Here is a 55,203-nt window from a genome sequence, read left to right on the forward strand (position 1 = left end):
TCGCCGAGGAGGCGTCCCGCTTCACGCTCGTCCACTCCGAACTGCGCACGGGCATCAGCCAGATCCTCAAGTACGTGACGTGGATGATGCTCCCGACCGCCGTCGGCCTCGTCATCAGCCAGCTCGTCGTGCAGGGCCACGACTGGAAGGAAGCGGTCCGGCGGATGGTCGCCGGCATCGTGCCGATGGTCCCCGAGGGCCTGGTGCTGCTGACCTCGGTCGCCTTCGCGATCGGCGTGATCCGGCTGGGCCGGAAGCAGTGCCTGGTCCAGGAGCTGCCCGCGATCGAGGGCCTCGCCCGCGTCGACACCGTCTGCCTCGACAAGACCGGCACCCTCACCGAGGGCGGCATGGACGTGAGCGAGCTGCGGGTGCTGCTGAAGAACGCGGACGAGGCGTACGTACGCCAGGTGCTCGGCGCCCTCGGCGAGTCCGACCCCCGGCCCAACGCCAGCCTCCAGGCCATCATCGACGCCTACCCCGACGGCTCGGGCTGGCGCTGCACCGAGTCGCTGCCCTTCTCCTCCGCCCGCAAGTACAGCGGTGCCGCCTTCAACGGCCCCGACGCCGAGAGCAGCAACTGGCTCCTCGGCGCCCCCGACGTGCTGCTGCCGGACGGCCACCCCTCCCTCTCCGAAGTCGAACAGCTCAACGCCCAGGGGCTGCGCGTCCTGCTCCTGGCCCGTGCGGAGCGCGAGCTCGACGACCCGCGCGTCGTCGAGGACGTACGGCCCACCGCCCTCGTCGTCCTCGAACAGCGGCTGCGCCCCGACGCCGGGGAGACCCTGCGCTACTTCGCCCGGCAGGACGTCTCCGCCAAGGTCATCTCCGGTGACAACGCCGTCTCCGTCGGCGCCGTCGCCGCCAAGCTCGGCCTGCCCGGCGCGGAGGCCCCCGTGGACGCGCGCAAGCTGCCCGCCGAGAAGGAGTCCATGGCCGAGGCCCTGGAGGGCGGTGCCGTCTTCGGCCGCGTCACCCCGCAGCAGAAGCGCGACATGGTCGCCGCCCTCCAGTCCCGCGGCCACACCGTCGCCATGACCGGCGACGGCGTCAACGACGTCCTGGCGCTCAAGGACGCCGACATCGGGGTCTCCATGGGCTCCGGCTCCGAGGCGACCCGGGCCGTCGCCCAGATCGTCCTGCTGAACAACAGCTTCGCCACCCTGCCGTCGGTCGTCGCCGAGGGGCGCCGCGTCATCGGCAACATCACCCGGGTCGCGACGCTCTTCCTGACCAAGACCGTCTACTCCGTGCTGCTGGCGATCCTCGTCATCTGCTCCCGGGTGCCGTATCCCTTCCTGCCGCGCCATCTGACCCTGCTGTCGACACTCACCATCGGCGTACCGGCCTTCTTCCTGGCCCTGGCCCCGAACACCGAGCGCGCCAAGCCGCACTTCGTGCGCCGGGTGATGCGGTACGCCGTCCCGGCGGGGCTGATCGCGGGCCTGGCCACCTTCGCCGCGTACCTCGTCTCCCGGGCCTACTACACCGGGACGGACACCCTCGCCGCCGAGACCAGCGTGGCGACGCTGACGCTGTTCCTGATCTCGATGTGGGTCCTCGCGATCATCGCCCGCCCCTACACGTGGTGGCGGATCGCCCTCGTCCTCGCCATGGGCCTGGGCTTCCTCGTCGTGCTGGCCACGCCCTGGCTCCAGCGCTTCTTCGCGCTGAAACTCGTGGGTACGACCATGCCGTGGACCGCCGTCGCGATCTCCGCGATGGCGGCCGTGGCTCTGGAGCTGGTGTGGCGCCTGGTGGGACGCCGCTTCCCCGCCTGACGTCCGGGCGTTGCTTAAGCCTTCGCCTTCTCGTCCTCCAGGAACTCCCTGATCCGCTCGCGCAGCTCGGGGCCTTCCTGGTGCTTGTGCACGGAGACGGCGTGCTGGGTGGCGGCTTCGAGGACCTCGTCCTCTTCGCCGGTGATGGTGAGCGTGCAGTTGGTTTCGCTGGGGAATCTGCGGCAGTCGGCGACTTTTCTGGTCATGACGGCCTCCTGGTAAATGCCTCTGCCTTTACCAGGATAGTTCCGGGGTAGGGCGCCTCCGGCGGGGTTTGTTCCCCACCCCGCCCCTTCCCGAACTGGGGCTCCGCCCCAGACCCCGAAGCACGCTTCGCGCGCTGTCCTCAAACGCCGGACGGGCTGAATTGCGCACCCGGGGGTCAGTCGAACCAGCGCGCCCTGGCCAATTCAGTCGTGCGGGACAGATCCTCCAGCAACGCCGCCGCCTCGAAGCGGCGCGACCACGCGCCGGACGCCCACGCGAGGCCCGCCGCCACCCCCTCCAGCGTCGTCGCGTGGAGCACGCCGTCCTGGCCGTAGCACCAGTCGAGCTCGACGCCGCCGACGACGAGCCCCTCGTGCTCGACGTACGTGGCCGGCGCGCCCGGCAGCAGGGCGCGGACGCCCTCGGGCACGGTGCGCGGCGCGCCCTCGCCGTCGGGGACGCGGACCGCGAAGACCTCGCTCAGCCGTCGCACCTGGAGCAGTTCGGCCAGCTCCGCGGCGTGCGCGGGACGTACGGGGAGCAGCGGGTGGCCGGCCGCGAGCGGGAGCACGTCGGGGGCGTCGGCGACCAGCGCGTCCGCGGCGTCGACGACCCGGACCTCGCCGTCGACGACGGCGCGGAGCTCGTCCGGCAGGGTGACCTGGTCGGGGTCGAGCTCGGCCAGGATGCCGTAGACGGCGTGGAGTTGGGCCGCGTCGACCGGGCGGTCCTCGTCGGCGAGCCGCGCCAGCAGCTCCGCGGCGCCGCCCGGCTCGTCGAGGAGGGCGGCCACGGAGGTGCGCACGCCGAGCGCCCGCAGCACCTGGTCGTCGGCGAGCCCGGCCGCGTCGGCCGGTTCGTACAGCCCGCGCAGCAGCGGGTCGCCGCCCGCGACGCGCAGCCCGGCGGGCCTGCGGCCGTCCAGGACGGGGTGGCCGCGCAGCCACCACGCGGTGTAGGGCCGTACGGACTCGGTCGTGCCGTCGGGCAGCAGGACGCGCACGGGCGCGGTCAGCGCGTCCCGCAGCGGCGGCTGCGCCAGCATCGCGAGCGCCCGCGGCCAGGCGTCGTCGTCGACGAGGTCGAGGTCGCGCACGGCGACGATCTCGGTGGCGACGGGCGGCACGGGAGTGTCGGGCAACTGGTCGAGGACGTCCTCGCACCAGACGTCGACGGCTTCGAGCAGGCCGACGTCGTCGGGCTCGGCGAAGTCGGTGTCGCGCGGCTCCAGTTCGTCCGGGTCGAGGACGACGTCCGTGGCGCGCACGAGCGCGAAGGTGGCCATCACCCCGACCGCGGTCAGCGGCTGCTCGCCCCAGCGCTCGGCCAGCGCGGCGTCGCAGGTGGCGAGCTCGCCGGGGCGGATGACGCTCTCGAACGGGCTGCCGGGCAGGACGAGTTCACCGGCCGGGGCCAGTTCGCCGTCCTCGTCGGGGAGGGCGAGCGCGGCGAGCCAGGGCTCGTCGCCGGGGGCGAGGTTCGCGTCCCGCACGAGCGCGAGGACGGTCTCCGCGAGGGCCTCGCTGTCGAGGGTGCCCTCGTCCCAGATCTCGTCGGCGTCGAGCGACCCGGCGACGGCGGCCCGCACCTGAGGGGTCGTCAGGATCGCGCGGGGCGAGGCGGGCGTGGCGCCGAGCTTCTCCAGCAACTGGTGGGCGGCGTCGGGGTGGACGACCTTGAGGCCGAGCCTGGACAGCCGCTCCGTGCCGCCCGGCGGCGGCAGCAGGACCTGCCGGGGGCCGATGGCCGTACGCCCCCCTCCGGCGAGGGGCACGGGCAGTCCGCTGAGCCGGTCGGGGTCGACGCCGGCGAGGCTGTCGTAGAGCCGCCGCCACCACGAGGGTTCGCGCTCGACGCCCGCGAGGCGGTCGACGACCTCGCCCAGCGGGACCCGCGTGACGCCGAGGGCGCGCAGTTCTGGGCGGCGCTCGAGCCCGGCGGGCAGCAGGCTCGGGAACAGCTCGCCGAGCACGGCGGCGGTCTCCGACCCGGCGCCCTCCACCACCTCGGCCTCGACGGGCCGCAGCGGCTGGGCGTACGCGTCCCGCGCCTCCTCCGGCACGTCCGCGGGCCGCACGGCGCGCGGCAGGAAGGCGACGCGGGGCAGCTGCTCCAGGACCTGCCGCCGCACCTCCGCGTCCACGGCGCTGCTGGCCAGCGGCGACGGGACCAGGTCGATGGTGCCGGTGGACACGGGCTGCCAGTCGCGCAGCAGCGCGGTGTAGGACTCGGCGGCGCGCTCGACGAGGAAGTCCGTCAGCGGGCCGGGGGCGGTGTGCCGGCGGGTGGGTTCGAGGGGGAACGTCGCGATGAGCAGCGCGGGCAGGCCCAGCGGCTCGTCGGTCGGGGTGGGCGCGTGCAGCACGGGCGCGGTCTGCGGCCGCGCGGGCGCCCCGTCCGGGCCCACCGGCACCGCCCAGGCCAGCGACCAGTGGGGGCGCAGCTTCTCCTCCACCGGCCGGTCGGCGAGCAGCGCCGGGTCCAGGCGGCCGCCCGCGCGCTCGACGCGCCAGCGGGTCGTGGCGCCGCGCGCGGTGTCGCGGACGAGGACGTACGGGCTCTCGTCGCGCCGGTCCAGGATGCGCACGGGCTCGCCGGGCAGCTCCACGACGACCTCGGCCAGACCGGGCAGGGCCAGCAGCAACGCGTCGTCGATCCCGGCCAGCAGACGCCTGGTCAGGTCCTCGGCGGCACCGTCGCGCAGCGGGAGGACGACCACGGTCTCGTAGCCGTCGGGCGCGGAGCCCTCGGCGGGCAGCGGGAGCCGCAGCAGCGGCACATGGCCGTCGCGGCGGCGGATCTCCTCGGCGAGGTCGCGGTTGCCCGCGGCGGCCCCGGCGGCGAGGGCCTGCGCCTCCGCGAGGGACCAGCGGACGCCGCCGGAGCGGCCGACGACGGCGGGCTCGTCACTGACGGCCAGCACCGCGGAGAAGCCCACGCCGAACCGGCCGACCGCCTCCCGGGCGTCGTCCCGCTTCGCGGAGGCCCGCAGCGTGGCCAGGGACGCGACGCCCGCGGAGTCCAGCGGGGCACCGGTGTTGGCGGCGGCCAGCACTGCGGGCGCCCCGGCCGTGGCGGGGTGCAGGGTCAGACGCAGCCTGCCGCGCACCCCGGCGCGGGCGGCCGCGTCGGCGGCGTTCTGGGCGAGCTCCACGACGAGGCGGTCGCGGTAACCGCCGAGGACCAGGTCCTCCTCGGCGTTGGCGTCCTCCCGGAACCGCGCGGGGGCGGTGATCCAGGAGTCCAGCGCGTTGCGTCGCAGCCGCGCGGTCCCGAACGGGTCCGTCCCATCGGCTTCGCGGGGCGCGGATCGGATGCCGCTCACGTGTTCTCCCTGACCTTGGGGGTTGTATGGCCGAACGTACCGCTACGTCTTCCGCGCTTTCCGCCGGGTGCGGTTGCGGGTATCGGATTAACCCATTAATGAGGGTGCCTGGTCATGCCCCGCCGACGCCATCCGCCCGCCGCTGCCGCGGCGGGTTTCACCCACCCGCACCACCGGATACTCCGAAGGTGAAAGCCGGGACTTTCTCGTACCACTGACTCACCGTCGGCGAGCGACGGCGGGAGGGGGTGGGGCCGCAGGGGCGGGGGTCCTGGACGCTGACGTGTATTTGCGGCGCAGGCCCCGGGCACTCAATGCCCAAGAGGGCAACGCGCCGTAAATATACGGTCCAGGACCCCTGCCCCGGAGGCCACGCCCCCGGCCACCCACAACCCAGCCCGGCCGGCGCTTGAGGCCGCGCCCGCAGGGCGCCCCGCCGCAGGCGCAACGGACCCGCACCAAGAGCCGCCAGGCCGCAGCCTAGGAGTGCCCGAGCTCCTCATCCGGACCATCCGCCGAGACGGAACCCTCGCGCGCGGGATGCAGCTGCAAAGGATCCACCAGCGTCTCGTCGATCACCGGAAGCGAAGGCCGCGGAGCCTTCGGCATGACCGCCGCCTCGGAGTGCCCACCGCACCCGTACGCGAGCGACACGACATGACCGTCCGCGGGCCCGAACTCGTTCGCGCAGATGCCGAACGCCTGGCCGAGGGAGCCGCCGAGCCGCACCAGGAAGCCGCAGCTGACGCAGGACGCCGGGGCGGCCTGGGCCATGGGGGTCTTCGCGCCGTGGGTCTCGTCCCAGCGGTCGGCCGCGGAGTAGAGGCCGTAGCGGGAGAGGACGCGCGCGCGCCGCATGCCGAGCTCCTCGGCGACGGCGGCGATGGAGCCACGGGCGGGGGGCACGGCCTGGGCGGCGGGGGAACCGACGGTGACGTCGGCGTCCTCGGCCTCGGCGAGGCGGTCCATCTCCTCGGCGAGGGCGGAGTTCGGCGGCGGGGTGTCCTCACCGGTCCAGCCGGGCTCCAGGCGGAGGTCGTCGGCCTCGGTGGGCAGGAGGTCGCCGGGGCCCATGTCGCCGGGGCGCAGCCGCTCGCTCCAGGGGACCCACTCGGGGGCCAGCAGGGCGTCGGGGCCGGGCAGCAGGACGGTCTCGTCGAGGGTGACGACCTTGGCGCGGGAGGCGCGGGCGACGGTGACGGCCCAGCGCCAGCCGCGGTAGCCGGGGTCCTCGCAGGCGAAGTAGTGGGTGACGACGCGGTCCCCGTCGGCGACGACCTCGACGTGGTCGCCGACCATGCCCGGCAGCGCCGCTTCCTCGGCGGCCGTACGGGCGAGTTCGACCGCCTCGGCGCACAGGCGGTCCGGGGTACGGCTTCGCATCGCAGCACTCACAAGAATCGATTCTCTCTTCCACGCCGTCTCACGAGTGCGCCAGCCGAACGGCCGGGTCGGCGGACGGAGCGGACCGGAGGACCGCGTCGACGTCCGCGCCCGAACGGCCTCGGGCGCACCTAGTCACTCCCATTCTGCGGGATCCAGACTCGGTGCGCGGCCAAGAACGACCACCGGTGGCGCGCTACGCACGCTACCCCGCCAGGACACCCGGGGGATACCCGGGCTTCGGCGAGCCCCCCGACGGGCTGCCGGGGAGGGCGCCGGGCACGCCCCGCGGATGTACCGAAAGTGCCACGCCCCGTGGCAGTTGGGGCAGTATGGCGTGGTGGGAGCCATCCGGTCAGCCGAAGGCGGTCCGCTCCGCCGTACGGCCCGGGGCGCCGGCCGCGTGCTGCGCAGCCCGTTCGCATGGGCGGCGCGGGGCGTCCGCAAGGCCACGCACGCGCACGGCGCGGGCGAGTCGGGGCTGGGCAAACTGATCGAGCTGCACGCCGTGCACTCGGCGGGCGACATGCTGATCACGGTGGCCCTGGCGTCGACGGTGTTCTTCTCGGTGCCTACGGACCAGGCGCGCGGGCGGGTGGCGCTGTACCTGGCGGTCACGATGGCACCGTTCACCCTCCTGGCCCCGGTGATCGGCCCGCTGCTGGACCGGCTGCCGCACGGCCGCCGGGCGGCGATGGCGGGCGCGATGATCACGCGGGCGGTGCTGGCGCTGACGATGTCGGGCGCGGTGGCGAGCGGCGGTCTGGAGCTGTATCCGGCGGCGCTGGGCGTGCTGGTGGCGTCGAAGGCGTACGGCGTGGTCCGGTCGGCGGTGGTGCCCCGGCTGCTGCCACCGCGCATCTCCTTGGTGAAGGCCAATTCGAGAGTGACACTCGGCGGGCTGCTGGCCACGGGTGTGGCGGCCCCGCTGGGAGCGGGGCTGCATCAGCTGGGGCCGCAGTGGCCGCTGTACGGGGCGTTCGTCGTGTTCGTCGGGGGCACGCTGCTGTCGTTCTCGCTGCCGCACAAGGTGGACTCGTCGAAGGGCGAGGCGCGGGCGCAGCTGGTCTCGGGCGAGCACCGCCCCCACCTGCGGCCCGCGCTCGAACGGCACCGCAGCGCCGTGCGCCGCAAGGGCGGCCCGAAGCGGCAGCAGAAGAGCGCCAAGGCTCCCCGGCCGGGTCTGCGCACCGTGGGCAGCTCGGTCCTGCACGCCCTGCAGGCCAACAGCGCGATGCGCATGCTGTCCGGCTTCCTCACCTTCTTCCTGGCCTTCCTGCTACGCGTACACCCGATCGGGGGGCTGAGCCCGGCGTTCTCGCTGGGCGTCGTGGCGGTCGCGGCGGGCGGCGGCAACGCCCTGGGCACGGCGATCGGCGCGCTGCTGCGCTCCCGCGGCCCGGAGAAGACGATCGCGCTGGTGCTGACGCTGTCCCTGGGGGCGACGGTCGCCGCGGCCGCCTTCTTCAGCGCCTTCTTCGTGGCGGTCGTGGCGGCGGTCGCGGGCATCTCGCAGGCGCTGGGCAAGCAGTCGCTGGACTCGCTGATCCAGCGGGACGTGCCGGAGGAGGTGCGGACGTCGGCGTTCGCCCGTTCCGAGACGCTGCTCCAGATGTGCTGGGTGGTCGGCGGGGCGATCGGCATCCTGCTGCCGCTCAACGGCACCCTGGGCATGGCGGTGGCCTCGGGAGTCCTGGCGCTGGGCGTGGCCACTGCCGTACGGGGCCTGCTGACGGCGGCCCGGCGCGGCTCGCCGCACCCGCGCGTGGCGTGACGAGGCGGGCCCGATAGCCTGCGCGCATGACCGATGCGTTTTTCCAGGGCAAGCGCCGACGTGCCGCTGCCGCTGTCGGCGCCGTCGCCTTCGGGCTCGTCGCCCTTTCCGCCTGCGACAAGCCGACGCCCCTGGCGACGGTGACCGTCGGCACCACCACGGTGACCACCGAGGCCGCGTGCTTCGACGAGAGCAAGACGCTCGACGAGGCCGCTCTCCAGAAGTGCCTGGCCGACAAGTCGGTCAAGAGCATCAAGGTGAAGCAGGGCGACAAGATCCGCGTGGGCGTCGAGCCCAAGATCGCGGACGAGAGCTGGTTCGTGGTGGCCGGCAACCAGCCGCGCTCCAACCAGACGAAGCAGACCTACACCTCGCTCAACGGCGACCAGCTCTTCTACAACCAGCAGATGGGCACCCTGGACAAGTCCACGGTCCTGTCGGTCGTCAGCAAGAACGGTGTGTGGAGCGTCAAGCTCGAACTCGACAAGGACTGACGGCCCGGAGGCCCCCGCTGATGCGCGTACTCGTCGTCACCGCCGTCGCGGCCGAACGTGACGCGGTCACCCGAGGCACGGCAAGGGCCACCGCCCCGGCCGACGGCCCCGCGGAGACCGCGGAGTCGGCCGTGCCGGGCTTCGTCCTGCACCGCACGGCCACCGCGGCCGGTCCCTTCCCGCTGGTCGTCGACGCGCTGGCCGCCGGTGTCGGCCCCGCCGCGGCCGCGGCGGGTGCCGCGACCGCGCTGACGGCCGCGGCGGTCTCCGGCGGCCCGTACGACCTGGTGGTCTCGGCGGGCATCGGCGGCGGCTTCACGGGCGCGGCGGCCGAGGCCCCGGTGGGCTCCCTCGTCGTGTCCGACGCGATCGTCGCCGCGGACCTGGGCGCCGAGACGCCCGACGGCTTCCTCCCGGTCACCGAGCTGGGCTTCGGGACCGTGGAGCACCTCCCGCCCGAGCCGCTCGTACGGGCCGTGGCCCGCGCGACCGGCGCGCGCCGCGGCGAGGTGCTGACCGTGTCGACGGTGACGGGTTCCGCCGAGCGGGCCCGCGCGCTGGTGGCGCTGCGCCCGGGCGCGCTGATCGAGGCCATGGAGGGCTTCGGCGTGGCCGAGGCCGCCGCCGCGCACGGGGTGCCGGTGCTGGAGCTCCGCGCGGTCTCCAACCCCGTCGGCCCGCGCGACCGCGCCGCGTGGCGCATCGGTGACGCGCTCGCGGCGCTCGCGGACGCGTTCGCGGCACTGCCCGCCGCCCTCGCGGAAGCGGGTGCCGAGGTCTTCCCGCACGTCGCCGCGGCCGGCCCGCACGACCTTCCCGACGGCCGGCCCACGGACCCCCAGGGCGCGCCGGCCTCCGCAGCACCGTCACCGCACGCGAGGAGGACCCCGTGAGTGAACCGCTCAAGATCGCCTATTCGCCCTGCCCCAACGACACCTTCGTCTTCGACGCCTGGGCGCACGGCCGCGTCCCCGGCGCACCCGCCCTCGATGTCACCTTCGCCGACATCGACATCACCAACGGCATGGCCGAGCGCGGCGAGTTCGACGTGCTGAAGGTGTCGTACGCGGTGCTGCCCTGGGTCCTGGAGGAGTACGCGCTGCTGCCCTGCGGCGGGGCCCTGGGCCGGGGCTGCGGCCCGCTGGTGCTGACCCGCGAGCCGGGCGAGGCCGCCGGGCTGGCCGGGAAGACGATCGCCGTGCCGAGCGAGCGCTCGACGGCCTATCTGCTGTTCCGGCTGTGGGCCGCGGCGGAGGTGCCGGGCGGGGTCGGCGAGGTCGTCGTCATGCCGTTCCACGAGATCATGCCGGCCGTCCGGGACGGCAAGGTGGACGCCGGACTCGTCATCCACGAGGCGCGGTTCACCTACCAGCACTACAGGCTCCACTGCCTGGCCGACATGGGGCAGCACTGGGAGTCGACGACGGGGCTGCCGATCCCGCTCGGCGCGATCATCGCCAAGCGCTCGCTGGGCGCGGCCAGGCTGCGCGAACTGGCGCAGGCGGCACGGACGTCCGTGCAGATGGCCTGGGACGACCCGGAGATCTCCCGGCCGTATGTGCTGGAGCACGCCCAGGAGATGGACCCGGCGGTCGCCGACCAGCACATCGGGCTCTACGTCAACGAGTTCACCGCCGGCCTCGGCGAGGACGGCTATGCCGCGGTGCGCGGGCTGCTGACCCGCGCCGCGGCCGAGGGGCTGGTGCCGCCCCTCGGCCCGGAGGCACTGGAGTTCGCCTGACGGTTCGCACTTCCTGCGAACTCCTCCCGAAGCGGAGCGGAACGGTGGTCAGACGTCCAGCTGGTCGGCCACCGCCCGCAGCATCCCGGCGATCTTCGAGCCATGGGCCTTGTCGGGGTAACGGCCGCGCTCCAGCTGCTGGGTGACGTTCTCCAGGAGCGTGGTGAGGTCCTGGACGATCGACGCCAGCTCGTCGGGCTTGCGGCGCTGTGCGGCAGCGACCGACGGGGCGGGGTCGAGAAGCGTCACGGTGAGCGCCTGGTCGCCGCGCTGGCCGGCCACGACACCGAATTCCACCCGCTGTCCGGGCTTGAGGGCGTCGACCCCGTCCGGGAGCACCGAGGAGTGCACGAAGACGTCTCCGCCGTCGTCGCGGGAGAGAAAGCCGAAGCCCTTCTCACTGTTGAACCACTTGACCTTGCCGGTAGGCACGTCTGTCCTCGTCCTCGTGTCTCGTCGGAATTACGGAAAACGTCTGCAATCAACGGAAAAACAGCTCTTGATAGCACTACAGCGGGTCGTAAGACCCGCTCCCCCCAAGGCTAATGGTCCCGGGCCAGGTGACAAGACGTCCTTTTCCGTACGGCGCCGGGGGCGATCGTGCCTCCGCACCGTCGGCTATGGATCTACCCTGGTCAGGTGAGTAGCGAAACTCCCCGGGACGGGGATCTGCTGGTACGCATCGGCGCCATCGTCTTTCTCGTGGGCGCGGTGGCCACCCTGGCGACGGTCGCCCCGCTGTTCCTGGGCGCCGATCCGCTGCCGTCGGCAGCGTACTTCGTCTGCATGCTGATGGGGGTCGGATTCCTGATCGCGGCCGCCGGGGTGCTGCGTTCCGTCGCGGCGCAGCGCCGTCAGGCGCGCGCCTCGCTGTCGGCGGCGATCTCCGGCGCGGTGTCCGGCACGGCCGGCTCGCCGCGGTAGCCGCGCAGCCAGCCGGGGAAGGCCGTGAGGTCGGCGAGGAGCACATCCGCCCCGGCGGCGCGCAGTTCCTCCTCGTCACACGGACCCGTCGCCACCGCTACGGACAGCGCACCCGCCGTACGCGCCCCGCGCACGTCCCCGGTGTGGTCGCCGACGTAGACCACCGCTCCGTGCGCGCGCAGCGCCGTCGCCTTGCCCTCCGCCCAGAGGTCGCCGACGAGGGCGTCGGGGGCGAGGCCGAGGTGGTCCAGGTGGAGCCGGGCGTTGCGCTCGTACTTCGCGGTGACGACGACCGACCGGCCGCCCAGCTCGCGCACGGCGGCCAGCGCCTCGCGCGCGCCCGGCATGGCGGGCGACGCCCCGATCGCGAGCGTGGGGTAGACCGCGCGGTAGGCGTCGGCGGCCGCGGCGACCCGGTCGGCGGGGAACCAGTGGGCCAGCTCCTGCTCCAGCGGCGGCCCCAGCCTGCTGCACACCAGGTCGACGTCGATGTGCGTGCCCGTCGAGGCGGCCAGCGACTCGTACGCGGCCCTGATGCCCGGCGCGGAGTCGACCAGGGTCAGGTCGAGGTCGAAGCCGACCGTGAACCGGGGGCGGTGCGGGTGCCGCGGGTGCGAGGTCATGCCCCACATTCTGCCGTGATGCCCGACCCGTACACTTAGCCTCGCCTAACTTCCCCCGGTACCAGCCATGAAGTGGAAGCGATGTCAGCCGCCGTCCCGATCAGCAGCCCCCGATCCCCACGGGTCCGGCGCCGCGTCGGCTGGACGGCGGCCGCGGTCGTCGCCCTGCTGGCGGCGGTGCTGCTCAGCCTCGCCGTGGGGGCCCGCGCCACCGCGCCGTCCCAGGTCCTCGACGCGCTCTGGTACGGCACCCCGGGGAAGGCCACCGCCGTCGTGCGCGACATGCGGCTGCCCCGCACCGTCGTCGGGCTGATGGTCGGCGCGGCACTCGCCATCGCGGGAACGGTTCTTCAGGGCATCACCCGCAACCCCATCGCCGACCCCGGCATCCTCGGCATCAGCCACGGCGCCTCGCTCGGCGTCGTCCTCGCGATGACCCTCGCCGGGGTGCAGACCCTCTCCGGCTATGTGTGGTGGGCCTTCGCGGGCGCGGCCCTCGCCTCCGTCGCCGTCTACGCCGTCGCCGCGCGCGGCCGCGGCGGCGCCACCCCCGTGAAGCTGGCGCTGGCCGGAGCCGCGATCAACGCGCTGCTGCTGTCCGTCGTGCACGCCGTCCTCACCACCCACGCCGCCGTCCTGGACCGCTTCCGGTTCTGGCAGGTCGGCTCGCTGCCGAGCCAGGACACCGGGATCGCGGCCCAGATCTGGCCGTTCCTGCTGGTCGGCGTGGTGCTGGTGGCGAGCGTGGCCCGCGGCCTGGACGCGCTCGCGCTCGGCGAGGACGTCGCCAAGGGCCTCGGCCAGAACGTCGCCGCCGTGCGGATCGTCGGCGGCATCGGCGCCACGATCCTCGTCGGCGTCGGCGTCGCCGCGGCCGGGCCGATCGCCTTCGTCGGCCTCGCCGTCCCGCACATCGCCCGCGCGATCGTGGGCACCGACCACCGCTGGCTGCTGCCCATGGCCGCCCTCATCGGGCCCGTGATGCTGCTCGTCGCCGACACGGCCGGCCGGATCGTCTTCCCGCCGAGCGAGGTCCCCTCGGGCGTGATGACGTCGCTCATCGGGGTGCCGTTCCTGATCGCGCTCGTCCGCCGCAAGAAGGCGGTCGCCGCGTGACGCTCTCCCTCGCCCGCCCCGCCGGGTACACCCTCGTACGCGCCGGACGCGCCTCCTTCCTCGTGCACCGGCGGGCCACCGCCGTCGCCCTCGCCCTGACCCTGCTGCTGGCCGCCGCGTGCCTGACGTACCTGTGCGCGGCCCAGTCCTACGTGGCGCCCTCCGAGGCCCTGAAGGTCGTACTCGGGCAGCCCTCGCCGGACGAACTGACCGTCGGCACCTTCCGCCTCCCCCGGATGACCGTGGGCCTGCTCGTCGGCGCGGCCTTCGGGGTGGCAGGGGCACTGATCCAGACCGTCTCCCGCAACCCCCTGGCCAGCCCCGACATCATCGGCATCACCCAGGGCGCGAGCGCGCTGACGGTGGGCGCGCTGATCTTCGGCGTCACCTCGTACGCGTACCTGCCCTACCTGTCCGTCGCCGGCGGCCTGCTCGCCGCCGCCCTCGTCTACGTCTTCGCCTGGCGCGGCGGGCTGCACGCCACCCGCTTCGTCCTCATCGGCATCGGCTTCGCGGTCGCGCTGCGCTCGGTCACCAACCTCTTCATGACCAAGGGCGACTACCTGGTCGCCCAGCAGGCCAAGGTGTGGATGACCGGCTCGCTCGCCGACCGCGGCTGGGCCGAGGCCGTCCCCGTGACCTGGGCGCTGCTCCTGCTCGCGCCCTTCGTCTGCTGGGCGGCCCGCGCGCAGCGCACCGTGTCGATGGACGACGACACCGCGACCGCGCTCGGCATCCGGCTGGGCCGGGTCCGGCTCGGCCTCGCCCTCCTCGGCGTCGTGCTGGCCTCCATCGCCACCGGCGCCGCCGGGCCCGTCGACTTCGTCGCCCTGCTCGCCCCGCAGCTGGCCCGCCGGATGACCCGCACGGCCCAGATCCCCCTGCTCTGCTCGGCACTGACCGGCGCCGTCATCGTGGTCGTCGCGGACCTGCTCGGCCGCAAGCTCTTCGAACCGACGCAGCTGCCCGTGGGCGTCCTGACCGCCGCCGTCGGCGCCCCCTATCTGATCTGGCTCATCATCAGGGGCCGCACCGGAGGAAAAGCGTGACCGAGACCGAGAACAGCCTGCGCCCGGCCCGGCTCAGCGCGCGTGACCTGACCCTCGCCTACGAGGACCGCACCGTCGTCGACGGCCTCGACGTGGACATCCCGGACGGCGCCGTCACCGTCATCGTCGGCCCCAACGCCTGCGGCAAGTCGACCCTGCTGCGGGCACTCGGACGCCTCCTCAAGCCGGCCCGCGGCTCCGTGCTCCTCGACGGCACCGAACTGGCCCGGATACCCACCCGCACCATCGCCCGCTCCCTCGGCCTGCTGCCGCAGAGCCCCGTCGCCCCCGAGGCCATCACCGTCGCCGACCTCGTCTCCCGCGGCCGCCAGCCGCACCAGCACTGGTGGCAGCAGTGGTCCGACGCCGACGAACGCGCCGTCACCGAGGCGATGACCCGCACCGACACGGCGGCCCTCGCCGAGCGCTCCGTCGACGAACTCTCCGGCGGGCAGCGGCAGCGCGTCTGGATCGCGATGGCCCTCGCGCAGGAGACGGACCTGCTGCTCCTCGACGAGCCCACCACGTACCTGGACATATCCCACCAGGTGGAGGTCCTCGACCTCTGCCGCCGCCTCAACCACGAGCGCGGCCGCACGGTCGTCGCGGTCCTCCACGACCTCAACCAGGCCGCGCGCTACGCCGACCACTTGATAGCGATGAAGTCGGGCCGCATCGTGGCCCAGGGCGCGCCGTCGGACATCGTGACGGCGGATCTCGTACGGGACGTCTTCGGCCTGGAGTCGGTCGTGGTCCCGGACCCGGTGACGGGGAGCCCGCTGGTGGTGGCGGGGCCGCCGTGGTCTTTGACCGGTTGACGGGGTGACGGTCCGTCGTCGAGTGCGGGTCCGCTCCGCCTGCGGCGGGCTTGTTCCCCACCCCGCCCCTTCCCGAACTGGGGCGCGTGCCCCAGACCCCCGGCCGCGGGTCCATGGCCGCCTGCGGCGGGAGCGGCCTGCGGCCGCGTCCTCAAACGCCGGACAGGCTGAATTCGCTCACCCGGGGCGGCGGGAGCGCCAGATCACGTACAGCGCCGAGGCGACGGCCGCCGCGCGGATGGTCCAGGGCCAGGAGTCCGACAGGGCCGTGCCCAGGCCGCCCTCCGGGACCGGCGTGCCCCAGCGGCCCTCCGTGCGGCCCCACAGCCAGACCGCCCAGGCCGCGAGCGTCAGGCCCGGCACGCCCATGACCGCCCACTGCGACTCGGTGTGCGAGAGCTTGCGCGTGAGATAAGCCAGCGCCCATCCACCGGCGAGCACGAACCAGTTGCCCAGCACCGCGCCCACCAGCAGCACCAGGGCCACCAGGAGCAGCAGCACGCTGACGGGCTCGCCGTCCGGGCGGCGCAGCAGGCTGGGGCGGCGCCGGGTCTCCCCGGCCTCCTCCGCCTCCTCTTCCGGCTCCGCCGGGGCGGCCTCGACCGGCGCGGCCTCCACCGGCTCGCGGGGCGGTGGCTTCAGTATCTCGGGGACCTCGATCCCGCCGACGAAACCGTGGACCGCCTCCCCCTTGCCGAACGGCCCCGGGTCCACCCGCCACCAGTCCGGCACCTCACCGGAGGGGCTCAGCTCCTCCGGGGTCGCGAGATGCGGCGGCGCCGCCGCGGGCACGGTCCGGGCGGGTTCGTCCTCACGGCGCTGCGCGGGGACCCTGCCGGTCTCGGCGGTGACGAAGCCGTTCGCGTCCGCGACGGCCTCGTCCGGGGTGCCGAGCCCGGACAGGATGCGCTGCACGGCGGCGGGGCTGTCCGCGCCCTCGGACGATCTGCGGCGCTCGATCTCCGTGCGCAGCCGCGAGACGAGCCGCATGCGGTCGGCGGAGGTCAGCGCGGTGCGTTGCGCGATGTCGCCGACTCGGCTCAGGTAGTCAAAAACAAGCTGATCGCTCTCGATCCCCACCGAATCCCCTAAGACCGCTCCTTCCCCGAAGGTACCGTTCCCTTCGGGGTGGCCGGTGGGTTTTGCGGCAGGTTGCGCGCTACGTGCGGCACATTCGGCCCGGCCGACATTTGAGGCCGCCCGCCGCTGGGGGAGCAACGGACCCGCACACCAAGCAGCAAAGCGCAGCGGACGGGTACCGTAAGCAGAATGACCACCCCGCGCCGTCCCACCAGCACCACCGGCGCCCCCCGAACCCTCGCGGAGGAGCTGCGCGGCCGGCCCGACGACGCCCTCGCCGCCCTCCTCCTCGCCCGGCCGGATCTCATCAACCCCGTGCCCGGCGACCTCACGCAGCTGGCGACCCGCGCCGGCACCCGCGCGTCCGTCGTCCGCGCGCTGGAGCGGCTGGACCGGTTCGCGCTGCAGGTCGCGGAGGCGCTCGCGGTGGCCCCGGACCCCTGTCCGTACGCCACGCTGGACGCGCTGATGGGCGGCGACGAGCGCACCGACCCGCGGGTCGCGCGCGAACTGCCGCGGGCCGTGGCGACGCTGCGCGACCAGGCCCTGGTGTGGGGCGGCGAGGACCGGCTGCGCCTGGTGCGCACGGCCCGCGAACTGCTCGCGCCCGGCGCCGCGCACCCCTCCCCCACCGGCCTCGGCCCGTCCGTCGCGGAGGCCACGGCCGGCATGTCGCCGGGCCGGATCCAGCAGATCATCGCGGCGGCCGGGCTGCCCGCGACGCACGATCCGGTGACGGCCGTCGGCGCGCTGACCGAGCTGTTCGAGGACCGTACGCGCATGGCGGCGCTGCTCGACGCGGCCCCCGCCGACGCGACGGCCGTGCTCGGCAAGCTGCTGTGGGGCCCGCCGTACGGCACGGTCACCGCCCACCCCGCCCCGCACCTGCGCTGGCTGCTGGACCGCGGCCTGCTGCTGTCCGCCGGGCCCGGCAATGTGGTGCTGCCCCGCGAGGTGGCCCTGCACCTGCGTGCCGGGCTCGCGCACCGTACGCCCGAACCGGTGGCACCGGAACTCGCGCCGGTGACCGGGCACGCGGAGCGGACGGTGGACGCGACGGCGGCCGGGCAGGCGTTCACGGCGCTGGCGACCGTCGAGGAGCTGCTCAAGGAGTGGGAGACCGGCGGCCCGCCGGTGCTGCGCGCGGGCGGCCTCAGCGTCCGCGACCTCAAGCGCGCGGCGGCCGTCCTCGACACCACGGAGCAGATGACCGCGCTCTGGGCGGAGCTGGCGTACGCGGCCGGGCTGCTCGCCTCCGACGGCGAGGTCGACGAGCGGTACGCCCCGACCCCCGCCTACGACGACTGGCTCCAGCTGCCCACCGAACAGCGCTGGACCCGGCTGGCCACCGCCTGGCTCGCCACCACCCGCACCGCGGGGCTCGTCGGCGGCCGGGACGCCAAGGCCCGTACGCTCGCCGCGCTCGGACCCGACCTCGACCGCGGCCCGGTCCCCGAGGTCCGCCACCGCGTACTCGCGCTCCTCGCGACCCTGCCGCCTGGCGCCTCCGTCACCCCGGACACCCTCCTGGCCCGGCTGCACTGGGAGCGCCCGCCGCGCGCCACCACCGGCCACGAGGAGGACCTCCGCACCCGCCTCGCCCGCTGGACGATCACCGAGGCCGAACTGCTCGGCGTCATCAACCGCGGCGCGCTCTCCGCCCACGGCCGCGCCCTGCTCCCCGCCGCCGGGGCGGACGCGGCGCGGGCCGCGTGGCGGCCGCCGACCGACGCGGAGCTGGGCGCCGCGGGCGTACGGGCCGCCGCCCTTCTCGCCCCGCTGCTGCCCGAGCCGCTCGACCACATCCTGCTCCAGGCCGACCTCACGGCCGTCGCCCCCGGCCCGCTCGTCCGGCCGCTGGCGCAGACGCTGGGTGTGCTCGCCGACATCGAGTCCAAGGGCGGGGCCACGGTCTACCGCTTCACCCCCGCCTCCGTGCGGCGGGCCCTGGACGCCGGGCGGACCGCCGACGACCTCAAGGCGTTCCTCACCTCGCACTCGCGCACGCCGGTGCCGCAGCCACTTGCCTACCTCGTCGACGACATCGCCCGCCGCCACGGCCATCTGCGGGTGGGCGCGGCCTCCTCCTACCTCCGCTGCGACGACGAGGCGGTGCTCGCCGAGATCCTCGCCGACCGCCGCTCCGCACCGCTGCGGCTGCGCCGCCTCGCCCCGACGGTGCTGGCCGCGCAGGCGGCACCCGACGCGCTCCTCGCGGGCCTGCGCGACATGGGCTACGCGCCCGCCGCGGAGTCCGCCGAGGGCGACGTGCTGATCTCCCGCGCCGACGCGCACCGCACCCCGCCGCGCACGGCCCCGACCCCCGTCCCCGAGGGCCCGCCCGCCCCCGACACGACGCTGCTGGGCGCGGCCGTACGGGCCATCCGCGCCGGCGACATGGCCGCGACCGCCGAACGCAAACCGTCGCCCTCCGCCGACCCCGCCCCCGGCGGCCTCCCCCGCACCACCTCCGCGGACACGCTCGCCGCCGTACAGGCGGCCGTCCTCACCGGCACGCCGGTATGGATCGGCTACGTCAACGCGGAGGGCGCGGCGAGCCAGCGCGTCATCGCCCCGGTGCGGGTCGAAGGCGGCTTCGTCACCGCATACGACCACACGGCGGACGAGGTCCGCACGTTCCCTCTGCACCGCATCACAGGCGTGGCGGAACTGGCCGACGACCCGGCGTAAGCGGGCTTTTTCCCCCACCCCGCCCCTTCCCGAAACTGGGGCTCCGCCCCAGACCCCGAAGCACGCTCCGCGCGCTGTCCTCAAACTCCCCCAGCTACCGCTGGGAGGTGCCCCCACGGGCTGAATTTGCCCACCCGGGCTGAATGCCCACCCACCGGCGTGAGGGGACGGGACGCGCAGGGGAAGTGCGGGACGTAAAGCGAAGCAGTCCCGTACTTCCCCGGAGCGGCACGGCCCCGCACCGTGGAAACGGCGACGAGCCCAAAGATTCAGCCCGGCCGGCGCTTGAGGCCGCCCGCCGCAGGCGCAACGGCGGGGCACCCCGAAGAAGAAAGCGCGCCCAACCCCGCCCAGCCGAGCGCAGCGATCAGGCACACTGGACGTTTGGCCGAAAGAAATGGGTGAAGCGTTGAACGGACCCCTGATCGTCCAGAGCGACAAGACGTTGCTGCTGGAAGTGGACCACGACCAGGCGGACGCGTGCCGCCGCGCGATCGCCCCGTTCGCGGAGCTGGAGCGCGCGCCGGAGCACATTCACACCTATCGGGTCACCCCGCTCGGCCTGTGGAACGCCCGGGCGGCCGGGCACGACGCGGAGCAGGTCGTCGACGCCCTGGTCGCCTTCTCCCGCTACCCCGTGCCGCACGCCCTGCTCGTCGACATCGCCGAGACGATGGCCCGCTACGGGCGGCTCAAGCTCGTGAAGCACCCCACGCACGGCCTGGTCCTGGAGTGCACGGACCGGCCGGTGCTGGAGGAGATCCTGCGGTCGAAGAAGATCCAGCCGCTGGTCGGCGCCCGGATCGACCCGGACACGGTGGCGGTGCACCCCTCCGAGCGCGGCCAGATCAAGCAGACGCTGCTGAAGCTCGGCTGGCCCGCCGAGGACCTCGCGGGCTACGTCGACGGCGAGGCGCACCCCATCGAGCTGAACGAGGACGGCTGGGCCCTGCGTCCGTACCAGAAGCAGGCCGTCGAGGGCTTCTGGCACGGCGGCTCCGGCGTCGTCGTGCTGCCCTGCGGCGCGGGCAAGACGCTCGTCGGCGCGGGCGCGATGGCCCAGGCGAAGGCCACGACGCTGATCCTGGTGACCAACACCGTCTCCGCGCGGCAGTGGAAGCACGAGCTGGTCAAGCGGACGTCGCTGACCGAGGAGGAGATCGGCGAGTACAGCGGTACGCGGAAGGAGATCCGCCCGGTCACCATCGCCACGTACCAGGTCCTGACGACGAAGCGGAAGGGCATCTACCCGCACCTGGAGCTCTTCGACTCCCGCGACTGGGGCCTGGTCGTCTACGACGAGGTGCACCTGCTGCCCGCGCCGGTCTTCAAGTTCACCGCCGACCTCCAGGCGCGCCGCCGCCTCGGGCTGACCGCCACGCTCGTGCGCGAGGACGGCCGCGAGTCGGATGTCTTCTCCCTCATCGGCCCGAAGCGCTTCGACGCGCCGTGGAAGGAGATCGAGGCGCAGGGCTATATCGCGCCCGCCGACTGCGTCGAGGTCCGCGTCAATCTGACGGACAGCGAGCGGCTGGCGTACGCGACGGCCGAGTCGGAGGAGAAGTACCGCTACTGCGCGACCACCGCCACCAAGCGGAAGGTCACCGAGGCGCTGGTCGCCAAGCATCAGGGCGAACAGACGCTGGTCATCGGCCAGTACATCGACCAGCTCGACGAGCTGGGCGAGCACCTGGGCGCGCCCGTCATCAAGGGCGAGACGACCAACGCCCAGCGCGAGAAGCTCTTCGACGCGTTCCGCCAGGGTGAGCTGAGCGTCCTGGTGGTGTCGAAGGTCGCCAACTTCTCCATCGACCTGCCCGAGGCGACGGTCGCCATCCAGGTCTCCGGCACGTTCGGCTCCCGCCAGGAGGAGGCGCAGCGCCTCGGCCGCGTCCTGCGCCCGAAGGCGGACGGCCATGAGGCGCGCTTCTACTCGGTGGTGGCGCGCGACACGGTCGACCAGGACTTCGCGGCCCACCGCCAGCGGTTCCTGGCGGAGCAGGGGTACGCGTACCGGATCATGGATGCGGACTCGTTGCTGGCGGGCGAGGACGCGTAGCCGACTGCGGGGCGGGCTGGATTTCGCGGACCGTAACCAGCGAAACCAGCCCGTCCGGCGTTTGAGGACAGCGCGCGAAGCGTGCTTCGGGGTCTGGGGCGGAGCCCCAGGCAACGGCCCGCACCCGCTCCCGCCGAATCAGACGGCTCGGACGGCCCGTTTGTCGCTGGTCTCACCGAGCAGCACCACACTGACAGCCGCGCCGGCGAAAACCTTGATCGCTCGGAGCGCCTGGGCGAAGGAGAAGGGCGTCGTGTCCGGGGTGATGGATGCGGTGGTCATGTCGTCCATGATGGTTCCCGGCGGCCCCTCGCCACATCGACCTGCCGGTGTAAACGGACCAGCGGCTCCGTACGACCCAAGGCGCATGCCGCACCCTACGGAAGTGGGACGGCGACCCTGAGAAGGGCCAGGGTGCCGGTCGAAAGCCGGGCGAAAAGCCGGGCAAAGAGTCGGGCGGAACGCCGGTCGAAAAACCATTCGCCCGGCGGTTCGCCGCTGGCTACAATCGCCCGTCTTGCCGCCTCCCGCGCCGGGAGCGCTCCCGTCCGGACGGAAACCGGCGGGTCCCCGCTCGTCCACAGCACTCTCCCGGAGGCCCTGCCGTGCCCGCGCATGCAACGAACGCGAACGACCCCCTGGCCCGCGAGCGCGCCCACCTCTCCTCGTCCCGGGCCGCGCTGCGCGCGATGCGTGCCGACGTGGAGTCCCTGGACATCAAGGACGTGACCGCGAACTGGGTCAACGCCGCGGTCCTGCAACGCCAGATCGACGACCGCATCACCGCGCTCGCGGACCTCGCGCACACCCCCCTCTTCTTCGGCCGCCTCGACTATCTGCACGCGCCCGGTGCCGAGCAGGCGGAGGGCGCGGAGGGCGAGCGCTTTTATATCGGCCGCCGTCACGTCCACGACGCCGACGGGGATCCGATGGTGATCGACTGGCGCGCGCCCGTCTCCCAGCCGTTCTACCGGGCGTCCAAGAAGAACCCGATGGACGTCTGTACGCGCCGCCGGTTCGGTTACACCGGCGGCGAGTTGACGGCGTACGAGGACGAGGACCTCACCGACACCGCGGGCGCCGAGCGGGCGAGCCGGCTCCTCCAGTCCGAGATCGAACGGCCGCGCGTCGGGCCGATGCGGGACATCGTCGCCACGATCCAGCCCGAGCAGGACGAGATCGTCCGCGCGGGCATCGGCGGCACCGTGTGCGTCCAGGGGGCGCCGGGCACCGGCAAGACCGCCGTCGGCCTGCACCGTGTCGCCTATCTGCTCTACGCGCACCGCGAGCGGCTCGCCCGCACCGGCACGCTGGTCATCGGCCCGAACCGGTCCTTCCTGCACTACATCGAGCAGGTCCTGCCCGCCCTGGGCGAGTTGAACGTCGCCCAGGCCACCGTCGACGACCTCGTCGCCCACGTCGAGGTCCGCGGCGCCGACTCCCCCGCCGCCGCCTGCATCAAGGGCGACGCCCGCATGGCCGAGGTGCTGCGGCGGGCCGTGCGGGCCGGCGTGACGATGCCGGTGGAGCCGCTCGTCGTCGTGCGCGGTTCACGGCGGTGGCGGATCCCGGCATACGAGATCGAGGAGATCGTCAGCGAGCTGCTCGCCCGCGACATCCGCTACGGCGCCGCCCGCGACGCCCTGCCGCAGCGCATCGCCCACGCCGTGCTCGTGCGGATGGAGGCCGCCGGCGAGGCCCCCGACGACCGCGTACAGGACGCCGTGGCCCGCAACGCAGCCGTGAAGGCCGCCGTCAAGACCGTCTGGCCGCAGGTCGACCCGGCGAAGCTCGTGCTGCGGCTGCTGTCCGACGCGGACTTCCTGGCCGAGCACGCGGACGGCGTCCTCAGCCCGGAGGAGCAGGCGGAGATCCTCATGGCCAAGCCTGCCCGGAGCGTCCGCTCGGCCAAGTGGTCCTCCGCGGACGCCGTGTTGATCGACGAGGCGTCCGACCTCGTCGCCCGCACGTCCTCGCTCGGGCACGTCGTCCTCGACGAGGCGCAGGACCTCTCCCCCATGCAGTACCGCGCGGTCGGCCGCCGCTGCACGACCGGCTCCGCGACGATCCTCGGCGACCTCGCCCAGGGCACGACCCCCTGGGCCACCCGCAGTTGGACCGAGGCCCTCACCCACCTGGGCAAGCCGGACGCCGCCGTCGAGGAGCTCACCCAGGGCTTCCGCGTGCCCCGGGAGGTCATTGCCTACGCGTCCCGCCTCCTGCCCGCCATCGCGCCCGAGCTCAGCGAGGCGACGTCCGTGCGCGAGGCCGCGGGCGACTTCTCCGTACGGTCCGTGCCCGCCGACTCCCTCGACGCGGCGGTGGTGGCCGCCTGCCGCGCGTCCCTCGCGCACGAGGGCTCGATCGGCCTGATCGCGGCCGACTCGCGCATCCCCGCCCTGGCCGACGCCCTGGCCGCCGCCGGTCTCACTTTCCTGGCCCCCGGCGAGGAGACGAGCGACTCGGCCCGGCTGACGCTGGTCCCGGCGACGCTGGCGAAGGGCCTTGAGTACGACTACGTCGTGCTGGACGAACCGGAGGCCGTGGTGTCGGGGGAACCGGACGAGAGGACGGGGCTGCGCCGCCTGTACGTGGCGCTGACGCGCGCGGTCTCCGGCCTGACGGTGCTTCACGCCGAGCCGCTGCCAGGGGCGTTGGCCTAGTCCGTTCCGCGGGCGCAGCCTCAGCCCCCGACGGCCTCCCGCCAGATCGTGACGGCCTCAGCGGAAACGCCCTCCGCCCACCCCGAGGGCCGGGCCGCGCCACCGATGTGGAAGCCCGTGATGCCCGCGCCCAGGAGCACCGGCACGTGCTTGAGCTGGAGGCCGCCGCCGACCAGGATGCGCGGTTCGTAGCCGGGGTCGTCCGAGCGGCCGGCCTCGGCGAGGAGGGTGGCGATGCCGTCGTCGACGCCGGAGGCGGAGCCGGCGGTCAGGTAGGTGTCGAGGCCGGGGAAGTCGACGAGCTGCTTGCGCAGTGCGTCCCGGTCCGCGGCGCGGTCGATCGCGCGGTGGAAGGTCCAGCGGGCGCGCGGCCCGACCGCCTCGGCGAGGGCGGCGACGGCGGTGAGGTCGGCGCGGCCGTCGTCGGTCAGGAAGCCGAGGACGAACTCGTCCGCGCCCTCCGCGGCCAGCGCCCGGGCGGACTCGCACAGGGCGGAGAGCTCGGCGGCGGTCCCGGCGGAGAAGCCGTCGGTGGCGCGCAGCATGACGCGCACGGGGAGGGAGACGGCCGCCCGGACGGCGGCGAAGGTCGCGACGGCGGGGGTGAGGCCGTCCGCGGCCATGTCGGTGACCAGTTCGAGGCGGTCCGCCCCTCCGGCCTGGGCCGCCACCGCGTCCTCGGGGGTGAGCGCGATGACCTCAAGAATTGGTCTAGACATGTAGCACAGACTGCCATACCGGCACCCGGCGTCAAAAGCCGTGCTCCACAATTGGCCTATGGCAGACACGCCCGAGCACCCGTCCGGCCCCGCACTGCGCGCCCGCTGGCGGGAAACCGTCGTACGGGCCCGCGGCGGGGCCCCCGCACCGGACCCCGGCCCGTACGCGGAGGAGCTGCTGCGCCGCTGGTCGGAGCCGCAGCGCAGGTACCACACGGTCGATCACCTCGCGGCGGTCCTCGCCCGGATCGACGAGCTGGCGGAGCACGCGGACGACGTGGACGCGGTCCGCTTCGCGGCCTGGTTCCACGACGCCGTCTACCGCCCGGACCGCTCGGAGAACGAGGAGCGCAGCGCGCACCTCGCGGAGCGCGCCCTCCCCGAACTGGGTCTCGACGCGGACCGGACGGCGGAGGCCGCCCGGCTCGTACGGCTGACGGTGTCGCACGACCCGGCGCCCGGCGACCACAACGGCGAGGTGCTGTGCGACGCGGACCTGGCGGTGCTGGCGGGCGCGCCGCAGGAGTACGCGGCGTATGCGGCGGCGGTCCGCGAGGAGTACGGCTTCGTGCCGGACGCGGCCTTCCGCGAGGGCCGGGCGGCGGTGCTGCGGCAGCTGCTGGGGCTGCCGCGCCTGTTCCGCACGCCGCTGGGCCACGACCGCTGGGAGCCGACGGCGCGCCGCAACCTCGCCACGGAGCTGGAGCTGCTGACGGCCTGAGGGCACGGAAGATCCACCGGACGGGCTAGAGGAGCCCGCCCGGGGGCCGCTCGTGCTTGGGCCTGCGCAGCCCCGACCCCACCAGCAGCCGCACCAGCTCCTTGCTGCCCACCTCCCGCGCACCCATCTGCACGGCCTTCCCGTACGACGTCGAGGGGATGTCGTAGTGATCCCGGTCGAACGCCCGCGGGGGCGCGCCGAGCCGCTCCGCGAAGTCGTGCAGCTCGGCGTACGACACGTCGCTGACCAGGTGCGACCACATCCGGCCGTGACCGGGCCAGGTCGGCGGGTCGATGTAGAGGGTCACCGCAGCGCCGTCCCCAGCGACCCCACCCGCGCCACCAGCACCGCCTGCTTGGCGCAGGCCCAGTGCGGGTCGGGGCCGAGCTCGGGCTCGACCTCCAGCGCGTGGGGATCGCCGGAATCCGTGCAGACCGGGCACAGCGGCCACCGGCCGTGCCGCTCCAGCAGCGCGTCCTGGACGTCCTGGGCGATCAGCCCGACGACGTACGAGACGCCCTCCGGCCACTGCTCGACCCACCACCGGCGATGGGCGACCGCGTCCTCGACGAGGGAGACGACGTCGGCCTCCGCCACATCGCCGGCCACGAGGTCGGCGAGGACGAGGGCGCGCGCCGCGTGCAGTGCCTGTTCGAGCTCCATATGGTCCATTGTCCGGGACGCGGAGGGTTGACGGTTCACCGGTCCGAAAATACCTTTCATGAGGTGAGCAGCAAACTGAAAGAAACTTTCACGACCGCCGACCGGGCACCCGCCGCCACGCCCCCGGCCCCCGGTGCCCTCGCCGCCAAGGTCCGCACGCTGGTGCCCTCGATGACCCGCTCCATGCAGCGCGTCGCCGAGGCCGTGGCGGGCGATCCGGCGGGCTCCGCCGCGCTCACGGTCACCGGCCTCGCGGAGCGCACCGGCACCAGCGAGGCCACCGTCGTCCGCACCGCCCGCATCCTCGGCTATCCCGGCTACCGCGACCTGCGCCTGGCCCTGGCCGCGCTCGCCGCCGAGCAGGCGGCGGGCCGGGCCCCGGCCGTCACCGCCGACATCGCGGTGGACGACCCCCTCTCCGGAGTGGTCGCCAAGCTCGCCCACGAGGAGGCCCAGTGCCTGGCGGACACGGCCGCCTCGCTGGACACCGCGCAGCTGGAGGCCGCCGTCGGCGCGCTGTCGGCCGCCCGGCGCGTCGACGTCTACGGCATCGGCGCCTCCAACCTCGTCGGCCAGGACCTGGTGCAGAAGCTCCTGCGCATCGGCATGATCGCGCACGCGCCCGCCGACCCCCACCTGGCCGTCACCAACGCGGTGCAGCTGCGCGCCGGCGACGTCGCCATCGCCATCACCCACTCGGGCCGCACCACCGACGTCATCGAGCCGCTGCGGGTCGCCTTCGAGCACGGCGCGACGACGGTCGCGATCACCGGCCGCCCGGACGGGGAGATCGCGCAGTACGCCGACCACGTGCTCACCACCTCCACCGCGCGGGAGAGCGAGCTGCGCCCGGCCGCCATGTCGAGCCGCACCAGTCAACTGCTCGTGGTGGACTGCCTGTTCATCGGCGTCGCCCAGCGGACGTACGACAGGGCCGCGCCCGCCCTGTCCGCCTCCTACGAAGCCCTCGCCCACCGGCACGACCCGCGCCGCTGACCCCACCCGGCCCCGTCACGGAAAGGCGCCGCACCATGGACTCGCCCGCCCACGCGGCACTGCGCGCCGAGCTCGCCGCCCTCACCACCGAGGCCTTCCGCCCCGAGCTCGCGGACATCGACCGGCTGCCCACCCTCGACATCGCCAGGATCATGAACGGTGAGGACGCCGGCGTCCCCACAGCCGTCGCCGCCCGGCTGCCCGAGATCGCCGCCGCCATCGACGCGACCGCCGCCCGGATGGCCCGCGGCGGGCGGCTCGTCTACGCGGGCGCGGGCACCGCAGGACGCCTCGGCGTGCTGGACGCCAGCGAGTGCCCGCCGACCTTCAACACCGACCCCTCGCAGGTCATAGGCGTGATCGCGGGCGGCGCCACGGCGCTCGTCACCGCCGTCGAAGGCGCCGAGGACAGCCGGGAGCTGGCCGCGGACGACCTGGCCGCGCTCGGCATCGGCCCGGCCGACACCGTCGTCGGCGTCTCCGCCTCCGGCCGCACCCCCTACGCGGTCGGGGCAGTCGAGCACGCCCGCGCCGCCGGGGCGCTGACCATCGGGCTGTCCTGCAACGCCGGTTCGCCCCTCGGCCTGGCCGCCGACCACGCCGTCGAGGTCGTCGTCGGCCCCGAACTCCTCACCGGCTCCACCCGGTTGAAGGCCGGCACCGCGCAGAAGCTCGTCCTCAACATGCTCTCGACGATCACCATGATCCGGCTCGGCAAGACGTACGGGAACCTGATGGTCGACGTGCGGGCCACCAACGAGAAGCTGCGCGCCCGCTCCCGGCAGATCGTCGCCCTGGCCACCGGCGCCTCCGAGCAGGAGACGGAGGCCGCGCTGGCACAGACCGGCGGCGAGGTGAAGAACGCCATCCTCGTCATCCTCGGCGGCGTCGACGGCCCCACGGCGGCCCGCCTGCTGGAGGAGTCGGCCGGACACCTCCGTACGGCCCTGCGCACCGCCGCGGGGGACTGACCGAAGCAAGGCACTCGAACCCATGGCACCGGACGACAGATACAGCGCCACCGCCGCCGCACTGCTCCCCCTCCTCGGCGGCGCCCGCAACATCGCCTCCGTCGAGAACTGCATGACCCGCCTGCGCCTGGAGCTCCACGACCGCTCCCTCGTGCGGGACGAGGCGCTGCGCGCACTGCCCGCCGTGCTGGGCGTGGTCGAGGACGGCACGTCGTACCAGGTGGTGCTCGGGCCGGGCGCCGTCGCCCGGGTGGCCCCGGAGCTGGCGCGGCTGAGCGCGGCCGCACCGGTCACCGCCGAGGCCCTCGCCGAGCGGGGCGCGGCGCTGCGGGCCGAGCGCAAGGAGCGCAACGCCACCCCGGGCAAGCTCTTCCTGCACCGGATCGCCGCCGTCTTCGTCCCACTGATCCCCGCCCTGATCGGCTGCGGCATCGTGGCAGGGCTGGCCGGGCTGCTCGCCAACCTCCACTGGCTGCCCGCACTGGCCCCCGCGCTGACCGCGTGCGCCTCGGGCTTCATGTCGCTGATCGCCGTCTTCGTCGGCTACAACACCGCCAAGGAGTTCGGCGGCACCCCCGTCCTGGGCGGGGCCGTCGCGGCGATCACGGTGTACGGGGGCGTCGGCCGGGTCAGCGCCTTCGGGGAGCAACTGACGCCCGGCCAGGGCGGGGTGCTCGGCGCGCTGGCCGCCGCGCTGCTGGCGACCCGGGTCGAGCGCTGGTGCCGCAAGCGGGTGCCACAGGCCCTGGACGTCCTCGTCACCCCGACGCTCACCGTGCTGGCGACGGGCCTGGTCACGCTGTACGGGCTGATGTACGCCGCCGGAAAGGCGGCCACCGCCATCGGCCACTGCGCCGACTGGCTGCTGGCCAACGGCGGCGCGGGCGCGGGCTTCGTCCTGGGCGGGCTGTTCCTGCCGCTGGTGATGCTGGGCCTGCACCAGGCGCTGATCCCCGTCCACACGACGCTGATCCAGCAGGAGGGTTACACGGTCCTGCTGCCGCTCCTGGCGATGGCGGGCGCGGGCCAGGTGGGGTCGGCCCTCGCGGTCTACGTCCGGCTGTCGCACAACGGCTCGGTGCGCAGCACGATCCGCTCCGCGCTCCCGGCCGGCTTCCTGGGCATCGGCGAACCCCTGATCTACGGCGTATCGCTGCCGCTGGGGCGGCCGTTCGTCACGGCGTGCGTGGGCGGCGCGTTCGGCGGCGGCTTCGTGGGCCTGCTCGGCCAGCTGGGAGACAGGGTCGGCGCCACGGCCATCGGCCCGTCGGGCTGGGCCCTCTTCCCCCTGCTGAACGGCGACCACGGCATCGGACGGGCGGCGGCGGTCTACGGCCTCGGCCTCCTGGTGGGCTACGCGGCGGGCTTCGCCGCGACGTACGCCTTCGGCTTCGGGAAGGAGTCGCTGGCGGCGCTGAACGCGCCGAGGGCGACACCCCCTTCGCAGGGAGTGCCGCCCTCGGCGTACAGCGTTCAGGACAAGTGACCCGTCAGGGTCAGAAGTCCATGTCACCGCCCGGCATGCCGCCCGGAGCGGCCGCAGCGGCCTTCTCCGGCTTGTCGGCGATGACGGCCTCGGTGGTGAGGAACAGCGCCGCGATGGAGGCGGCGTTCTGCAGCGCGGAGCGCGTGACCTTCGCCGGGTCGATGATGCCCTCGGCGATCATGTCCACGTACTCGCCCGTCGCGGCGTTGAGGCCGTGACCGACGGTCAGGTTGCGGACCTTCTCCACGACGACGCCGCCCTCGAGACCACCGTTGACGGCGATCTGCTTCAGCGGGGCCTCCAGGGCCAGGCGCACGGCGTTGGCACCGGTGGCCTCGTCGCCCTCGAGCTCGAGCTTCTCGAAGACCGAGGAAGCCTGGAGCAGGGCCACGCCACCACCGGCGACGATGCCCTCCTCGACGGCCGCCTTCGCGTTGCGAACGGCGTCCTCGATGCGGTGCTTGCGCTCCTTGAGCTCGACCTCGGTCGCGGCACCGGCCTTGATGACGGCCACGCCGCCGGCCAGCTTCGCGAGGCGCTCCTGGAGCTTCTCGCGGTCGTAGTCCGAGTCGCTGTTCTCGATCTCGGCGCGGATCTGGTTGACGCGGCCCTGGACCTGGTCGCTGTCACCGGCACCGTCGACGATGGTCGTCTCGTCCTTGGTGATGACGACCTTGCGGGCGCGGCCGAGCAGGTCGAGACCGGCGTTCTCCAGCTTGAGGCCGACCTCCTCGGAGATGACCGTGCCACCGGTGAGGATGGCGATGTCGCCGAGCATGGCCTTGCGGCGGTCGCCGAAGCCCGGGGCCTTGACGGCGACGGACTTGAAGGTGCCACGGATCTTGTTGACGACCAGGGTCGACAGGGCCTCGCCCTCGACGTCCTCGGCGATGATCAGCAGCGGCTTGCCGGACTGCATGACCTTCTCGAGGAGCGGCAGCAGGTCCTTGACCGAGCCGATCTTCGAGTTGACGATCAGGATGTACGGGTCGTCCAGGGACGCCTCCATACGCTCCATGTCGGTGGCGAAGTACGCCGAGATGTAGCCCTTGTCGAAGCGCATACCCTCGGTGAGCTCCAGCTCCAGACCGAAGGTCTGGGACTCCTCGACGGTGATGACGCCTTCCTTGCCGACCTTGTCCATCGCCTCGGCGATGAGCTCGCCGATCTGGGTGTCGGCGGCGGAGATGGAGGCGGTGGAGGCGATCTGCTCCTTGGTCTCCACGTCCTTGGCCTGCTCGAGCAGGGCACCGGAGACGGCCTCGACGGCCTTCTCGATACCGCGCTTGAGGGCCATCGGGTTGGCGCCGGCGGCGACGTTGCGCAGGCCCTCGCGGACCAGCGCCTGGGCCAGGACGGTCGCGGTCGTCGTGCCGTCACCGGCGACGTCGTCCGTCTTCTTCGCGACCTCCTTGACCAGCTCGGCGCCGATCTTCTCGTACGGGTCCTCGAGCTCGATCTCCTTGGCGATGGAAACACCATCGTTGGTGATCGTGGGGGCGCCCCACTTCTTCTCGAGGACGACGTTGCGGCCCTTGGGGCCGAGGGTGACCTTGACGGCGTCGGCGAGCTGGTTCATCCCGCGCTCGAGACCGCGCCGTGCCTCCTCGTCGAACGCGATGATCTTGGCCATGTGAAGTGGTCCTCCCAGGACGGGGTGGATTTCTCCGGACCGCGCTGGCGCCCGCGACGGACGGCTCACCGGCCTGATGGTTCCTTGCCCCACCCGGCCGACGGACCTCACCGACGGTCCAAAACTGTCACTCTCACTCGGAGAGTGCTAACGCCAATGATTAGCACTCGACCCCCGAGAGTGCAAGCGCCTCTGCAGAAGGTGCACTCCTACGACGAGCCGGGACGGGCATGCCCGGGTACACACGGAACGCGTACGCGCGTACGCGCGCGAGGGCACACGAAGGGCCCGTACCCCGGTGCGCGGGTACGGGCCCCTCGGCGAGCTGAGTGAGCCGGTGGTCGATGCGCCGAGATCAGACGGCGAGCTTGACCATGTCCGCCTGCGGCCCCTTCTGGCCCTGCGAGATCTCGAACTCCACTCGCTGACCCTCCTCGAGGGTGCGGTAGCCGTCCATCTGGATCGCGCTGTAGTGGACGAATACATCCGCACCACCGTCGACCGCGATGAAGCCGTACCCCTTCTCCGCGTTGAACCACTTGACGGTGCCCTGAGCCATGCCTAACTCCCCTATTACTGGCCCTTGCGCAGGACCGCACTTCGCGGACCCGGGTCAGACCTCACCCCCGGAACACTCCCCCGCCAGCGGCAGGGGGAACCCCGGTGGTGTGCGCCGGAACGCGTCGACCGCGGCTGAATGTATCTGCACGGATGCCGTCTGCAACAGGTCACTCGGACGAGAATTCCTGGCGCGGCCGATTGCCGAAATGCGGCGAACTCCGGGGGATCCAGGGCAAGTCGGGCCGGGCATAGCACAAGCAACCCGACAATTCGCGCACACAGTTCGCGCACAACTTGACGGGTTCTCATATGCGTTCGGCACTGACGCCGGAGGGGGATCGCCCCAACTGTATCGCGCTCAACAGACGGAATCGCCCCGTCCACTTCATGGCCGGGGCGATTCCAAGGGTCTTTCGCAGGAAGCTTTCGTAAAGCTCAGCCCCCGGCGACGGCGGGGATGATCGACACCCCGGCGCCGTCGGGCGTGGGCGTCTGGAGCCCCTGCTCGAACCGCACATCGTCGTCATTGACGTACACGTTCACGAACCGCCGCAGCTTCCCCGCGTCGTCGAGTACGCGGGCGGCGATGCCGGGGTGGTTCTTCTCCAGATCGCCGATCACCTCGGCGAGAGTCGCCCCCTCGGCGGAGACTTCGGCGACACCGCCGGTGTAGGTGCGAAGGATGGTGGGAATGCGAACGCTGATGCTCATGGGTTTACACCTTCGGTGAGTAGGAAAGTGATCGTGGGCGCACACCGGCCCGCAGCCGTCAGCCGGCTACAGCCCCGCGGCGCGGAACGCCTCCAGCGACGGCCGGATGACCGCCGACGGCCCCGCCGTCACGGCGTCGAGCGTCTTCAGCCCGTCCCCCGTGTTGAGCACCACCGTCGTCAGCGAAGGATCGAGCACTCCCTGCTCGAGAAGCTTGCGGGTGACGCCCACCGTCACCCCGCCCGCGGTCTCCGCGAAGATCCCCTCCGTCCGGGCCAGCAGCCGGATCGCGTCGACGATCTCCGCGTCGTCCACGTCCTCCACGGCGCCGCCCGTCCGCCGGGCGATGTCGAGCACGTACGGCCCGTCCGCGGGGTTGCCGATCGCGAGGGACTTCGCGATCGTGTCCGGCTTCACCGGCCGTACGACGTCGTGGCCGTCCTTGAACGCGCGGGAGACCGGGGAGCACCCCTCCGCCTGCGCGCCGAAGATCCTGTACGGCCGGTCCTCGACCAGGCCCAGCGCGATCAGCTCCTTCAGCCCCTTGTCGATCTTCGTGAGCTGGGAGCCGGAGGCGATGGGGATCACGAGCTGGTCCGGCAGGCGCCAGCCCAACTGCTCGCAGATCTCGTACGCGAGGGTCTTGGAGCCCTCGCCGTAGTACGGGCGCAGGTTGACGTTGACGAAGCCCCAGCCCTCGCCGAGCGGGTCGCCGATCAGCTCGGAGCAGAAGCGGTTCACGTCGTCGTAGGTGCCCTCGATGCCGACGAGGTCGCCGCCGTAGACCGCGGCCATGACGACCTTGCCCGCCTCCAGGTCGTGCGGGATGAAGACGCAGGACTTGAAGCCCGCGCGGGCGGCGGCGGCGCCGACCGCGCCGGCGAGGTTGCCGGTCGAGGAGCAGGAGAGCGTGGTGAACCCGAAGGCACGCGCGGCCTCGACCGCGATGGCGACGACGCGGTCCTTGAAGGAGTGCGTGGGGTTGCCGGAGTCGTCCTTGACGTACAGCCCGCCGGTGACGCCCAGTTCGCGGGCGAGGTTGTCGGCCTTGACGAGCTTGGTGAAGCCGGGGTTGAGGCCGGGCTTGTCCGCGACGTCGGCGGGGACGGGCAGCAGCGGGGCGTAGCGCCAGATGTTGTCCGGACCGGCCTCGATGCGGCGGCGCAGGGCCTCGGGGTCGCCGGTGGGGAGGTCGTACGCGACTTCGAGCGGGCCGAAACAGGCGGCGCAGGCGAAGATGGGACCGAGGTCGAACCGCTCCCCGCACTCCCGGCACGAGAGGGCGGCGGCGGGACCGAGAGCGACAGAAGTGGTTGAGCTTTCGACAGACTGCACAGCCATGGAGGCGAGGCCCTTTCTCCTCATCTTCCCCGTGGCGGACGTCGCCACGAGACGGAATTGGCACCTTCCCCGCCGGGAGCCTCGCTGCTGTGAGCAAGACCGGCTGGAGGGTTGCCGGGGCTTCAACGGGCCGTGTCCCTCTGCCCCTCTGGATGAGCGGTATGGCACTGGGCTCGGCCCAGGCGTTTGTGATCGCGGCGACCCCGACATACGTCGGCGTTCCGCGTTGTTCAGACTGTAACCGAAGGCACGGGCGCCCGAGACAGTCGTCCGTACCGCGAGATACGTCACAGGGCAACGTCACAGCAAGAGGAGTCGTTCACGTGCTGGAAGAGGTGGAGCGCTGGCTGGACCGGCGGTCCTGGTCCGTCGGAGACCGTCCGCTCGACCAGCTGCTCGCGGCCAAAAGGGACACCGGCACCACGGTCGGCGTGGTGCTGCCCGCGCTGAACGAGGAGGCGACCGTCGGCGACATCGTGACCACGATCCGGCGCGAGCTGATGACGGACGCGGTGCCGCTGGTGGACGAGCTGGTGGTCCTCGACTCCGGCTCCACGGACCGCACGGCCGAGGCCGCCGCCGCGGCGGGCGCGCGCGTGGTGCACCGCGACTCGGTGCTGCCGCGCCTGCCCGCGCTGCCCGGCAAGGGCGAGGTGCTCTGGCGGTCGCTGCTGGCGACGAGCGGGGACGTCGTCTGCTTCGTCGACGCCGACCTGCGCGACTTCTCCGCGGACTTCGTCACGGGCATCGTCGGCCCGCTGCTGACCGACCCCGGCGTGCAGTTCGTGAAGGCGATGTACGACCGCCCGCTGGGCGAGGTCGCCGGGCAGGGCGGCCGGGTGACCGAGCTGGTGGCCCGCCCGCTGCTCAACCTGCACTGGCCGCAGCTGGCGGGCTTCGTCCAGCCGCTTGGCGGCGAGTACGCGGCCCGCCGCTCGCTCCTGGAGCGCCTGCCGTTCCCCGTGGGCTACGGGGTGGAACTGGGCCTGCTGGTCGACGCCCTCCACACGGTGGGCCTGGACGCGCTGGCCCAGGTCGACGTGGGCGTACGCGTCCATCGCCACCAGGACGGACGGGCCCTCGGGCGCATGGCGGCGGCGATCTACCGCACGGCGCAGCTGCGCCTGGCGCGGGGACATCTGGTGCGGCCCGTCCTCACCCAGTTCGAACGCACGGAATCGGGCTTCGCGCCGCGGACGTACGCGGTCGACACGGAGGAACGCCCTCCGATGGCGGAGATCCCGGAATACGTCGCGCGCCGCCGCGCGGCGTAGCTCTCTGGGTGCGGCTCGGTTGCCGCCTGCGGCGGGAGCTCCCCCAGCTACCGCTGGGAGGTGCCCCCAGCGGGCGCGTCCTCAATCGCCGGACGGGCTGGATTTCGCGGACCGTAGCAACGGACCCCCGCCCCGGGGACAAACGTTTGAACAGCCGCCCGCCCGGCAAGGCTGGGCACATGCAACCGCACATGCACGCCGCGCGGATCCTCGTCGCCTCCAACCGCGGACCCGTCTCGTACAAGCAGGACGCGGACGGCCGGCTGACCGCCGGGCGGGGCGGTGGCGGGCTCGTCTCGGGGCTGAGCGCCATGGACCGCGACGCGGGTGCCGTATGGGTGTGCACGGCCATGAGCGAGGGCGACCGCGAGGCGGCGCGGCGCGCGGGCCGCAGACTCGACGCCGAGGACACCGGCGGCCACCGGGTACGCATGCTGGACATCGACCCGGACACCTTCGCCGCCGCCTACAACGGCATCGCCAATTCCGTGCTGTGGTTCGTCCATCACCTGCTCTACGAGACGCCCCTGGCCCCCGTCTTCGACGCGGACTTCCGGCGGCAGTGGGCGGCGTACGAGGCGTACAACACGGCCTTCGCCGACGCCCTCGCCGAGGAGGCCGCGCAGGGCGCCGCCGTGCTCGTGCAGGACTACCACCTGACCCTGGTGCCCGCCCTGCTCCGGGAGCGGCGCCCGGACCTGCGGATCGGCCACTTCTCGCACACTCCCTGGGCCCCGCCGGACTACTACCGGCTGCTCCCGGACGACGTCGCGGAGCAGGTGCTGCGCGGCATCCTGGGCGGCGACCGCGCGGCCTTCCTGACCGAGCGCTGGGCGGAGGCGTTCGCCGACTGTTGCGCGCGGGTGCTGGGGGCGGAGATCGTCCGGGGGACGGGCGGGACGGCCGTGCTCTTCGAGGGCCGGACGACCCGGCTCGGCGTGCACGGGCTCGGCGTCGACGCGGACTTCCTGCGGGAGCGCGCGCACCGGCCCGACGTCGAGGAGCGGATGGCCGCGCTCCGGGAACAGATCGGCCCGGACCGCAAGGCGATCGTGCGCGTCGACCGCACCGAGCTGTCCAAGAACATCGTGCGCGGCCTGCACGCCTACCGCCGACTACTGGAGGACCACCCGGAGTGGCGGGGCGAGGTCGTCCACGTCGCCTTCGCGTACCCCTCGCGGCAGGACCTGCGGGTCTACCGCGACTACACGGCGGAGGTAGAGCGGGTCGCGCGGGAGATCAACTCCACGTTCGGCACGGTCGATTGGGAACCGGTCGCCCTGCACGTCAAGGACGACTTCGCCCGCTCCCTGGCCGCCTACCGCCTCGCCGACGTCGCCCTCGTCAACCCCATCCGCGACGGCATGAACCTGGTTGCCAAGGAGGTCCCCGTCGTCTCCGACCACGGCTGCGCCCTGGTCCTCTCCCGCGAGGCGGGCGCGGTGGCCGAACTGGGCGACGACGCGCTGGTCGTCAACCCGTACGACGTGGAGGCCACGGCCCGCGCCCTGCACTCCGCTCTCCTGATGGACCCGGACGAACGGGGCGCACGCTCGAAGCGCCTGTCCGTGGCGGCAACTGCGCTCCCTCCGGCACGCTGGTTCCTGGATCAACTGGACGCTTTGTAGGCAGGAAACAACCCCCGGAGCGCACGCCGGGCAAACAACCGGGCAGCCTTCGGCAAAGTGCTTCGGGCCGCCGCCTGTACCGACCCGCCCCCGGGTAACCATTGCGGCATGCCAATCGCCCCACCCCGCCGAGCCGCCGTCGCCGCGGCCTGCGCAGCAGTCACCCTGCTGGCCCTGACAACGGGCTGCTCCTCCGACTCCGGAAGCAAGAGCTCCGACGCCAAGAACGCCAAGTCCGGCGCCTCACCCTCCACTTCGTCCTCAGGGTCCACGTCGCCCTCCACGGGAGGGGACGCCATACCCGCGGGCCCGGGCCCCCAGCCCGCGTACACCGTGCAGAAGCAGCCGGACCCCGGCACCTGTCACTACCGCTACACCACGGACAAGCAGCCCCTGCCCGACCCCAAGTGCACCCCGGGGGCGACCAATCCGAAGGTCACCCAGGCGACGCTGAAGACCACGATCTGCAGCAGCGGCTACACCAAGGGCATCCGGCCGCCCGTGAGCATCACCGGCCGCGAGAAGACCGCCAACGCGGCGTCGTACGGCTACAAGGGCTCCTTGCGGGACTACGAGTACGACCACTTGATCAGCCTCCAGCTCGGCGGCGACCCCAACGACCCGCGCAATCTGTGGGTCGAGCCGCCCTCCCCCGGTCACAAGCCGGACGCCGGGCCCAACAACCCCAAGGACGTGGTCGAGACCAAGCTCAAGACCGCGATCTGCTCGGGCAAGACGGACCTCGTCAAGGCGCAGCAGGCCATCGCCCACGACTGGACGACGGCGCTGAAGAGCCTCGGCCTGCCGGAGAAGGCGGCCGGCGGCGAGCCGACGGCCGTCAAGGACCCTGACGACGGCTGAGGTCAGCCGGTGGTGAGGCGGTCCGCGAGGGCCGTCAGCAGCTCCACGACGCCGGCCGGGCCGTCGACCACGAGATCGGCCCGTTCGGCGAGTTCGGTGACCTCCGTGCTCCCGCTGCACACGAGGAGCCCGGCCGTCCCTTCGGCGCGCAGCTTCTCCACGGCGGCGAAGGCGGCGAGATCGCCGAGGTCGTCACCGGCGTAGAGGACGGAGCGGGCGCCCGTCTCGCGTACGTACTCGGCGAGGGCCACGCCCTTGTCGATGCCCGGCGGGCGCAGCTCCAGGACGAACCGGCCCGGTTCGACGATCAGGCCGTGGCGCTCGGCGAGCGCCGCCAGCGGGCCGCGCAGGGCGTCGTACGCGGCCTGGGGGTCGGCGGCGCGCCGGGTGTGCACGGCGATGGCGCGGCCCTTGTCCTCGACCCAGGTGCCCCGCCAGGAGCCGGACCGGTCGAGCTCGCCGGGCAGTGCCGCCTGGACGGCCGCGACGCCGGGGTGCGGGGCGGGGGCCTTCACGGTGCCGCTGACGGCGTCCCAGCGCTCGGCGCCGTAGTGCCCGAGGACGACCAGGTGCTCCAGCCCCTCGACCCCGGCGAACCCTCCGTAGCGCACGGCCACGCCCGCCGGGCGCCCGGTGATCACGGCGACGGACCGCACCTTCGGCGCGAGGCGCGCGAGCGCGGGCACGGCGCCGGGGTGGGCGCGGGCCTGTTCCGGGTCCGCGACGATGGGAGCGAGCGTGCCGTCGAAATCGAGCGCGACGACGCTCTTGTCCGGGGCGGCGAGCAGCTCGGCGAGGCCGTGACGCCCGGCGCGAGTACGGGGTTCGGGAAGCGGGTGACTGCCCATGGGGATGACCTTACTGTGCGGCACCCTCGCGCGGGGCCTGCTTGCACAGCGGCGGTTTCACCGGGGCTCCGCCCCGGACGCCCACTACCGCCGCCCCCGCCTCGCGTCGCGCAGCCGGCGCAGCCGGTTCACCGTCACGGGGTCGTACGCCACCGCGGCCGCGTCGTCCAGCAGCGCGTTCAGCAGCTGGTAGTAGCGGGTCGGCGTCAGGCCGAGGTCCTCGCGGATGGCGCGTTCCTTGGCGCCCGCGCTCGCCCACGTCCGCCGTTCGAACGTCAGCACCGCACGGTCCCGCTCGGAGAGCCGCGGCGTCCCGTCGTCCGGATCGGAGCTCATGTGACCGTCCTAGCGCCCCTGGCTCGCGTTCTCCAAGGAGTTCGCCTCGCGCTCGATCTCGCTGAGGACGCTGGTCGCGTCGCCGCCGGTCTTCACCGTGTCGCCGATCTTCTCCTTGATCGCCTTGCTGACCGCCGCCCAGGACGTCTTGTCGGCGGGGTAGAACTCCGCGTTCTCCAGCTGCTCCAGGAACGGCCGCAGTTCCTTGCGGTTGTCGTCGGCGTGCATCTTCGCGGAGGCGGAGGAGGTCACGGGCAGCAGGTCGTACTGGCCGGTGAAGTCCAGCACGTTCTGGGTGGTGTAGACGAAGTCGAGGAAGGTACCGATCTGGTCCCGGTTGCCGTTCTGCTTGAACGCCATCATCCAGTCGGCGACGCCCATGGTCGACTTGGACTTGCCCTTGATGCCGGGCAGCGGAGCGGTGATGTACTTGATGCCCTTGGCCTTGGCCTGCTGCATCAGCGTGGGGTGGCCGTTGAGCATGCCGACGTCGCCCTTGCAGAAGGCGTCGAAGACGTCCTGCCGGTTGGTGCGGGCGGGGTCGCCGGGGCCGGTGAGCTTCTTGCCGACGAGCTCGTCGCGCAGCCAGTCCAGCGCCTTGGCGTTCTCGGTGCGGGCGATGGTGTACCCGCCGTTGGCGTCGGTGTAGCCACCGCCGCCGCTGAGGAACCACATCATCGTCTCGGCCGGTGCCTCCTCCGGGCCGAGGGGCAGGCCGAAGGGTATCTTCACGCCGTTCGCCTGGAGCTTCTTCGCCGCGGCCTGGAGCTCGTCCCAGCTCTCGGGGGCCTTGACGATGCCGGCCTTGTCGAAGAGGTCCTTGTTGCAGAAGAGCAGGCGCGTGCTGGAGACGAACGGCATGCCGTACTGCACGCGGTGCACCTCACCCGCCTTCTCGATCGACGTGATGAACTCGGCCTGGGTGGGGACCGTGAGCAGCTGGTCGACGCTGTAGAGCTTGCCGGCCGCGGCGTAGTCCGCGTACGCGCCGATCTGCGCGAGGTCGGGGGCCTTGCCCGCCGCGACCAGGTCGGCGACCTTCTTGTCGACCTCGGTCCAGCTGTAGACCTCGACGTCGACCTTGATCTTGCTGTGCTTGTCCTCGAAGTCGCGGACGAGGGCGTCCCAGTACTTCTTCGAGCTGTTGGACGGCTTGTCGCCGTAGTCCGCGGCGATCAGCTTCAGTTTCTTCGTGCCCGAACCGGGACCGCCGCTCCCGCAGGCCGTCAGTGTGGGGGCCAATGCCGCAGTGGCGGCACCCGCCGCCGTCATACCCAGGAACCGCCGCCGCTGCACTACTGCTTCCCACCTTCGTGGTTCGTGTTCGTCGCTGGAGACCGTGAGTCTCTCCCGCGCGCCACCTTACGGTCCAGCCGACTCCGGTTGCGCTTCGGTATCGCCTTCCGCTCTTCCCTCCCTCACCGCGGGGCTGCTATCCACGTTCCCGACGCCCACCGCACCTCTCGCAAGGAGCCTCAGCGCATGCAGCAGCCCTCTTCCTCACATTCCGCTTCCCGTACAGCTGCAGAGATCGTCACCCAGCCCGGCTGCTGGCGGCGCGCCGCCGACGCGGCCGCCGGCGCCACGGAACTGCCCCGGCCCGGCGAGCGGGTCGCGGTCACCGGGTGCGGCACGTCGTGGTTCATGGCGCAGGCGTACGCGGCGCTGCGCGAGGCCGCCGGGCAGGGCGAGACGGACGCCTTCGCGTCGTCGGAGTTCCCGCGCTCCCGCGCGTACGACCGGGTCGTGGCCATCACCCGGTCCGGCACCACGACCGAGGTCCTCGACCTGCTGTCGGCCCTGCGCGGCCGTACGCGCACCCTCGCGCTGACCGCCGACCCCGGAACGCCGGTCATGGACGCGGCCGACTCGGTCGCGGTGCTCGACTGGGCCGACGAGGAGTCCGTCGTCCAGACCCGCTTCGCGACCACGGCCCTCGCCTTCCTGCGCGCGGGCCTGGAGTCCCACGGCCCGCTCCCCGCGGGCGTCCGCACGGTCGCCGAGGCGGCGACGGACGCGGAGTCCGCGATCACCGAGCCGCTGCCGCCGACCGCGGTGTCGGCCGGGCAGTGGACATTCCTCGGCACGGGCTGGACGTACGGCCTCGCCCAGGAAGCGGCCCTGAAAATGCGCGAGGCTGCGGGCGCCTGGACCGAGTCCTACCCCGCGATGGAATACCGCCACGGCCCGATCTCGATCACGGCCCCCGGCCGCGTGACATGGATCCTCGGCGACGTCCCCCCGGGCCTCCCGACGGACGTGGAACGCGCGGGCGGCACGCTCATGGCGAGCACCGGCCGCGACCCGATGGCGGACCTGATCCGCACCCAACGCCTCGCGGTAGCGGTGGCGGAGTCAAAAGCCCTCAACCCGGACGAACCGCGAGGCCTGACGCGCAGCGTGATCTTGAACAGCTAGCGCGACTTCCGGCTGCGGCAGCTTTGCCCCAGACCCCCAGCCGCGTGTCCGTTGCCGCCTGCGGCGGGGGCGCCCTGCGGGCGCGTCCTCAAACGCCGGACGGGCTGGAAAATCCAGCCCGTCCGGCGTTTGAGGACAGCGCGCGGAGCGTGCTTCGGGGTCTGGGGCGAAGCCCCAGTTCGGGAAGGGGCGGGGTGGAGAACAAGCCCGCCGCAGGCGAAACGGCGCCGCACCCAGCAACGAACCCGCACCCAAACAACAGTGGACTAGACCTTTCGCACCCCAAAGCGCGACACTACAGACGTGAAACACGTCATCGCCCTGGACGTCGGCGGCACCGCCATCAAAGCCGCACTGATCGGCCCCGAGAACCAACTGCTCCACGAAGCCCGCCGCCCCACCGGCCGCGACCGCGGCCCGGACGCGGTCATCACCGGCATCCTGGACTTCGCAGCGGAGCTGCAGGAAACAGGGCGCAGCCGATACGGCCGCCCGGCCGAAGCCGCGGGCGTGGCCGTTCCCGGCATCGTCGACGACAGGACCGGCACGGCCGTCTACGCCGCGAACCTCGGCTGGCGCGACGTACCCCTCCGCGACCTGCTGCGCGACCGCCTGGGCGGCGGCACCCCCGTGGCCCTGGGCCACGACGTGCGCACCGGCGGCCTCGCGGAGGGCCGCATCGGCGCGGGCAGGGACGCGGACGCCGACCGGTTCCTGTTCGTGGCGCTCGGCACCGGCATCGCGGGGGCGATCGGCGTCGACGGCCGGATCGAGCAGGGCGCGCACGGCTACGCGGGCGAGATCGGGCACATTTCCGTACGTTCCGGCCCGGACGCCCCGAAGTGCGGCTGCGGCGGCCGCGGCTGTCTGGAGACGCTGGCGTCGGCGGCGGCCGTGAGCGCCGCCTGGGCGCGGGCCACAGGCGACCCGGCCGCGGACGCGGCGGGCTGCGCCGAGGCCGTCGCGGCCGGCGACCCGCGTGCCCGCGCGGTGTGGCAGGAGGCGGTCGACGCCCTCGCGGACGGCCTCGTCATCGGGCTCACCCTCCTGGACCCCCATACGCTGATCGTCGGTGGCGGGCTCGCCGAGGCGGGGGAAACGTTGTTCACGCCGCTCCGCACCGCCGTCGCGGAGCGGATCACGTTCCAGAAGCTCCCCCGCATCGTCCCGGCGGCGCTCGGGGACACCGCCGGGTGCCTGGGCGCGGGCCTGCTCGCCTGGGACCTTCTCTCCACCGATTCCACGGAGGTATCCGCCTGATGGTCGAACGAACGGTTCTCGCCGGCGCCCGCGTGGTGCTGCCGACCGGCGTGGTCGAGAACGGGCGGGTGACGGTCGAGGGCCGGCGGATCGCCGACACCTCGGTCGGCACCTCCGTCGGGGCCCCCGACGCCCTCGACCTCACCGGTCACTGGATCGTCCCCGGCTTCGTGGACATCCACGTCCACGGCGGGGGCGGCGCGTCCTTCTCCTCGGGCGACGCCGAGGAGGCGCTCACGGCCATCCGCACGCACCGCGCGCACGGCACGACCACGACGGTCGCCTCCACGGTCACCGGCGACCTGGACGACCTGGCCCGGCAGGCGGCCGTCCTCGCGGAGCTGACCGAGCAGGGCGACCTGGCGGGCATCCACTTCGAGGGCCCGTTCATCTCACCGCACCGCTGCGGCGCGCACCAGCCGGAGCTGCTGCGCGACCCCGACCCCGCCGACGTGCGCAAGCTGATCGACGCGGCGCGCGGCGCGGCCCGCATGATGACCCTCGCCCCCGAGCTCCCCGGCGGCCTGGACTCCGTCCGGCTGCTCGCCGACGCGGGCGTCATCGCGGCGGTCGGCCACACGGACTCCACGTACGAGGCCACGATGGAGGCCGTCGAGGCGGGCGCGACCGTGGCCACCCACCTCTACAACGCGATGCCCGCCCTGCTGCACCGCGCCCCCGGCCCGATCGCGGCCCTGCTGGAGGACGAGCGGGTCACCGTCGAGCTGATCAACGACGGTACGCACCTCCACCCCGCCGCCCTGGAGCTGGCGTTCCGCAGCGCGGGCGCGGACCGCGTCGCGTTCATCACGGACGCGATGGGCGCGGCCGGGATGAACGACGGTATGTACCCGCTCGGCCCGATGCGCGTCGAGGTCAAGGACGGCGTCGCGCGGATCGCGGACGGCCCGACGGCCGGTTCGATCGCGGGCTCCACGCTCACGCTCGACACCGCGTTCAAGCGCGCGGTCACCGTCGACAAGCTGCCGGTCGAGGACGTCGTACGGGCCCTGTCGGCGAACCCGGCCCGCCTGCTGGGCGTCGACGACCGCGTCGGCTCCCTCGACGCGGGCAAGGACGCGGACCTCGTCGTCCTCGACGCGTCGTACGACCTGGTCGGCGTGATGCGCAAGGGCGAATGGGTGGTTAGGCCCGAAGTGCGGTAGTTCTCCGCGTGGTTGAACAGCGGCGGCGTGTCCAGGGGCTGGGCGTGCCGCCGCTGTTTTGGCATGATCGCTCGCGCGGTCTTCACACAGCCGTCATGCCGCCGTAAACGCCGTCCCCCGGTCAACGCCGTCCCCGGTCATGGGAGAGAGCCGCCGATGATCCTCACGGTCACGCTCAACACCGCACTCGATCTGACCTACCGCGTTCCACGTCTGCACCCGCACAGCTCGCACCGCGTCACGGGCGTCACCGAACGCGCGGGCGGCAAGGGCCTCAACGTCGCGCGCGTCCTCGCCGCGCTGGGCCACCGCGCGGTCGTCACCGGCTTCGTCGGGGGCGCGACGGGTGAGGCCGTGCGCCGTCTCCTCGCCGAGAGCGCCCACGCCACCGGGAACCTCACCGACGCCCTCGTCCCCGTGCTCGGCCCCACCCGCCGCACGGTCGCCGTCGTCGACGGCTCCACCGGCGACACCACCCAGCTCAACGAGCCCGGCCCCGACATCGCCCCGGAGGAGTGGGCCGCCTTCACCGACGCCTACGCCCGCCTCCTCCGCGATGCCGCCGCCGTCGCCCTGTGCGGAAGCCTGCCGCCGGGCGTCCCGGTCGGCGCGTACGCCCATCTCGTACGGCAGGCCCGCGCGCTCGGCGTCCCCGTACTCCTCGACACCGGCGGCGAACCCCTGCGCCGGGGCATCGCCGCCCGCCCCGACCTCGTCAAGCCCAACACCGGCGAACTCGCCGCCCTCACCGGCTCAACCGAACCGCTGCGCGCCGCCCTCGACGCCCGCCGCCGGGGCGCCCACGCGGTGGCCGCGTCCCTGGGCGCCGACGGCATGCTCGCCGTCACCCCCACCGGCACCTGGCGCGCCACCCCGCCCTGCCGTCTCACCGGCAACCCCACCGGAGCGGGCGATTCCGCCGTGGCCGCGCTCCTCTCCGGCTGGGTGGAAAACCTCCCCTGGCCGGACCGCATGGCCCGCGCGGTGGCCCTGTCCGCCGCGACCGTACGGGCAGCGGCGGCAGGCGAGTTCGACCGTCCGACCTACGAAAGCCTGCTGCCACAAGTGAAGGTAACGGAGGCGTAGCCGCCATGCCCCTCGTACGCACCGGCGAACTGGTCACCGAGGCGCGCACCGCCGCGCGGGCGGTCGTCGCCTTCAACGTCATCACCGTCGAACACGCCGAGGCGATCGCCACCGGCGCGGAGGCCGCCGGCCTGCCCGCGATCCTCCAAGTCTCGGAGAACGCGGTCAAGTTCCACGAAGGCCGCCTCGCCCCCATCGCCGCCGCCGCGGCTGCGATCGCGAGCGCCTCCCGGGCCCGCCTGGCCCTCCACCTCGACCACGTCGAGAACGACGACCTCCTGCGCCAGGCCCACGCGCACGGTTTCGGCTCGGTGATGTACGACGCGTCGAAGCTCCCGTACGGCGAGAACGTCAAGGCCACGGCTGAAGCGGTCCGTTGGGCCCACGCACGCGACCTGTGGATCGAGGCGGAACTCGGCCGCGTGGGCGGCAAGGCGGGCGACGCCCACACCCCCGGCGTCCGCACGGACCCCACCGAGGCCGCCGCCTACGTGACCGACACCGGCGTCGACGCCCTGGCCGTGGCAGTGGGCAGCACCCACGCGATGAACGAACGCACGGCAACACTCGACCACACCCTGATCTCCCGACTGCGCGACGCCGTCCCCGTCCCCCTGGTCCTCCACGGCTCATCCGGCGTCCCGGACGCCGAACTCCGCCGGGCGGTGGCGGCGGGCATGACCAAAATCAACGTGGGCACGGCGCTGAACGTGGCGTTCACAGGGGCGGTACGAGCGTTCCTGGAAGCACACCCGTCGGCGGTGGACCCGAGAAAGTATCTGACCCCGGCGCGGGGGGCGATGGCGGAGGCGGTGACGCGCTTCCTGGAGGCCGTACAACAACCGGACGGATCCTGACCGAGGGGCGGCTCTACTCGGAGAAGAGCTCTTCGGCCGTGGCCACGATGAACGCCCGGTCCAGCCAGCGCTCCAGGGTGTCCAGGTCCGTGCAGCTGAGGATGCGCTCCCGGACCTCCAGCGAGATGTCGATGTCCCGGCTCCTCAGCGCGCTCACCACCACCAGCCTGCGCCCCTCGATCAGCCCTTCAGCCAGTCCTTCAGCTCGCCCCTCAGCCAGCCCCTTGACCCGCCCCTTCGCCTCGCCTTCAAGGAGCGCCCTCTCGATCATGGTGCCGCGGCCGGGGAAGTAGGTACGGATAGCCATCGAGTTCCTCCAGGTCTCCTGCGCCGGGGGGTGCAGGCCACCGGGCTCGTATCCGACGGCCTGCACCTGGCCCGGTCAGGACAAGTGATGCTGCACCAGCTCCGCACTCAACGCATCCGCACCCGCGAAGTCACCCTCCCGACGGGCGACCGCACGCGCGAGGAGGGTCCGCGAACAGATCAGGCACCCCGAGTGCGGAGGCGGCACCGCCCTCGGAGCCTCCGGCCCGTGCGACGCCAGGAGGTGCCGGAGGATCTCCTCACCGCGCGCCGCCTCCGCGTCCCTGTCCCGCCTGACCCACGCCTCCGTACGAGCCCCGTACAGGCGGATGCACTCGGGGCACGACCGGGGATCTCCCGTGACCACCACGGAAGGCCCGGACACATGCGCCACAGCAGGCCGGCTCACAGCTTGCCCCCCGTGCTCCGCTTGTTCGCCTCGCCCACCTTCCGCCGCAGCTCCGCGTCCCGCTTCTCCGTCTCCGGATTCGGCTTGTCTGCCACTGGATCCCTTTCGTGCCGTTCCTTGCCGACTGCACCGACAGCGTTCCCGCGCGGGGCTAGCGTTGGAAGGGGTGAGCCCGCTACAACGGGCCTGTAAGGCAAGGGAGTTACGCCATGGCCAAGGGTCACGGGCAGCACAAGGTCGGCTGGGACTTCTTCGGCGCCGAACTCAAAATCCGCCGCGAAGCGGCGGGCTTCACGCAGCAGGACCTGGGCACGCGAGTCTTCTGCTCGGGCTCCTACATCGGCCAGTTCGAAACGGGCATCCGCAAGCCGCAGCTGGATGTGGCCGAGCGGATCGATGCGGTGCTGAAGACGGATGGGTTCTTCGCCCGGATGTGCAGGGAGTTGATCGACAGCTCGCCGTACGAGCACTACTTCGCCGAAGCGGCTTACCTTGAAGGGCTGGCCGACACCATACGGGAGTACGCGCCGCTGTTCGTACCCGGCTTGGTCCAGACGGAAGCGTACGCGCGGGCCGTCTTTCTGGCGGGTCAACCTCATCTGACCGACGACGAGATCGACACCCGCGTCGCCGCACGACTGGAGCGGCAGCGCCTGCTCGATGATCCAACAAAGCCCCTGTTGTGGTTGGTCCTTGACGAGAACGTCATCAGGCGCAGGGTCGGCGGCGCCGCCGTGATGAGCGAGCAGCTCACGCGGGTAGCAGCCCTGACACGCAAGCGCCGGATCACCATGCAAGTGCTGTCGATCCACGTCGGCGTTCCGGCTGTCGGCGCCATGCTCAGCCTGATGACCTTCAAGGACGCCCCACCACTGGCGTACAGCGAAGCCGCCCACTCGGGAAACCTGCTGGATGACCCTGCCCGCGTAACCGGGCTCGAACGAGCCTACGATCTCGTCCGAGCCCACGCGCTCCCACCGGACGCGTCCTTGACGCTCATCGAATCGGTAGCTGAGGAATACGCAAATGAACACTGAGTACGCCTGGCGCAAGAGCAGTTACAGCGACGGCGTAGGAGGAAGCTGCCTCGAAATAGCCGACTGCATATCCGACCTGGTCCCGGTAAGAGACTCCAAGACCCCCCACGGCCCCACCCTGCTCTTCCCGGCCCGCGCGTGGGCGGACTTCATCACCGCCCTCGCCACCTGATGGACGCCCCAAAGGAGCGGAATGCGCGCGTGCGCCCTTGACCGGCCCACGGCAGGCGGAGCAACGTTATGCAAGACGGAGCAACCCACTCGCCACAGGAGGCCGGCATGGCACTGCGCTTTGTGGGAATCGACCCCGGGACGGGTGGAGGCAACTGCCCGGCAGTGTGGGTCGATACGGACGTGGAACCGGAGCCTGAACTCGTCCTTCAAGGCTGGCTGGCCGACGAGGCGACCCAGGTGGAGTGCCTCAAGAACAGCCCCAAGCCCTCGACGGAAGCCGTCATCCGCATTCCGGCACGGATGGTGCCACTGATCAGGGAGGCGTGCGATGTCGCAGAGCGTGCCCAGCTTTGAGGAACTGCTCGACTCGGCGCAGCACTCGGCGTTTCACCTGGAAATGCGTGACACCTACAGCGTGGACGAAGAGCGTGATCACGTCGCGGCATGGCGACGGGGCGGAAGGGCGGATGACGCGGACTCCGCCCAGTGGCGCCCCTGGGTCGACCTGGTCCGTCGCACGGTGGGCCGTGGTGTGCTGATGCGCCGGGCACGCGTCGTCTCGGAACCGGTCACGGAGTACATCCGGTACGAACACGCCGGTACGTCGGTGAACATCAGAGCGGGCGAGCAAGTGAGGTGGCTGCCCAGGCACAAGGCGTCCGACATCGCCTTGCCGGGCAACGACTTCTGGTTGATCGACGACCGGATCGTGCGGTTCAACATCTTCACGGGTGACGGAGCCGCCGTGGATCCGCAAGCCAGCGAGGAACCAACGGTGATCAAGCTCTGCGCATCGGCCTTCGAAGAGGTCTGGGCTCGCGCAGTTCCACACGGGGAGTACGAGATCGTCTGAGCACACAGCGTCGGACAGCCGCCTCATGCCCGCACCGAAGACCAGCAGTTTCCAGCAAGCCCGTGAAGCCATTGCCGCCCGCCTGCGCGATCTGCGTCTGGACGCCGAGCTGACCGGGCGCGAGCTGGCCGAACGGTGCGGCTGGAGCGAGTCGAAATCCTCGCGGATCGAGAACGCCAAGACGCCGCCGTCCGCTTCCGACATTCGCAAGTGGTGTTCCGCCTGCGGGGCGGACGATCAGGCATCCGACCTGATCGTTGCGAACCGTACGGCCGACTCCATGTACGTCCAGTGGAAGCGCCTTCACCGGACGGGCATCAGGCGCCACCAGGAGTCGGCTGTCCCGTTGTACGAACAAACGCGTCAGTTCCGCGTCTACTGCTCCAACGTCATCCCCGGCCTCGTGCAGACCGAGGCGTACGCCACGGCGCTCTTGTCCACCATCAGCGACTTCCAGGGCACCCCGAACGATGCCCCGGAGGCCGCAGCAGCGCGTGTCGAGCGCTCGCACGTCATTCGGCAAGGGCGTCATCGCTTCGCTCTGCTGATGGAGGAAGACGTGCTGTATCACCGTTTCGGCGATGCCGAGGTGATGGCGGGCCAGCTCGGCTACCTCCTGGCAGTGATGGCGCTCCCGTCGGTCTCCTTGGGGGTCATTCCTCGTGGCGCTCATCGGCGCATGTGGACGCTGGAGACGTTCATGATCTTCGATGACCATGAGGTGCAGATCGAGCTGCTGACCGCGGAATTCAAGGTTTCCCAGCCGGGTGAGATCACCACCTACGCCAAGGCGTTCTCGCGCCTGTCCGGCATCGCGGTCCACGGGGCAGCAGCACGGGGGCTGATCACCGAGGCGATCGGTTCGCTCGCGTAAACCGCGTGCAAGCTCACGCAAGAGCGTGGATCCGCAACTCCCGTACGCCCTAACGTCTTCGGCATGGGGAGGGCAAATGCCCACTCCAGCCACGAGAAAGCGAGGCAGCCATGGGCAAGAAGGGCGGAGACCACTCCGGCAAGCCGGACACCGCCGGTAGTGACGGGCACCGCGACAAGCCGCCCGGGACGACCAAGCCGTACGAGCCCCCGAAGAAGTGAGGCCGGTGACGTCACAGGAGCAGCTTCTCCAGGAGCTGGAACGCAAGCGCGCCCTCACCCCGGAATGGCGCGGCGCTGTCGCCTCCGTGGACCGCGCCCACTTCATCCCCGACACCTTTGAAGGCCACAACCGGGACGAGAATCCCGACCATTGGCGAAAAGCCGTCTATTCGGACGCGCCACTCGTCACACAGGTCAACGCCGGCAACCCGATCACGGACGGAGAGTTCACTCTCTCCACGTCCTCCTCCTCGATGCCCTCCATCATGCTCGAAATGCTCGACCTGCTCGAAGTCGAAGCCGGGCAGCGGGTCCTGGAAATCGGCACCGGCACCGGCTACAACGCCGCATGGCTCGTCCATCGCCTCGGCGACGTCAATGTGACCACCGTGGAATTCGACGCGGCGATCCTGGCCACAGCCGTGGGCAACCTCAAAAGAGCCGGTTACCACCCCACCACGGTCCTCGGCAACGGCCGGCACGGGCACCCCGAAGGAGCCCCGTACCACCGCATCATCTGTACCTGCACCATGCGCCAAGTGCCGCGATCCTGGCTGGAGCAGTGCCCCGACGGCCGCATCGTCACCCCTTGGGGCAGCAGCTACTTCGCCGCTTCCTTCGTCACGCTCGACGTCAGAGGCGGAAAAGCCCAAGGCCGCCTCTCCGGCAATCCGGCCTTCATGTGGGACCGCACGCAGCGCGCGGGCGCCGGGTACGTCCGGGACTTCTACCGTGGGGAGAAGGGCAGAAAGAGCACGACCGATATCGAGCCCCAGAACGTCATCCAGGATGATCCCGCGTTCTTCATCGCCCTGAGCGTCACCGACGCGTGGCACCGTTGGTGCGAGGCGGACGACGACAGCGGAGAAGCCACGCTGTGGCTCTTCGCGGACGACGGCTCGTCCTGGGCGACGGTCGAGTACGCACCGGGCCAGGACACGTACGAGGTCGAACAGTACGGTCCCCGCGCCCTCTGGGACGAGGTGCGAACCGCGTTTCTCCGCTGGCACGCACTGGGAACCCCGCAACGGTCCCGCTTCGGCCTGACCGTCGACGGCGACGGTCAGCGCGTGTGGCTCGACAATCCGCGCAGCACGGTCAATTGAATGCAAAAACGGCCGGAGAAGGAGCTTCCCCTCTCCGGCCGCTCGTTTACTTAGGCGGGGTGATCCACACCTGGTCGAGGTGCCCGTCGCACTTGTTGCCGGCCTCGCAGGAGATCTTTATATGGTTCGTGCCCTTGTTGAGGTCGACACGGGTCCAGGTCTCCATCCAGTTGCTGGACCACTCGCCTTCCTTCGTATTGCCGAAGTTGCCCAGCTTTATGGCCAGATCGTTGCGCTTGCCGTTGACGGTGACAGCGAGGTCCGCATCCTTGCCGGGGACGCCGTAGTGGAGGTAGAGCCGGTATTCGCCGGTGCTCGGGAGGTCCACCTCCCATTCGACGCCCGCGCCCTGCTGGTCCAGCCCCTTGACGTAAGCACCGTGGGCGGCCTTGGCGCCCGCCACGGCCGTCTCGGTGCCCGCGCCGCCTATGAGGCGCAGACTCGCCGCGTCCCGGTTGAGAAGGCCCGCCGCCGAAGAATTGCTCGGCTCGTCCTTCTTGTCCGGCTCCTTCGACTTCGCGCCGTCCTGCGGCTTCGGCTTGTTGTCGCCGCCGTCCGCGTTGGTCTTGGACGTGTCGTTGCCGCTGTTGGTGATCATCGCCGCGCCGATGCCGCCCGCCACGACCACCACGACGGCTATCGCGGCGATGAGCAGGCCGCGCCGCTTCGGGCGCTGGGGGCCGCCATGGCCGCCGTGACCGCCGGAAGGGGGGCCCGGCTGGCGCGGGGTGCCGCCGGGGAGGGTTTCGGGGGCCGCGTAGTGCGGGGCGGGCTGGTGCGGGGGCTGCTGGCCGCCGTACGTCTGGTTCTGCTGGCCGTACTGCCGCGAGCCGACCGTGCGGACCTGGTGGTAGGACGTGCGGGGGACGCCGGGCTGGTGCGCGGCCGGGCCGCTGTCCGTGTTCCCGTCACCGCCCTCCGAGCGGTACAGGTGCGCGAACGGGTCGTCGCCCTCCGGCGTTCCCGAACCGTTGTTACCGGCCGTCATCCCCTGTCACTCCCAACCTGGTGCCCACCGGCGCTCACGTGCGTGAGCGCCCCGGACCGCCGCTGCCGAGCCGGGGCGGCCCGAGGCATCCACGCGGTCCGGATGGCCATTTTTCACGATCGATTCACGTCGGCGACAGTGCCGCATTCGGCGCAGCCTACCCCGATATCGCGGGCCCACGCCGTGGTACGGACCTCAGCCCGCCCGCCGCCCCGCCTTGGCGCGTGACCGTTTTTCGACGTACATCCGCTGATCCGCGGAGCGGAGCACCTCGTCGGCCGACATTCCGCAGCCCGCCCAGCCGATCCCGAAGCTCGCGCCGACGCGCACGGCCCGGCCGTCGACCCTTATCGGCGGGATGATCGCGTTGCGCAGCCGGACCGCGAGATCCTCGGCGTCCGCCTGGCCGAGGCCGTCGGCGAGGACGACGAATTCGTCGCCGCCGAGCCGGGCCACGGTGTCCCCTTCGCGCACGCCGTCGGTCAGGCGGCGGGCGACCTCGATGAGGACGGCGTCGCCGGTGTGGTGCCCGAAACGGTCGTTGATGGACTTGAAGCCGTCGAGGTCGCAGAAGAGCACGGCCAGGCCCTTGGTCCCGTCGTCCTCGGAATCCTCGTCGGGCGCGACGGTGTGCACATGGCCCGGATAGGGAGCGCCGCCGTGTTCCGCGCCGAATTCGCCGGTGGCGCTGTCGGGGGCGAAATCGGACGCGTAGTCGGCGGCGAAATCGGGGGCGTAATCCGGCCCGAGGTCGGAGCCGAAGCCGTGTCCGTACTGCTTGTACGCCGTGCTCTCGACCTCGTCGAAGCCGTCGAGGGAGCCGTACGGGGCGGCGGCCACCGCCGCGTGCTCCTCGGACCGGGCCGGGGTGCCGCACAGCCGGCTGCTGAGGCGGGCGCGCAGCTCGGCGCTGTTGGGCAGGCCGGTCAGGGAGTCGTGGCTGGCGCGGTGGGCTAGTTGGAGCTCGTGGCGCTTGCGTTCCTCGATGTCCTCGACGTGGGTGAGGAGATAGCGCGGGCCGTCGGCGGCGTCGGCCACCACGGAATTGCGCAGGGACACCCAGACATAGCTGCCGTCGCGGCGGCCGAGGCGCAGTTCGGCGCGGCCGCCCTCGGCGGAGGTGCGCAGGAGGGTGCCTATGTCCTCGGGGTGGACGAGGTCGGAGAAGGAATAGCGGCGCATCTGGGAGGCGGACCGGCCGAGCAGCCGGCACAGGGCGTCGTTGGTGCGGTGCAGCCGCCCGTGCTGGTCGCCGCCCATCTCGGCGATGGCCATCCCGCTGGGCGCGTACTCGAAGGCCTGGCGGAAGCTTTCCTCACTTGCGCGCAGCGCCTGCTGCTCCCGTTCCAAGCGGACGAGTGCCCTTTGCATGTTTGCGCGCAGCCGAGCGTTGCTGATCGCAATCGCGGCCTGGAACGCGTACATCTGCAGGGCCTCCCGGCCCCAGGCCCCCGGGCGGCGTCCGTTGCGCGGTTTGTCGACGGAGATGACGCCGAGGAGCTCGCCCCCGGCGGTGCCCGCGGTGTACATCGGGGCGAAGAGGCGGTCCATGGGGTGCCACTCGTCCGGGAAGCGCGGCGCGGGCCCGGCGGTGTGCCACTGAGGCACGTCGTCGTCGTCGAGCACCCAGCCCTCGGTGTACGGGATGAAGCGCAGCGAGCCCCACTGGTCGGCCATGGCGAGCCGGCGCTCCCAGGACACCCGGGAGCCGACCCGCCCCGCCATCAGGGCTTCGGCGTGGGCGCTGCCCGCGACTGCGGCCACGACGAGATCCCCGTCGGGGCGTACGAGATTGACCGCCGAAAGCTCATAGCCGAGACCGGCGATGATGCCGTCGGCGACGGTCTGCAAGGTGTCCGCGAGGCTACGTGCCGTGTTCAGATCGGCAACCACCTGATGCAATCCCCGCAAGGTCGCAAGGCGGACGTACGGCTCCGACTCGGTCTCCATCTTCGCTCTCCCCCGAGACCTCGACAGCAACTCCAGGCTTCTTGTCGTCCGTTTATCACGGCCACTGAATCACAGCGAGCTGACCACTCGGTACACAGGGTCAACAATTAGCGCCCTCTGTGACTCATGTCACACTGCGTGATGAAGTCCGGCTACTGGCGTTCGAGTGCGCTCTTATGCTTCGTGAACGCAAATCCGAAACCCATACGACACCCATATGGACGCCATCCGGAAGCGAATCGGATGACACTCGAAGCGCATTCGGCCACGCATTGGCGCGATTCGGTCGCGGAGCGCGAGGATCCGCGGGCGGCCGAGGGTTTTGCCCGGGAGGCACCTTTTAGGCGGGCCCTTTCGACCTAGGACCCGGCTGGTCCTGAAGCCCGATGCGGGGAAACGGCGCGGCGGCTAGCGTGCACAGCGTGTTGCAGACGACTACGCCCCACGAGACCGCCATACCCCATGCTGAAGGGGTGAGCGCCGACGAGTTCCGTGCCGCCCTCGCCCGCCTCGCCGCGGGCGTCGTGCTGGTGACCGCCCACGACGCCGAGCACGGTCCGCACGGCGAGGACGTCGGCATGACGGCGACCGCGTTCCTGTCCGTCTCCCTCGATCCGCCGCTGGTGATGGTGAGCGTCCGCAACGACTCCCGCATGGACGACCTCCTGGAACGGCAGCCGCTGTGGGCGGTGTCCGTCCTCTCCGAGAGCCAGCGGCACATCGCGGGCCGCTTCGCGATGAAGGGCCGGATCAGCGACCGGCTGCTGTTCGAGGACATCCCCTACGAGTCCGGGGAGGCGACGGGCGCTCCGCTGGTACGGGGCGCGCTGGCCGTCCTGGAGTGCCGGACCGAGCAGCGGGTCGTGGCGGGGGACCACACGCTGGTGATCGGCCGGGTGCTGACGGCGGGGGCGCCGAGCACGGAGGGCGGGCCGCTGACGTACTTCCAGGGGCGCTACCGGCGACTGGCCTGAGGTCTTCGGAAGGGGGCGATGCAGTCCCGGCAGGCACGTTCAAGGAGGGCGGGCTCAGCCCCAATCCCGCCCCGACCGGCCGCGCTTGGTGTCGCCGCGCTGCTTCTTCTCGCGCAGCCGGCGCTCGTTGATGCCGCGCGGGATCTTCGTGGCCCGCCGCGGCCGGGGCGGGGGCGCGGACGCCTCGGCGAGGAGCGCGGCCAGCCGGACGGCCGCGGTCTCGCGGTTGCGCCACTGGGAGCGGTGCTCCGACGCCCGTACGGTCACCACGCCGCCCACCAGCCGGCCCGCGAGCTTCGCGAGGGCGCGCTCCTTCCACACGGGAGGCAGCTCGTCGGTGGCGGCGAGGTCGAAGCGGAGCTCGACCTGGCTGTCGCTGGTGTTGACGTGCTGGCCACCGGGGCCCGAGGAGCGCGAGAAACGCCACATGAGCTCGGCCTCCGGGAGGGAGACGGAGCCGCGGATGACGTAGGGACCGGACATGTCCCCCATGATCCCGCGCCGGGGCCCGGGCCGTCACCCCGTTTTGCGCCCGGCGGCGGGCAGCGGCGCCACCCCGGGCAATGACCCATCAGGAAATGGCAAAGAAAGTAAAGCTGCCTGGAACCCTGGGTCCCCCGGACGGCGTTATCAAGGGTGACGGTGACCCGCGGTCGGGGTCGCAGCGTTTCCATCAGAAAGGGACATTTCCCATGGCTGTAAGCCTGTCCAAGGGCGGTAACGTCTCCCTCACCAAGGAGGCCCCGGGCCTGACGGCCGTCTCGGTCGGCCTCGGCTGGGACGTCCGCACCACCACCGGCACGGACTTCGACCTCGACGCGAGCGCGATCGCCGTGAACCCCGCGGGCAAGGTCTACTCCGACGCCCACTTCGTCTTCTTCAACAACAAGTCGACGCCGGACCAGTCCATCGTCCACACCGGCGACAACACCACCGGCCAGGGCGACGGCGACGACGAGTCGATCAACGTCAACCTCGCCGCGCTCCCGGCCGACGTGGAGAAGATCGTCTTCCCGGTCTCCATCTACGACGCGGTGACCCGCAGCC

Annotated in this window: 53 protein-coding genes and 1 riboswitch (2 of these 54 only partly in view); of the genes, 32 read left to right on the top strand and 21 right to left on the bottom strand. The window is 72.2% G+C overall.

The window, feature by feature from the left end; all coding sequences use genetic code 11:
• Positions 1-1,781 carry the 3' portion of a cation-translocating P-type ATPase gene (locus ABD269_RS02765; RefSeq protein ID WP_344115652.1) on the top strand. The gene continues 589 nt to the left of window position 1, outside the view, so the window shows 1,781 of its 2,370 coding nt (coding positions 590-2,370); the start codon falls outside the window, past its left edge; it ends in the stop codon at positions 1,779-1,781.
• A 14-nt stretch (positions 1,782-1,795) separates the two neighbouring features.
• Here the strand turns inward: ABD269_RS02765 and ABD269_RS02770 are convergent, their stop codons facing one another.
• The 3 genes from ABD269_RS02770 to ABD269_RS02780 all read right to left on the bottom strand — a co-directional run bounded on the left by ABD269_RS02770 (position 1,796) and on the right by ABD269_RS02780 (position 6,696).
• The gene (locus ABD269_RS02770) at positions 1,796-1,987 is read right to left on the bottom strand and encodes a DUF1059 domain-containing protein (RefSeq protein ID WP_301893096.1); all 192 of its coding nucleotides are present in this window, start codon (positions 1,985-1,987) and stop codon (positions 1,796-1,798) included.
• A gap of 176 nt (positions 1,988-2,163) precedes the next feature.
• Positions 2,164-5,313 carry a sacsin N-terminal ATP-binding-like domain-containing protein gene (locus tag ABD269_RS02775; protein ID WP_344115655.1) on the bottom strand — a complete coding sequence of 1,050 codons (3,150 nt, stop codon included), beginning with the start codon at positions 5,311-5,313 and terminating at the stop codon, positions 2,164-2,166.
• A gap of 480 nt (positions 5,314-5,793) precedes the next feature.
• Positions 5,794-6,696, bottom strand: a complete 903-nt coding sequence (locus tag ABD269_RS02780; protein ID WP_301893099.1) for a DUF3027 domain-containing protein — start codon at positions 6,694-6,696, stop codon at positions 5,794-5,796.
• Positions 6,697-7,036: 340 nt separating this feature from the next.
• Between ABD269_RS02780 and ABD269_RS02785 the strand changes: the two genes are divergently transcribed.
• The 4 genes from ABD269_RS02785 to ABD269_RS02800 are packed head-to-tail and all read left to right on the top strand — an operon-like array spanning position 7,037 to position 10,705.
• Complete coding sequence (locus ABD269_RS02785; protein WP_301894368.1) at positions 7,037-8,470, top strand: MFS transporter; 1,434 nt, start codon at positions 7,037-7,039, stop codon at positions 8,468-8,470.
• Between the two features lie 26 nt (positions 8,471-8,496).
• Positions 8,497-8,964: a DUF2771 domain-containing protein gene (locus tag ABD269_RS02790; protein WP_344115660.1), complete on the top strand. Its 468-nt coding sequence runs from the start codon at positions 8,497-8,499 to the stop codon at positions 8,962-8,964.
• A 20-nt stretch (positions 8,965-8,984) separates the two neighbouring features.
• Entirely contained in the window at positions 8,985-9,857 is an 873-nt protein-coding gene (locus tag ABD269_RS02795; protein ID WP_344115662.1) for a futalosine hydrolase, read from the top strand.
• Entirely contained in the window at positions 9,854-10,705 is an 852-nt protein-coding gene (locus ABD269_RS02800; protein WP_344115664.1) for a 1,4-dihydroxy-6-naphtoate synthase, read from the top strand. The genes ABD269_RS02795 and ABD269_RS02800 overlap by 4 nt, the downstream gene beginning before the upstream one ends.
• 48 nt (positions 10,706-10,753) lie before the next feature.
• Here ABD269_RS02800 and ABD269_RS02805 read toward each other — a convergent pair whose 3' ends face one another.
• Positions 10,754-11,137 (bottom strand): cold-shock protein, encoded by a 384-nt coding sequence (locus ABD269_RS02805; RefSeq protein WP_136740898.1) that lies wholly within the window; start codon positions 11,135-11,137, stop codon positions 10,754-10,756.
• Between the two features lie 207 nt (positions 11,138-11,344).
• Between ABD269_RS02805 and ABD269_RS02810 the strand changes: the two genes are divergently transcribed.
• A complete protein-coding gene (locus ABD269_RS02810; RefSeq protein WP_301893105.1) occupies positions 11,345-11,629 on the top strand; it encodes a hypothetical protein in 285 nt (94 codons plus the stop codon).
• Here the strand turns inward: ABD269_RS02810 and ABD269_RS02815 are convergent.
• Entirely contained in the window at positions 11,560-12,252 is a 693-nt protein-coding gene (locus ABD269_RS02815) for an HAD family hydrolase (protein ID WP_344115671.1), read from the bottom strand. The two genes, ABD269_RS02810 and ABD269_RS02815, sit on opposite strands and share 70 nt — an antisense overlap.
• A gap of 81 nt (positions 12,253-12,333) precedes the next feature.
• Between ABD269_RS02815 and ABD269_RS02820 the strand changes: the two genes are divergently transcribed.
• Genes ABD269_RS02820 through ABD269_RS02830 form a run of 3 tightly spaced genes read left to right on the top strand, consistent with a single transcriptional unit; the run spans position 12,334 to position 15,235 of the window.
• On the top strand, positions 12,334-13,368 hold the full coding sequence (locus ABD269_RS02820) for a FecCD family ABC transporter permease (protein WP_344115673.1): 1,035 nt from the start codon (positions 12,334-12,336) through the stop codon (positions 13,366-13,368).
• The gene (locus ABD269_RS02825) at positions 13,365-14,417 is read left to right on the top strand and encodes a FecCD family ABC transporter permease (protein WP_344115676.1); all 1,053 of its coding nucleotides are present in this window, start codon (positions 13,365-13,367) and stop codon (positions 14,415-14,417) included. The genes ABD269_RS02820 and ABD269_RS02825 overlap by 4 nt, the downstream gene beginning before the upstream one ends.
• Positions 14,414-15,235 carry an ABC transporter ATP-binding protein gene (locus tag ABD269_RS02830; protein WP_344115678.1) on the top strand — a complete coding sequence of 274 codons (822 nt, stop codon included), beginning with the start codon at positions 14,414-14,416 and terminating at the stop codon, positions 15,233-15,235. The genes ABD269_RS02825 and ABD269_RS02830 overlap by 4 nt, the downstream gene beginning before the upstream one ends.
• 177 nt (positions 15,236-15,412) lie before the next feature.
• Here ABD269_RS02830 and ABD269_RS02835 read toward each other — a convergent pair whose 3' ends face one another.
• On the bottom strand, positions 15,413-16,315 hold the full coding sequence (locus tag ABD269_RS02835) for a hypothetical protein (RefSeq protein ID WP_301893111.1): 903 nt from the start codon (positions 16,313-16,315) through the stop codon (positions 15,413-15,415).
• A gap of 189 nt (positions 16,316-16,504) precedes the next feature.
• On the opposite strand from ABD269_RS02835, the gene ABD269_RS02840 reads away from it, so the two are divergent.
• Together ABD269_RS02840 and ABD269_RS02845 are read left to right on the top strand one after the other, a co-directional pair.
• Entirely contained in the window at positions 16,505-19,006 is a 2,502-nt protein-coding gene (locus tag ABD269_RS02840; protein WP_344115681.1) for a helicase-associated domain-containing protein, read from the top strand.
• 409 nt (positions 19,007-19,415) lie between these two features.
• On the top strand, positions 19,416-21,065 hold the full coding sequence (locus ABD269_RS02845) for a DNA repair helicase XPB (RefSeq protein ID WP_344115684.1): 1,650 nt from the start codon (positions 19,416-19,418) through the stop codon (positions 21,063-21,065).
• Between the two features lie 138 nt (positions 21,066-21,203).
• Here ABD269_RS02845 and ABD269_RS02850 read toward each other — a convergent pair whose 3' ends face one another.
• On the bottom strand, positions 21,204-21,347 hold the full coding sequence (locus ABD269_RS02850; RefSeq protein ID WP_301893115.1) for a hypothetical protein: 144 nt from the start codon (positions 21,345-21,347) through the stop codon (positions 21,204-21,206).
• 323 nt (positions 21,348-21,670) lie between these two features.
• On the opposite strand from ABD269_RS02850, the gene ABD269_RS02855 reads away from it, so the two are divergent.
• Entirely contained in the window at positions 21,671-23,728 is a 2,058-nt protein-coding gene (locus tag ABD269_RS02855) for a HelD family protein (RefSeq protein WP_344115685.1), read from the top strand.
• A gap of 20 nt (positions 23,729-23,748) precedes the next feature.
• On the opposite strand, the gene ABD269_RS02860 is transcribed toward ABD269_RS02855, so the two are convergent.
• Positions 23,749-24,447, bottom strand: a complete 699-nt coding sequence (locus tag ABD269_RS02860; protein WP_344115687.1) for a copper homeostasis protein CutC — start codon at positions 24,445-24,447, stop codon at positions 23,749-23,751.
• Positions 24,448-24,505: 58 nt separating this feature from the next.
• On the opposite strand from ABD269_RS02860, the gene ABD269_RS02865 reads away from it, so the two are divergent.
• A complete protein-coding gene (locus ABD269_RS02865) occupies positions 24,506-25,168 on the top strand; it encodes an HD domain-containing protein (RefSeq protein ID WP_301893118.1) in 663 nt (220 codons plus the stop codon).
• Positions 25,169-25,193: 25 nt separating this feature from the next.
• Here the strand turns inward: ABD269_RS02865 and ABD269_RS02870 are convergent, their stop codons facing one another.
• Together ABD269_RS02870 and ABD269_RS02875 are read right to left on the bottom strand one after the other, a co-directional pair.
• Complete coding sequence (locus tag ABD269_RS02870) at positions 25,194-25,475, bottom strand: DUF4031 domain-containing protein (protein ID WP_301893119.1); 282 nt, start codon at positions 25,473-25,475, stop codon at positions 25,194-25,196.
• Positions 25,472-25,831: a hypothetical protein gene (locus tag ABD269_RS02875; protein ID WP_344115689.1), complete on the bottom strand. Its 360-nt coding sequence runs from the start codon at positions 25,829-25,831 to the stop codon at positions 25,472-25,474. The genes ABD269_RS02870 and ABD269_RS02875 overlap by 4 nt, the downstream gene beginning before the upstream one ends.
• Before the next feature lie 63 nt (positions 25,832-25,894).
• Here ABD269_RS02875 and ABD269_RS02880 point away from each other — a divergent pair, with 63 nt between their 5' ends.
• Genes ABD269_RS02880 through ABD269_RS02890 form a run of 3 tightly spaced genes read left to right on the top strand, consistent with a single transcriptional unit; the run spans position 25,895 to position 29,284 of the window.
• Complete coding sequence (locus tag ABD269_RS02880; protein ID WP_344115691.1) at positions 25,895-26,827, top strand: MurR/RpiR family transcriptional regulator; 933 nt, start codon at positions 25,895-25,897, stop codon at positions 26,825-26,827.
• A gap of 35 nt (positions 26,828-26,862) precedes the next feature.
• Positions 26,863-27,798 (top strand): N-acetylmuramic acid 6-phosphate etherase, encoded by a 936-nt coding sequence (murQ, locus tag ABD269_RS02885; protein WP_344115693.1) that lies wholly within the window; start codon positions 26,863-26,865, stop codon positions 27,796-27,798.
• 22 nt (positions 27,799-27,820) lie between these two features.
• Positions 27,821-29,284 carry a PTS transporter subunit EIIC gene (locus ABD269_RS02890; RefSeq protein ID WP_344115695.1) on the top strand — a complete coding sequence of 488 codons (1,464 nt, stop codon included), beginning with the start codon at positions 27,821-27,823 and terminating at the stop codon, positions 29,282-29,284.
• A 10-nt stretch (positions 29,285-29,294) separates the two neighbouring features.
• Here ABD269_RS02890 and groL read toward each other — a convergent pair whose 3' ends face one another.
• From groL to thrC, 4 genes are all read right to left on the bottom strand, one after another.
• The gene (gene groL / locus ABD269_RS02895) at positions 29,295-30,917 is read right to left on the bottom strand and encodes a chaperonin GroEL (protein WP_116213382.1); all 1,623 of its coding nucleotides are present in this window, start codon (positions 30,915-30,917) and stop codon (positions 29,295-29,297) included.
• A gap of 355 nt (positions 30,918-31,272) precedes the next feature.
• The gene (locus tag ABD269_RS02900; protein WP_005315736.1) at positions 31,273-31,476 is read right to left on the bottom strand and encodes a cold-shock protein; all 204 of its coding nucleotides are present in this window, start codon (positions 31,474-31,476) and stop codon (positions 31,273-31,275) included.
• A 437-nt stretch (positions 31,477-31,913) separates the two neighbouring features.
• Entirely contained in the window at positions 31,914-32,189 is a 276-nt protein-coding gene (locus ABD269_RS02905; RefSeq protein WP_301893126.1) for a MoaD/ThiS family protein, read from the bottom strand.
• A gap of 66 nt (positions 32,190-32,255) precedes the next feature.
• Positions 32,256-33,530 carry a threonine synthase gene (gene thrC / locus ABD269_RS02910; RefSeq protein ID WP_344115700.1) on the bottom strand — a complete coding sequence of 425 codons (1,275 nt, stop codon included), beginning with the start codon at positions 33,528-33,530 and terminating at the stop codon, positions 32,256-32,258.
• 17 nt (positions 33,531-33,547) lie between these two features.
• A riboswitch (SAM riboswitch) is annotated at positions 33,548-33,689 on the bottom strand.
• A 164-nt stretch (positions 33,690-33,853) separates the two neighbouring features.
• Here thrC and ABD269_RS02915 point away from each other — a divergent pair.
• The 3 genes from ABD269_RS02915 (at position 33,854) to ABD269_RS02925 (ending at position 37,293) form a co-directional block, all read left to right on the top strand.
• Entirely contained in the window at positions 33,854-34,804 is a 951-nt protein-coding gene (locus ABD269_RS02915) for a glucosyl-3-phosphoglycerate synthase (RefSeq protein WP_344115702.1), read from the top strand.
• A 179-nt stretch (positions 34,805-34,983) separates the two neighbouring features.
• On the top strand, positions 34,984-36,432 hold the full coding sequence (locus ABD269_RS02920; protein ID WP_344115704.1) for an alpha,alpha-trehalose-phosphate synthase (UDP-forming): 1,449 nt from the start codon (positions 34,984-34,986) through the stop codon (positions 36,430-36,432).
• A gap of 108 nt (positions 36,433-36,540) precedes the next feature.
• Positions 36,541-37,293, top strand: a complete 753-nt coding sequence (locus ABD269_RS02925; RefSeq protein ID WP_344115706.1) for a hypothetical protein — start codon at positions 36,541-36,543, stop codon at positions 37,291-37,293.
• Between the two features lie 2 nt (positions 37,294-37,295).
• Here ABD269_RS02925 and otsB read toward each other — a convergent pair whose 3' ends face one another.
• From otsB to ABD269_RS02940, 3 genes are all read right to left on the bottom strand, one after another.
• On the bottom strand, positions 37,296-38,141 hold the full coding sequence (gene otsB, locus ABD269_RS02930; RefSeq protein WP_344115708.1) for a trehalose-phosphatase: 846 nt from the start codon (positions 38,139-38,141) through the stop codon (positions 37,296-37,298).
• A gap of 84 nt (positions 38,142-38,225) precedes the next feature.
• Positions 38,226-38,477, bottom strand: a complete 252-nt coding sequence (locus tag ABD269_RS02935) for a DUF3263 domain-containing protein (RefSeq protein WP_116213375.1) — start codon at positions 38,475-38,477, stop codon at positions 38,226-38,228.
• A gap of 9 nt (positions 38,478-38,486) precedes the next feature.
• Complete coding sequence (locus ABD269_RS02940) at positions 38,487-39,773, bottom strand: extracellular solute-binding protein (RefSeq protein ID WP_486387794.1); 1,287 nt, start codon at positions 39,771-39,773, stop codon at positions 38,487-38,489.
• Positions 39,774-39,959: 186 nt separating this feature from the next.
• On the opposite strand from ABD269_RS02940, the gene ABD269_RS02945 reads away from it, so the two are divergent.
• The 5 genes from ABD269_RS02945 to ABD269_RS02965 all read left to right on the top strand — a co-directional run bounded on the left by ABD269_RS02945 (position 39,960) and on the right by ABD269_RS02965 (position 45,264).
• Positions 39,960-40,895 carry an SIS domain-containing protein gene (locus ABD269_RS02945; RefSeq protein WP_344115711.1) on the top strand — a complete coding sequence of 312 codons (936 nt, stop codon included), beginning with the start codon at positions 39,960-39,962 and terminating at the stop codon, positions 40,893-40,895.
• Positions 40,896-41,198: 303 nt separating this feature from the next.
• Entirely contained in the window at positions 41,199-42,155 is a 957-nt protein-coding gene (locus tag ABD269_RS02950; RefSeq protein WP_344115713.1) for an ROK family protein, read from the top strand.
• Positions 42,155-43,321, top strand: a complete 1,167-nt coding sequence (gene nagA / locus ABD269_RS02955; protein ID WP_344115715.1) for an N-acetylglucosamine-6-phosphate deacetylase — start codon at positions 42,155-42,157, stop codon at positions 43,319-43,321. The genes ABD269_RS02950 and nagA overlap by 1 nt, the downstream gene beginning before the upstream one ends.
• 156 nt (positions 43,322-43,477) lie before the next feature.
• Positions 43,478-44,407: a 1-phosphofructokinase family hexose kinase gene (locus ABD269_RS02960; protein ID WP_344115719.1), complete on the top strand. Its 930-nt coding sequence runs from the start codon at positions 43,478-43,480 to the stop codon at positions 44,405-44,407.
• Positions 44,408-44,412: 5 nt separating this feature from the next.
• Complete coding sequence (locus ABD269_RS02965) at positions 44,413-45,264, top strand: class II fructose-bisphosphate aldolase (protein ID WP_344115721.1); 852 nt, start codon at positions 44,413-44,415, stop codon at positions 45,262-45,264.
• A gap of 13 nt (positions 45,265-45,277) precedes the next feature.
• Here ABD269_RS02965 and ABD269_RS02970 read toward each other — a convergent pair whose 3' ends face one another.
• Positions 45,278-45,571, bottom strand: a complete 294-nt coding sequence (locus ABD269_RS02970) for a hypothetical protein (protein ID WP_344115723.1) — start codon at positions 45,569-45,571, stop codon at positions 45,278-45,280.
• A gap of 617 nt (positions 45,572-46,188) precedes the next feature.
• On the opposite strand from ABD269_RS02970, the gene ABD269_RS02975 reads away from it, so the two are divergent.
• The 6 genes from ABD269_RS02975 to ABD269_RS03000 all read left to right on the top strand — a co-directional run bounded on the left by ABD269_RS02975 (position 46,189) and on the right by ABD269_RS03000 (position 50,244).
• Positions 46,189-47,016, top strand: a complete 828-nt coding sequence (locus tag ABD269_RS02975; protein ID WP_344115725.1) for a helix-turn-helix domain-containing protein — start codon at positions 46,189-46,191, stop codon at positions 47,014-47,016.
• Positions 47,006-47,188: a DUF397 domain-containing protein gene (locus ABD269_RS02980; protein ID WP_344115727.1), complete on the top strand. Its 183-nt coding sequence runs from the start codon at positions 47,006-47,008 to the stop codon at positions 47,186-47,188. Before ABD269_RS02975 ends, ABD269_RS02980 begins: the two co-directional genes overlap by 11 nt.
• A gap of 107 nt (positions 47,189-47,295) precedes the next feature.
• Complete coding sequence (locus tag ABD269_RS02985; RefSeq protein ID WP_344115729.1) at positions 47,296-47,544, top strand: hypothetical protein; 249 nt, start codon at positions 47,296-47,298, stop codon at positions 47,542-47,544.
• On the top strand, positions 47,519-48,043 hold the full coding sequence (locus tag ABD269_RS02990; RefSeq protein ID WP_344115731.1) for a DUF6879 family protein: 525 nt from the start codon (positions 47,519-47,521) through the stop codon (positions 48,041-48,043). The genes ABD269_RS02985 and ABD269_RS02990 overlap by 26 nt, the downstream gene beginning before the upstream one ends.
• A 25-nt stretch (positions 48,044-48,068) precedes the next feature.
• Positions 48,069-48,917: a helix-turn-helix domain-containing protein gene (locus ABD269_RS02995; protein WP_344115733.1), complete on the top strand. Its 849-nt coding sequence runs from the start codon at positions 48,069-48,071 to the stop codon at positions 48,915-48,917.
• Between the two features lie 226 nt (positions 48,918-49,143).
• Positions 49,144-50,244, top strand: coding sequence for a methyltransferase domain-containing protein (locus tag ABD269_RS03000; protein WP_344115735.1), 1,101 nt, complete (start codon positions 49,144-49,146; stop codon positions 50,242-50,244).
• A 46-nt stretch (positions 50,245-50,290) separates the two neighbouring features.
• On the opposite strand, the gene ABD269_RS03005 is transcribed toward ABD269_RS03000, so the two are convergent.
• A complete protein-coding gene (locus tag ABD269_RS03005; protein ID WP_344115737.1) occupies positions 50,291-51,232 on the bottom strand; it encodes a carbohydrate-binding protein in 942 nt (313 codons plus the stop codon).
• Positions 51,233-51,427: 195 nt separating this feature from the next.
• Positions 51,428-53,182, bottom strand: a complete 1,755-nt coding sequence (gene cdgB / locus ABD269_RS03010) for a diguanylate cyclase CdgB (protein ID WP_344115739.1) — start codon at positions 53,180-53,182, stop codon at positions 51,428-51,430.
• A gap of 422 nt (positions 53,183-53,604) precedes the next feature.
• On the opposite strand from cdgB, the gene ABD269_RS03015 reads away from it, so the two are divergent.
• Entirely contained in the window at positions 53,605-54,156 is a 552-nt protein-coding gene (locus tag ABD269_RS03015) for a flavin reductase family protein (RefSeq protein WP_301893144.1), read from the top strand.
• Between the two features lie 54 nt (positions 54,157-54,210).
• On the opposite strand, the gene arfB is transcribed toward ABD269_RS03015, so the two are convergent.
• Positions 54,211-54,639 (bottom strand): alternative ribosome rescue aminoacyl-tRNA hydrolase ArfB, encoded by a 429-nt coding sequence (arfB, locus tag ABD269_RS03020; protein ID WP_344115742.1) that lies wholly within the window; start codon positions 54,637-54,639, stop codon positions 54,211-54,213.
• A 209-nt stretch (positions 54,640-54,848) separates the two neighbouring features.
• Between arfB and ABD269_RS03025 the strand changes: the two genes are divergently transcribed.
• On the top strand, positions 54,849-55,203 hold the 5' portion of the coding sequence (locus tag ABD269_RS03025) for a TerD family protein (protein WP_344115744.1). The gene runs 221 nt beyond the window's last position; 355 of the gene's 576 nt are visible here — the first part of the coding sequence; its start codon is at positions 54,849-54,851; its stop codon lies off the right edge, out of view.

It is taken from the genome of Streptomyces blastmyceticus, from assembly GCF_039521185.1.
GTDB lineage: Bacteria > Actinomycetota > Actinomycetes > Streptomycetales > Streptomycetaceae > Streptomyces > Streptomyces blastmyceticus.

Excerpts from the sequence above, each read along its gene's own strand:
- ABD269_RS02900 (WP_005315736.1), bottom strand. The coding sequence starts at position 31,476 with ATGGCTCAGGGCACCGTCAAGTGGTTCAACGCGGAGAAGGGGTACGGC.
- ABD269_RS02960 (WP_344115719.1), top strand. The coding sequence starts at position 43,478 with ATGATCCTCACGGTCACGCTCAACACCGCACTCGATCTGACCTACCGC.
- ABD269_RS02890 (WP_344115695.1), top strand. The coding sequence starts at position 27,821 with ATGGCACCGGACGACAGATACAGCGCCACCGCCGCCGCACTGCTCCCC.
- nagA (WP_344115715.1), top strand. The coding sequence starts at position 42,155 with ATGGTCGAACGAACGGTTCTCGCCGGCGCCCGCGTGGTGCTGCCGACC.
- ABD269_RS02925 (WP_344115706.1), top strand. The coding sequence starts at position 36,541 with ATGCCAATCGCCCCACCCCGCCGAGCCGCCGTCGCCGCGGCCTGCGCA.
- ABD269_RS02850 (WP_301893115.1), bottom strand. The coding sequence starts at position 21,347 with ATGACCACCGCATCCATCACCCCGGACACGACGCCCTTCTCCTTCGCC.
- ABD269_RS02980 (WP_344115727.1), top strand. The coding sequence starts at position 47,006 with ATGAACACTGAGTACGCCTGGCGCAAGAGCAGTTACAGCGACGGCGTA.
- ABD269_RS02965 (WP_344115721.1), top strand. The coding sequence starts at position 44,413 with ATGCCCCTCGTACGCACCGGCGAACTGGTCACCGAGGCGCGCACCGCC.
- ABD269_RS02985 (WP_344115729.1), top strand. The coding sequence starts at position 47,296 with ATGGCACTGCGCTTTGTGGGAATCGACCCCGGGACGGGTGGAGGCAAC.
- ABD269_RS02945 (WP_344115711.1), top strand. The coding sequence starts at position 39,960 with ATGCAGCAGCCCTCTTCCTCACATTCCGCTTCCCGTACAGCTGCAGAG.
- groL (WP_116213382.1), bottom strand. The coding sequence starts at position 30,917 with ATGGCCAAGATCATCGCGTTCGACGAGGAGGCACGGCGCGGTCTCGAG.
- ABD269_RS02865 (WP_301893118.1), top strand. The coding sequence starts at position 24,506 with ATGGCAGACACGCCCGAGCACCCGTCCGGCCCCGCACTGCGCGCCCGC.
- ABD269_RS02770 (WP_301893096.1), bottom strand. The coding sequence starts at position 1,987 with ATGACCAGAAAAGTCGCCGACTGCCGCAGATTCCCCAGCGAAACCAAC.
- ABD269_RS02905 (WP_301893126.1), bottom strand. The coding sequence starts at position 32,189 with ATGAGCATCAGCGTTCGCATTCCCACCATCCTTCGCACCTACACCGGC.
- ABD269_RS02790 (WP_344115660.1), top strand. The coding sequence starts at position 8,497 with ATGACCGATGCGTTTTTCCAGGGCAAGCGCCGACGTGCCGCTGCCGCT.
- ABD269_RS02990 (WP_344115731.1), top strand. The coding sequence starts at position 47,519 with ATGTCGCAGAGCGTGCCCAGCTTTGAGGAACTGCTCGACTCGGCGCAG.
- ABD269_RS02935 (WP_116213375.1), bottom strand. The coding sequence starts at position 38,477 with ATGAGCTCCGATCCGGACGACGGGACGCCGCGGCTCTCCGAGCGGGAC.
- ABD269_RS02820 (WP_344115673.1), top strand. The coding sequence starts at position 12,334 with ATGTCAGCCGCCGTCCCGATCAGCAGCCCCCGATCCCCACGGGTCCGG.
- ABD269_RS02875 (WP_344115689.1), bottom strand. The coding sequence starts at position 25,831 with ATGGAGCTCGAACAGGCACTGCACGCGGCGCGCGCCCTCGTCCTCGCC.
- ABD269_RS02920 (WP_344115704.1), top strand. The coding sequence starts at position 34,984 with ATGCAACCGCACATGCACGCCGCGCGGATCCTCGTCGCCTCCAACCGC.
- ABD269_RS02970 (WP_344115723.1), bottom strand. The coding sequence starts at position 45,571 with ATGGCTATCCGTACCTACTTCCCCGGCCGCGGCACCATGATCGAGAGG.
- arfB (WP_344115742.1), bottom strand. The coding sequence starts at position 54,639 with ATGTCCGGTCCCTACGTCATCCGCGGCTCCGTCTCCCTCCCGGAGGCC.
- ABD269_RS02860 (WP_344115687.1), bottom strand. The coding sequence starts at position 24,447 with ATGTCTAGACCAATTCTTGAGGTCATCGCGCTCACCCCCGAGGACGCG.
- ABD269_RS02975 (WP_344115725.1), top strand. The coding sequence starts at position 46,189 with ATGGCCAAGGGTCACGGGCAGCACAAGGTCGGCTGGGACTTCTTCGGC.
- ABD269_RS02840 (WP_344115681.1), top strand. The coding sequence starts at position 16,505 with ATGACCACCCCGCGCCGTCCCACCAGCACCACCGGCGCCCCCCGAACC.
- ABD269_RS02780 (WP_301893099.1), bottom strand. The coding sequence starts at position 6,696 with ATGCGAAGCCGTACCCCGGACCGCCTGTGCGCCGAGGCGGTCGAACTC.
- ABD269_RS02995 (WP_344115733.1), top strand. The coding sequence starts at position 48,069 with ATGCCCGCACCGAAGACCAGCAGTTTCCAGCAAGCCCGTGAAGCCATT.
- otsB (WP_344115708.1), bottom strand. The coding sequence starts at position 38,141 with ATGGGCAGTCACCCGCTTCCCGAACCCCGTACTCGCGCCGGGCGTCAC.
- cdgB (WP_344115739.1), bottom strand. The coding sequence starts at position 53,182 with ATGGAGACCGAGTCGGAGCCGTACGTCCGCCTTGCGACCTTGCGGGGA.
- murQ (WP_344115693.1), top strand. The coding sequence starts at position 26,863 with ATGGACTCGCCCGCCCACGCGGCACTGCGCGCCGAGCTCGCCGCCCTC.
- thrC (WP_344115700.1), bottom strand. The coding sequence starts at position 33,530 with ATGGCTGTGCAGTCTGTCGAAAGCTCAACCACTTCTGTCGCTCTCGGT.
- ABD269_RS02815 (WP_344115671.1), bottom strand. The coding sequence starts at position 12,252 with ATGACCTCGCACCCGCGGCACCCGCACCGCCCCCGGTTCACGGTCGGC.
- ABD269_RS03005 (WP_344115737.1), bottom strand. The coding sequence starts at position 51,232 with ATGACGGCCGGTAACAACGGTTCGGGAACGCCGGAGGGCGACGACCCG.
- ABD269_RS02795 (WP_344115662.1), top strand. The coding sequence starts at position 8,985 with ATGCGCGTACTCGTCGTCACCGCCGTCGCGGCCGAACGTGACGCGGTC.